Genomic DNA, 57671 nt, shown 5'->3' with positions numbered 1-57671 from the left:
GGCAGCGGCGAAGCCAGCGACGTGGCGCGCAAGGTGCTCGACCTGACCGGCAATTCCTACAGCGTCGGCAAGCACGAGCTGCGCGTTTCGGCCTCGATCGGCATCGCCGTGTATCCGGACGACGGCCAGGACGTGGAGACCCTGCTGCAACGCGCCGACGCCGCCATGTACCAGGTCAAGCGCGCCGGACGCCACGACTTCCGCTTCTTCACCGCCGCCATGCAGCAGCACGCCGAGCGTCACCTGCAACTGGTGAACGCGCTGCGCTACGCGCTGGAGCGCGAGCAGATGCACGTGGTGTACCAGCCGCAGGTATCGCTGAAGACGGGACGCATCATCGGCGCCGAGGCGCTGCTGCGCTGGCACACGCCGGAGCTGGGCGTGGTGTCGCCCGCCGAATTCATTCCCGCCGCCGAGGAAAGCGGCCTGATTATCCCGATCGGCGACTGGGTGCTGCGCCAGGCCGTGCGCCAGGCGCGCATATGGCTGGAAGCGGGCCTGCCGCCGCTGGTGATGGCGGTGAATCTCTCGGCCGCGCAATTCCGCGCCGCCGACCTGCCGGCGAAAGTGGCGCAGATCCTGTACGAGGAAAGCCTGCCGCCCGAGTATCTGGAACTGGAATTGACCGAAGGTGTGGCGGTGCAGGACCCGCAGGGCGCCATCGCCACCATGAACCATCTGCACGACCGTGGCATCCGCATGTCGATCGACGATTTCGGCACCGGCTTCTCGTCGCTCAGCCACCTGAAGAAGTTCAAGGTCTACAAGCTGAAGATCGACCAATCCTTCGTGCGCGACATCAGCACCGACGCCGAGGACAAGGCCATCGTCAGCGCCATCATCAACATGGCGCGCAGCCTGGGGCTGACGACGATTGCGGAAGGCGTGGAGACGGTGGAACAGCTGGACTTCCTGCGCGAGCAGCTATGCGATGAAATGCAGGGCTACCATTTCAGCAAGCCCCTGCCCGCGCCGGAATTTGAAACGCTACTCAGCAAGCAGCGTGATTGACGGTAATGACGTGTATCGCCAGGCCACCCAACGAGGTTTCCTTGTACTTGGCCTGCATGTCGGCGCCGGTCTGGCGCATGGTTTCGATCACTTCGTCGAGACTGACGAAATGGGTGCCGTCACCCTTTAACGCCAGCGAGGCGGCCGTGATGGCCTTGACCGCGCCCATGCCGTTACGCTCGATGCAGGGGATCTGCACCAAGCCGCCGATAGGATCGCAGGTCATGCCCAGATGGTGCTCGATACCGATTTCGGCGGCGTTCTCGATCTGGCCATTGCTACCGCCCAGCGCCGCCACCAGGCCGGCGGCGGCCATGGCGCAAGCCACACCCACCTCGCCCTGACAGCCGATTTCCGCACCGGAGATCGAGGCGTTGCGCTTGCACAGCATGCCGATGGCGGCCGCCGTCAGCATGAAGTCGCGCACACCGGTGACCGGGTCGCTCGGCTTGCAGTCTTCCGCGTAGTAGCGCAGCACCGCCGGAATGATGCCGGCCGCGCCGTTGGTCGGCGCGGTGACCACGCGGCCGCCGGCGGCGTTTTCCTCGTTGACCGCCATCGCGTACAGGCTGACCTGGTGCATGGCGTCGTGCGGCAGGCTGTTGACCTGCGGCGTGCTGGCCTGCGACCACAAGCCGGCGGCGCGGCGCTTGACGTTCAAGCCGCCCGGCAGCTGGCCCGGCGTATCGAGGCCGTGCGCGATGCAGTCACGCATGACGTTCCAGATTTTATCCAGGCCGGCATTGAGCGCATCGTCGCCCATGCGGACGCACTCGTTCGCGCGCAGCATTTGCGGGATGGTCAGGCCGCTGCGCACGCCGTGCGCCAGCAGTTCGTCCATGGTGCCGAACGGGTAAGGCACGACCACGACATCGGCGGCGGCAACCGGCACCTCGCCCTCTTCGCGGATGAAGCCACCGCCCACCGAGTAGTACACCTTGCTGACGCTGGAACCGTCCTTGCGGGTCAGCGTGAAGCGCATGCCGTTCGGGTGCTCGGGCAGCGATTCGGCCATGTGGAACACCAGATGCGTGCCGCGCTTGAACGGCACGGCGTGCGCGCCCAGCAGCTGCAGTTGGCCGGCCGCTTCCGCCTCGGCCAGCTGCGTATCGACGCTGGTGGGCACCACGTCCTGCGGCGTTTCGCCCATCAGGCCAAGCAGCACCGCCTTGTCGGTGGCGTGGCCGATGCCGGTCAAGGCCAGCGAGCCGTAAAGCTCGGCCTTGACCTCGGCCACCTCGTCCAGCGGCGCGTTATCGAGCAGGAAGCGGCGTGCCGCCACCATCGGGCCCACGGTATGGGAGCTCGATGGGCCGATGCCGATCTTGAACAGATCGAAGACGCTCATGTCCATCAGGCGGCCTTGCCCAGGCTGACGTCGACGTTGGCCAGCATGTCGGTGACCATTTCATCGACGCCGATGCGGGCTTTCCAGCCCCAGTCGGCGCTTGCGGTGCTGTCGTCCAGGCTTTGCGGCCAGGTGTCGGCGATGGCCTGGCGGCTATCCGGCTTGTAGGCGATCTTGAAGTCCGGCAGCTTGGAGGCGATGGCCGCCGCCAGCTGTTCCGGATTGAAGGAAACGCCGGCCACGTTGTACGAGGAACGCACTTTCACCAGTTCCGTCGGCGCGTCCATCAATTCGATGGTGGCGCGGATGGCGTCGGGCATGTAGATCATCGGCAGCGTGGTTTGCGGGCCGAGGAAGCATTCATAACGCTCGCCGCGCAGCGCCGAGTGGAAAATGGCGATCGCGTAGTCGGTGGTGCCGCCGCCCGGAGGCGACTTGAAGCTGATGATGCCGGGGTAGCGGATCGAACGCACGTCGACGCCGTATTTCAGGAAATAGTATTCGCACAGGCGCTCGCCGGCCAGCTTGCTGATGCCGTAGATGGTGGTCGGGTCCATCACCGTCAGCTGCGGCGTATCGACGGCCGGCGTGTTCGGGCCGAAGGCCGCGATCGACGAAGGCCAAAACACCTTCAGCGGCTTGCCGATGACGCCGCGCTCGCGCGCCACTTCCAAGATGTTCAGCAGGCCGTCCATGTTCAGGCTCCAGGCCTTCAGCGGCGCCGCTTCGCCGGTGGCCGACAGCATGGCCGCCAGCTGGTACACCTGGGTGATGCCTTCGTCGGTCACCAGCGTGGACAAGGCCTGCTTGTCGAGCACATTGAGCGTGGTGTAGCGGGCGGCGTTATACAGGTTGGTCGGGCTGACATCGCTGGCGATGACGTTTTGCGCACCGTGCTGCGCGGCCAATGCTTCCACCAGTTCGCTGCCGATTTGGCCGTTGGCGCCGATGACCAGAATTTTTTGTTGTTCCATTTGATTGTTCCTGACGATTTTCATGTTTTAGTTCTTCAGCAGGCCGAGTTCGCGGCCGGCTTGTTCGAATGCCTTGAGCACGGTCTCCAGCTGCGCGCGGGTGTGTGCGGCGGACAGCTGGACGCGCACGCGCGCCTGGCCCATCGGCACCACCGGGTAGAAGAAACCACTAAGCAGCACGCCCAGTTCATACATGCGGGCGGCGAACTTCTGCGCCACCGGCGCATCGAACAACATGACAGGAACAACAGGGTGCGTACCCGGCTTGATGGTGAAGCCGATACGCTCGATCTCCTTGCGGAAGAAGGCGGTGTTTTCATGCAGGCGGTCGCGCAGCTCGGTCGACAGCGACAGTTGCTGCAGCACCGCCAGCGAGGCGCCGGCGATCGATGGCGCCAGCGTGTTGGAGAACAGATAGGGACGCGACTTCTGACGCAGCATCTCGATCACTTCCTTGCGGCCGGAGGTGAAGCCGCCCATGGCGCCGCCCAGGGCCTTGCCCAGCGTGCCGGTGATGATGTCGATCTTGCCGACCACGTTGTGGTGCTCGTGCGTGCCGCGGCCGGTCTGGCCCATGAAGCCGGAGGCGTGGCATTCGTCGATCATCACCAGCGCGCCGTACTTCTCGGCCAGTTCAACGATTTTGTCCAGTTGGGCGATGGTGCCGTCCATCGAGAACACGCCATCGGTGACGATGATCTTGTGGCGTTTGTCGGCGGCGGCCTCCAGTTGCTTCTCCAGGTCGGCCATGTCGTTGTGGGCATAGCGGAAGCGCGCGGCCTTGCACAGGCGGATGCCGTCGATGATCGACGCGTGGTTCAGCGCATCGGAGATGATGGCGTCGTTCTCGTCGAACAGCGGCTCGAACACGCCGCCGTTGGCGTCGAAAGCCGCCGCGTACAGGATGGTGTCTTCGGTGCCGAGGAACTTGGAGATGGCCTGCTCCAGTTGCTTGTGCACGGTCTGGGTGCCGCAGATGAAGCGCACCGACGACAGGCCGTAGCCGTATTTTTCGGTGGCGTCGATCGAGGCCTGCGCCACCCATTCCTCGCCCGACAGGCCCAGGTAGTTGTTGGCGCACATATTAATCAGCATTCGACCATCTTCGCTCACCACTTCCGCGCCCTGACGGGACGCCAGTACGCGCTCCGGCTTGTACAGGCCCTGTTCACGCAGTTGATCCAGGGTTTGCTGGAGGCCGCTGTAGAAGGTTTGTTGTTGATTGCTCATGATGGTCCTTGTATGTGATACGATTCCGCCACCTTATGCGAAATTCGTTATGTCGAATTCAAATTCGATATATTGAATTTTATAGCGATCCAGTGAACTCCGCAACCCAAACAATGAAAACACCTGTACCCAACAATGCGCCACCAGAAGTCGGCGCCGCGCTGCAGCGACTGCGCCTGGCCCGTGGCCTGACCCTGGAGGATTTGTCGCGCATCGCCGGCGTTTCCAAATCCATGCTATCGCAAATCGAGCGCGAAAAGGCGAATCCGACCATCGCCATCACGTGGCGTTTAGCCAACGCCCTGGGCGTGCAGATCGGCGAATTGCTGGCCACCGGCGAGCGCCAGACCGAGACCATCCGGGTGATCGAGGCGCACGAAATCCCCACCCTGCCCGGCCTGCATGCGGGCTATGTGCTGCGCATCCTGGGGCCGCTGGAGCTGGCAAGTAAATATGAGTGGTATGAATTGACGCTGTCGCCGGGCGGCGAACTGGCCTCGCAGGGACACGATCCGGGCGCGCAGGAGCACCTGACGCTGTTGCACGGCTCAGTGGAAGTGGAAGTGGGAACCAGCAAGAAGAAGGTCAAGCTGGGCAGCACGGCGCGCTACCCAGGCGACCAGCAGCACATCATACGCAATGTTGGCAAAACGGAAGCGAAAGCCGTGCTGGTGGTGATACACCGTTAAGATTTACCAGTTCGCCTCGCGCTCAGGCGTGGAGCTGATGCGATGAATGGACAGGTCGGCGCCCTGGAATTCCTCTTCCGGGTCGAGGCGCAGGCCCATGGTGGCTTTCAGCAGGCCGTAGACGGCGTAACCGCCGATCAGGGCGACCGTGATGCCCATCGCCGTGCCCACCAATTGCGACAGCAGCGATACGCCGCCCACGCCCCCCAACTCCTTGTGGCCGAAGATGCCGGCGGCAATGCCGCCCCAGGCGCCGCACAGGCCGTGCAACGGCCAGACGCCCAGCACATCGTCGATCTTCCATTTGTTTTGCGCCAGGGTGAACATCCAGACGAAGATGGCGCCGGCCAAGCCGCCCGTCACCAGCGCGCCCAGCGGATGCATCAGGTCCGACCCGGCGCACACCGCCACCAGGCCCGCCAGCGGGCCGTTGTAGGCGAAGCCGGGGTCGTTCTTGCCCATCATCAGCGCCACCAGCGTGCCGCCCACCATCGCCATCAGCGAATTGACCGCCACCAGGCCGTTCATCTTGTCCAGCGCCTGCGCGCTCATGACGTTGAAGCCGAACCAGCCCACCGTCAGAATCCATGCGCCCAGCGCCAGGAATGGAATCGACGATGGCGGATGGGCGGCGATGGCGCCGTTCTTCATGTAGCGGCCACGCCGCGCGCCCAGCAGCAGTACCGCCGGCAACGCGATCCAGCCACCCACCGCGTGCACCACCACCGAACCGGCAAAGTCGTGGAAGCCGGCGCCGAAGGCTTGCGCCAGCCATTCCTGCACGCCGAAACGGTTGTTCCAGACGATGCCTTCAAAGAAGGGATAGACCAGGCCGACCAGCAAGGCGGTGGCCACGGTCTGCGGATGGAACTTGGCCCGCTCGGCGATGCCGCCCGAAATGATGGCCGGGATGGCGGCCGCAAAGGTCAGCAGGAAGAAGAACTTGACCAGCTCATAGCCGTTTTTGGCGGCCAGTACGTCGGCCGAGGAGAAGAAATTGATGCCGTAGGCGATGCTGTAGCCGACGAAGAAATAGGCAATGGTGGAAACGGCAAAATCCACCAGAATTTTCACCAACGCGTTGACCTGGTTCTTTTTACGTACCGTGCCTAATTCAAGGAAAGCAAAACCCGCATGCATCGCCAAAATCATGATGGCGCCGAGCAGGATGAACAAGGCATCCGCGCCGTCTTTGTGTCCAGACATCAAAATCACTCCCCAAAATAAAGCACATCAAATAAAGAACTAACATGGAAAGCAATTTCCGTTCCAATTTGGTGCAAAATCTTAAGTTGCTGATTTTAATGTAGTTTCATGTTGGTGCGTCAGTGGTGCGTCCGACGGCCATCGCCACAGACGCACCAATTTGAGGCGCTAAATTGGTGCGCCGGGCGGCACCGGAGGTGCGCCACGCAGCTTGACGCTGCGCGGATCGGCCAGGTAGGAAGCGATCAACTCGGCCGCTTGCTTGCGGCTGTCGGCGGTCACACTCTTGCCCGGATTCTTTTGCAGCCACTGCGCCAGCTCGCGCGCGGACTGCCGCACTTCGGCCGCCACCTGCGGATGCAGCTTGCCGCCGTCCAGCAGGTTGAGCAGGCTGTCGGCCACTACCCAGTTGGCCGCCAGTTGCACCGCCTCGCCGCCGATCACTGAGGCCGGCACGGCATCGCGCTTCCAGGTTTTCTGCAGCAGCTGCGTCAGCGCTTCCTGCACGCCCGGTTGTTTGGCATCGCGCGCGTGCTGCCACGCCAGGCGGTTGATGCGCGCGGCGTCCAGCAGGAAGCCGGCGGTTTGCGCGGCGCCCGCTTCGGCGATCGAGAAGGCGTCGAACACCGATTCCATGCGCGTCTCGAAGTACTCGCGGCTGCGGCCATAACCGGATGCCGGCGGCGTCAGGATATCGAGCACGTTGGCCGGCAAGGCGAGGTATTCGGCGCGCAGGCTGTCGGTCAGGCGGTTCAGCGCCTGACGCTGCACGTCGGCCGGCGTGGCTTTGACGCCGGCCTTGGCGATGCCCGCCTTGACGTCGCCGGCGCTGGTGTAATCGAAGTCGCCGCCGCCGATCAGGCGCGCCACCGCTTCGCCCTGATAACGCTGCAACAGGTAGACCGGCACCAGGCGCGCTTCCAGCTCGCCGATCTGGCGCGCGTCCGGCAACACATCGACCGAGAAGGTTTGCAGGGCGCGCTGGCGCACTGCGCCCAGCTGGTCCCAGGTCTTCAGCGTATCCGGGCCGAAGTCCCACAGCAGGCCGTCCGGATGGCTGGCGCCCGGCGTGCGGTCGTCCTGGTCGCTGGAATACAGCATGCCGGCCGCGCGCGCCTCGCCGCGCAGCTTGGCCAGCGCGGCCTGCTCCTGCGCGCCGCCGCCGAAATCGCCGTAGATGTAGTTGACGATGTAGTCGTCCCACGGACCGACGCCAACGCCGTAGGCGTTGTTCAGGTCAACCTCGCCCTGCGCATTCAACTTGAGGATGGGATGCGGATAATCCATCACCGAGCCGTTGCCCGTGCCGATGCGACTGGCGGCGAAGTTATGCGCGAAGCCCAGCGTGTGGCCGACTTCGTGCGCCGACAGCTGACGCAAGCGCGCCAGCGCCATTTGCTCCGCCAGCTTGTGCTTGTCGGTGGCGCCGGCTTTGCCGTAAGGAGCCAGCAGCGCTTCGGCGATCAGGATGTCCTGGCGCACACGCTGCGAACCGAGCGTAACGGCGCCGCGCAGGATCTGGCCGGTGCGCGGATCGCTCAACGCATTTCCGTAGGACCAGCCGCGCGTGGCGCGATGCACCCAGCTGATGACGTTGTAGCGGATGTCCAGTGCGTCCACGCCTTCCGGCAGCAGTTCGACGCGGTAGGCATCCTTGTAGCCGGCCTTCTCGAAGGCGCCGGCCCACCACGACGCGCCCTGGATCAGCGCCGAGCGCACCGGCTCCGGTGCGCCCCGGTCCACGTAGTAGACGATCGGTTTCTTCACCGTGCTGACGGCGGCCGATGGGTCGGTCTTTTCCAGCTTGTGGCGCACCTGCCAGTGCACGTCGATGCTGCTGGCGAGCGGCGTGGCGAAGTCGTAGTAGCTGGTGTCGAAGCCGCCGGAGTACGGATGATAGGCGCGCGGCTGCCAGCCGCTGGCGGCGTCGAAGGCCGGCAGGCGCACCATGCTGATACGCTGGCGCATCGACAGGCTGGCCGGATCGGCTCCCACCTGGCGCACGAATTCGGCCTGTCCCGGACCGGCGAAGGTCAGCAGCGCCTCCAGTTCCACATTGTCCGGAAAGGCCTTGGCTTCGGCCGCCAGCACCGCGCTGCGCGATGGATCGACGGCGTACTGGCCCTGCTTGGTGGCGGCCAGCCGCGCGGCGATGCCGTGGCGGTCGGCCAGCAGGAAGCTGGAGAAGTCCACCAACTGGCGCTCCTTGTCGCCGGCGATGATCTCGCCCGACCACAGCACCGAGTTGGAGAACGACTCGCGCACGGCCGCGCGCTCGTCGCGGTCGGCGGAGTTGGCGACGTAGTTGGTGTTCTCCTGCACCAGGAACAGCTTGTTGCCGTGTTTTTCAAAATGGACCATGCGCATTTCGCCGGACTGCGCGCGGTCCAGGCCCACGTCGTTGGAACCCAGCGCATACGGCAAGGAACTCGCCAGCAGGAACGGTTGATCCAGCGCGCCGACCGACAGCAACACCCTGCCCTTGTCCGTATCGCGCCAGACGTCGATAAAGCCCGGCTGCGATTGCAGGCCGCGCGTGGCGTCAGCGATCTGCTTGATGGGCGGCGTGGGCGCGGCCGGCGTTGGCTGATCCGCGCCGGCGGCCAGCGCCACCGGTGCGGCGCCGGACATCAAAAGTGCGAGCAGCAGCGGTGCAGCGGTCGGCGCGCGCATCATGGCTGGCCTGCTGCTTTGGCGGCGTCGCCGCCGTCCATTTGCAGCGCGCGGCTCAGGAAGCCCCAGCGGTCGGCCACTTCCTCGATCTGCTTGGTGGTCGGCTTGCCGGCGCCGTGGCCCGCCTTGCTGTCGATGCGGATCAGGATAGGCGCACCGCCCTGGACCTGGTCGGCCTGCGCGGTGGCGGCGAACTTGAAGCTGTGGGCCGGCACCACGCGGTCGTCGTGATCGGCGGTGGTGATCATGGTGGCCGGGTAGCACGCGCCCTTCTTCAGGTTGTGCAACGGCGAGTACTTGACCAGCGCCTTGAACTCGTCGGCGTTGTCGGACGAACCGTAGTCCGAAGTCCAGGCCCAGCCGATGGTGAATTTATGGAAGCGCAGCATGTCCATCACGCCCACTTGCGGAATCGCCGCCGCGAACAGCTCCGGGCGCTGCGTCATGGCCGCGCCGACCAGCAGGCCGCCGTTGCTGCCGCCGCCGATGGCCAGCTTGGCAGGCGACGTCACCTTGTGCGCCACCAGCCATTCGGCCGCGCCGATGAAGTCGTCGAACACGTTCTGCTTCTGCAGCTTGGTGCCGGCCGCGTGCCACGATTCGCCGTACTCGCCGCCGCCGCGCAGATTGGCCATCACGTACACGCCGCCCATTTCCAGCCACGCCAGGTTGGCCACCGAGAAGGCCGGCGTCAGCGAGACATTGAAACCGCCGTAGCCGTACAGGTAGGTCGGGTTGCTGCCATCGAGCTTCAGGCCCTTCTTGGCGACGATGAACATCGGCACCTTGGTGCCGTCGCGCGAGGTGAAGAATTCCTGGCGGGTTTCAAACGCGCTAGGATCGAAGTCCACTTTCGGCTGGCGGTACACGCTGCTCTTGTTGGCCTTCAGGTCGTGGCGGTAGATGATGGTCGGGCTGGTGAAGCTGGTGTAGGCGTAGAAGGTTTCGGTATCCGCGCGCTTGCCGCTGAAGCCACTGGCCGTGCCCAGGCCCGGCAGTTCGATGTCGTGCAGGGCCTTGCCTTTCAGGTCGTAGACCTTGACCAGGCTGTGCGCGTCGCTCAGGTAATCGACGATCAGCTGGTTGTTCACCAGCGACGCCGAGACCATGGTGCTGCTGCTCTCCGGGACGATCTGCTTCCAGTTCAGCACACCCGGCTTGCGGGTGTCGATGCTGACGATGCGGCCGCGCGGCGCATTGCGCTCGGTGCGGAACAGGAAGACCGGGCCGTCGTTGCCGACGAAATCATAGGCGGCGTCGAAGTCTTCCAGCAAGCCGACCACTTTCGCATCCTTCTTGCTCAAGTCCTTGTAAAACACGCGGTTCTTGTTCTCCGTGCCTTGCGAAGCGCTGATGACCAGGAAGCGGCCGTCCTGCGTGACTTCGGCGCTGAAGCCCCAGTCCTTGTGGTCCGGACGGTCGTACACCAGCACGTCCGCGCTTTGCGGCGTGCCCAGTTTGTGGAAGTACAGCTTCTGGAAGTAGTTGACGTCGGCCAGCTTGGTGGCTTCCTGCGGCGCGTCGTAGCGGCTGTAGAAGAAACCGGAGCCGTCTTGCAGCCACGCGGTGCGCGAGAACTTGACCCACTTGATGTGGTCCTCGACGTCCTTGCCGCTCTCGATGTCGCGCACCTTGATCTCGTTCCAGTCCGAACCCGAGGCGGCGGTGCTGTAGGCGAGGAACTTGCCGTTCGGGCTGACCGCCAGTCCGGCCAGCGCCACGGTGCCGTCGGCGGCCAGGGTGTTCGGATCGAGTAGCAGACGCGGCACGTCGGCCAAGGTCTTCATGGTGTACAGGACCGCCTGGTTCTGCAGGCCGTCGTTACGGCTGTAGAAATAGCGGCCGCCTTCCTTGAACGGCACGCTGAAGCGCTCGAAGTTCCACAGCTTGGTCAGGCGTGACTTGATCGCTTCGCGGCCGGGGATCTGCGACAGGTAGCCTTGCGTGAGCTTGTTCTGCGCCTCCACCCACTCCTTGGTCTCGGCGCTGTTGGCGTCTTCCAGCCAGCGATACGGATCGGCGATGACGGTGCCGTGGTAGTTGTCCTGCTGGTCGACCGTGCGCGTGACCGGGTAGTTCATGGGTGCGCCCGGTGCCGGGCAGCTTGGTGCGCTTTGCGCGAACGCCGCCGATTGGGCGAAGATGAGGGAGGCCAGGAGTGCATGTCGTTGCATAGGTGATCCGTATCCGTGTAAGGTTCATCAGGAATACAGATCATAACGTGAAGCATGACAAATATGACACGTTAGCTGAAAAACAAAGACGATTTTTATTTGGCGTAGCTCACGTCCACCGCCGCATCGGCCTGTGCGCCGATGGCGATCGGCGCGCGCCACTTCTCAAGCCACGGGATCAGCTGGTCGCCCGGTATCGGACGACTCATGAAGTAGCCCTGGCCCTGGTCGCAGCCCAGCTCCGCCAGCAAACGCCATACGGCTTCGCTCTCGATCCCTTCGGCTACCACGCGCAGGCCCATGTTGTGGCCAAGGTCGATGGTCGAGCGCACGATCTTGGTGTCGCCTTCGTCCTTCTCCATATTCAGCACGAAAGACTTGTCGATTTTCAGTTCATTCACCGGCAGGCGCTTGAGGTAGGCCAGCGACGAATAGCCGGTGCCGAAATCGTCGATCGACAAATCCAGGCCCATGGCGCTCAGACGCTCCAGCGTGTTCTGCGCGCGCACCGGATCGTCCATGATGGCGCTCTCGGTGATCTCCAGGCAGAAGGAACCGGGCGTCAGCTTGTGGCGGGCCAGCAGGTCGGCGAACTTGGCCGGCAAGTCCTGGTCCAGCAGGTCGCGCGTGGACAGGTTGACCGACACCTTCAGGTGATGGCCCTTGCTGGCCAGCTCGCGGCACAACTCGGCCGACTTCTCCATCACCCAGCGCGTCAGGATGCGGATAAAGCCGGTCTGCTCGGCGAACGGAATGAACTCGTCGGGGAAGACATTGCCGCGCTCCGGATGCGCCCAGCGCACCAGCGACTCCATGCCGACCACGCGCCCGGTCTGCAGCGAAATCTTGGGCTGCACGTGCAGGCGGAACTCGTCGCGCTCGATGGCGTTGCGCAGCTCCGTCAGCAGCGACAAACTCTTGGCGCTGGATTTGTCCATCACCGCGTCGTACACCACGGCGCCGTCGTTGCGCTGTTTGGCGGCGTACATCGCCACTTCGGCCATGCTCAATAGCGTTTCGCCATCGTCGGCGTGCGCCGGATAGCCGGCGATGCCGAGGCCCGCGCCGATGTCCACCATCTGGTCTTCCAGCGACAGCGGCGTCTCCAGCGCCTGCAGGATCTCGGCCGCCATCAGCTGCGCCGCATCGATATTCGTGGCCGGCAGCAGCACGGCGAATTCGTCGCCGCCCAGGCGCGCCACCTGCGCCGACGATTGCCGGCGGTTGGCCAGCAGCAGCTGCAGGCGGCCGGCCACCTGGCGCAGCAGCGCATCGCCGAAGCTGTGGCCCATGACGTCGTTGACGTGCTTGAAGCGGTCCAGGTCCATCATCAGCACGAACAGCGCCTCTTCGCGCCGGCGTGCTTCGTGCAGGGCATCGTTCAGCAGCAGCACGAACTGCGCGCGGTTCGGCAGGTTGGTCAGCGTGTCCCAGTACGCCAGCCGGCGGATTTCCTGTTCGCGCTTGGCGATACCTTCGCGCATGGCGTCGAAGGCGTGCGCCAGCTGGCCGATTTCATCTTCGCGCCGGCTGTCGATGACGACCTTGTAGTCGCCCTCCTCCAGCCGCTTGGCCGTGACCACCAATTGGCTGATCGGCTGGGCGATGCGCTTGGCGGTGAACACGATGGCCAGCGCCGAAGCGAAGATGCCGCCCAGCGTCAGGCCGATCAGCCACTGCTCCAGGCGGCGGTAGTCGGCCGTGGCCTCGTCGAACGAGCGCGCCAGCAGCACGCTGGCGGTCTGGCCGCCATCCTCGCCGATGGTCATCAGGCGCGCGCTGTACTGGGTGGTTTCCACCACCATGTCGAACGGCCCGGTGGGCGCCTGAGGCAAGGCCTGCAGCTGGTCGACCACGGTCTGGGCCGACGGCCCGACGAAGGTCGAGCCGACCGGCAGCCAGCTGCCCTGTCGATCGCGCGTCAGCACCGAGGTTTGCAGCGAGCTGACCTCGCGCATCTCGTTGGCCAGCTGGCGGTCGATCGGGAAGGTCATCACAATCCAGCCGATGGTGATCGGCGCCTTGATCGGCATGGCGACGATCTGGAACGGCCGGTCGTCGACGATGGCGATGCCGATGGCGCCATCGGCCGCTTCGGCCGCGTCCAGCATCGACAGCGCCATTTTCTCCAGCCCCTTCGACTGCGCGGGATTGGTGGTGGCGCTGATGCTGCGGTCGTCGCCGATCAGCATCGACAGCGAGGCCTTGATGCGGCGCCCGCTGTTGGCCAGCGCCGATTCGATGGTGGCGCGGTCGCTTTCATCGTTGTTGCCGATGGCCGCCACGAACGCGGTGTCGCGCGCCAGCAGCCGCGCGCCGAAACGCAGGCTTTGCGCATTCTGTTCCAGCAGGCGCCGGAACACCTTGGTGCCGTTGTTGAGTTCCGCGCTGATGGCCGCGCGCGCATTGCTTTCGATGCCGCGCTGGATCACCACCAGGCCCACCACCTGCACCGCCACGATCAACACCAGGAACAGCGTGACGATCCGGCTTTCGATGCTGCGAAAGCTGAACTGCTTTTTCAGCTGATCGCGGTCAAAGCGCGGCATCGTCCACCACCACCGGCTTCATGGGCAATTTGAAGATGGCGGTGGCCAGGTCGTTGCCGGCCTTCACCGTCAGCGTCTGCTCCGGGGTGGCGCCGCCCACCGTGTTGTAGTGCCAGGCCTTGACCACGTACTTGCCGCCGGCCGGCAGCTCGATGCGGGCGGCGCCGGAACCGTCGGTCTTGGCGTAGTACGGCGTGTCGACGATCCTGACATAGGCGATCATCTTGTCATGGATGTTGCAGCCGAGCACAACCGTGCCGGCCTTGTCGAACACCTGCGGCGAGGCGGCCTGGCCGGAATACAGCTTCTGGTCGAACTTGTGGGCCGGCGAAAACGAATAGATGTGATGGCGCACCTTGTCGTTGTTGGGGAAATTGATGGTGGCGCCGACCTGCACCACGGTCACCAGCGGCATGAATTTCAGGCCCTTCTGCTCGATCTGCACGGCGGGTGCCGACTTGGCGGCCGGCGCCGCGCCTTCCGGTTCGACGTAAATCACGGTGTCGGGCAGCACCTTGCCGCTGGCGTCCTGCACCTGCACCGCGATGCCGGTGGCGCCGGCGGCCGCGCTCAAGAAGGTGCCGCAGGCAATGACGGAACGGCTGACGGAACGGAGCATGGGTATCCTGATCTCAGTAGAGGTGACACTGTATTGTAATACCAGTCACGGGCAAAATGTTTCCAGAATTCATCACGCCGTCACAAATGAACTTTATGATCGCACAGTTAAACGCAACTTTGGCAAGCGATTCATTGTGAATTCAGTACTCAAGCCGGCCGCCGGCGCCACCATCACTTATCTGCAACCTCGGGAAGAGGATGAGGAGGCCATCTTGCGCGCGCATCTGCTCGACATCCTGGCACGCCGCCAGCTCAGCGCGCTGTTCCAGCCCATTGTACACATGCAAACGGGCGAAATCATCGCCTACGAGGGCTTGATACGCGGTCCGTCCGACAGCCCCTTGCACGCGCCCATGAACCTGTTCAAGACGGCGCGCACCAACGATCTCACGGTCGAGGTCGAACACCTGTGCCGCAAGGTGGTGCTGGAGCGCTTTGCCGAGCTGGGCCTGCCGGGCAAGTTGTTCCTCAACGTCAGCCCGGAGTCGCTGCTGCAACGCGACGCGCGCCATGGCGAAACGCTGGAAGTCATTCATCAGCTCGGCATCAACCCGGAACGGGTGATCATCGAGCTGACCGAAAACCAGCCCACCTACGACTACGACCTGATGCGCGAAGCGGTGCTGCATTACCGCCAGATGGGCTTCCAGATCGCCATCGACGACCTCGGCGAAGGCTTTTCCAGCCTGCGCCTGTGGTCCGAGCTGCGGCCGGAGTTCGTCAAGATCGACATGCACTTCATCCAGGGCATCAACCACGACCCGGTGAAGCTGCAATTCGTGCGCTCGATCCAGGAAATCGCTGAAAAATCCAACACCCGCGTGATCGCCGAAGGCATCGAAACCCAGGCCGAACTGCTGGTGCTGCGCGATGTCGGCGTGGCCTACGGCCAGGGCTACCACCTCGGCCGTCCGCACCCGACTCCGGCCCGCACGGCGCCGGCCGAAGTGGTCAAGACGTTGGCGCGCAACGGCGTGGCCGTCTATCCGCAGCGCGGCATCGATCAGCGCGCCACCATCGCCAAGCTGCTGCACCCGGTGACGGCGGTGCCGTCCACCATGAACAACAACGAGGTGTACGCGATTTTCCAGCACGCGCCGGAACTGATGATCATTCCGGTGGTGGACGATGGCGTGCCGCTGGGCCTGATCAGCCGCTTCGTGATGATCGAACATTTCGCCCGGCCCTACGAGCGTGAACTATATGGCAAGAAATCCTGCCGCCAGTTCATGGATGCCAATCCGCTGATCGCCGACCGCAGCACCAGCCTGCAGGAGCTGAGCTTCCGCATGGCGCAAGCCGCCGCCCACCACCTGTTCAATGGTTTCATCATCACCGAGCAAGGCCGCTACGCCGGCATGGGCACCGGGCACGACCTGATGCGCGAAATCACGCAGCTGCAGATCAAGGCCGCGCGCTACGCCAATCCGCTGACCCAGTTGCCGGGCAACGTGCCGATCACCGAACACATCGACCGCCTGCTGGAGAGCGGCACGCGTTTCTGGGTCTGCTATTTCGATCTCGACCACTTCAAGCCGTTCAACGACGCCTACGGCTACCGGCGCGGCGACGACGTGATCCAGCTGACCGGCAACCTGCTGGCCAGCCATTGCGATCCCGACCGCGATTTTGTCGGCCACATCGGCGGCGACGACTTCATGGTGTTGTTCCAGAGCGAGGATTGGGAGCAGCGCTGCCAGCACGTGCTGGAAGCGTTCAGCCGCCACGTGATGGACTTCTACAGCACCGAGGACCGCGAGCGCGGCGGCTACCTGAGCGAGGACCGCCAGGGCCGGAAAGTGTTTTATTCCGTGATGAGCTTGTCGGTGGGCGCGATCCGCGTCGAGCCGCACCAGTATCACAGCCACCACCAGATCGCCACGGCGGCGGCGGAATCGAAGAAGCAAGCCAAGAAAATCCACGGCAACAGCCTGTTCCTGGACCGCCGCCAGCCGCCGGGCAACTGAAGCTGCGTCAGTCCGGCTGCCCGGCCATGCCCAGGTTGTAGCGGGCCAGCGGGTGGCCCTGTTCGGCGGCCTTGCGGTACCAGTGCAGCGCCTGCGCCTCGTCGCGCTCCACGCCCAGGCCGTTGGCGTACATCACGCCGAGGTTGTTCTGGGCGCCGGCGTCGCCCTGCTCGGCGGCGCTGCGGTACCAGGCTGCCGCCAGCGTATCGTCGCGGTTCACGCCGTGGCCGTTGGCATACATCTGCGCCAGGTTGAACTGCGCGCTGGCCGTGCCCTGCTCGGCCGCCAGCCGATACCATTCCAGCGCCAGGCGTTCGTCGCGCTCGACGCCGCGTCCGCGCGCATACATGCCGCCGAGATTGTACTGGGCCAGCGCATGGCCGGCCTCGGCCGCTCGCCGATACCAGACCAGCGCCACGTCTTCATCGCGCTGCACGCCCTTGCCGTGCGACAGCAGCACCGCCAGGTTGAACTGGGCGTCGACATCGTCCTGCTCGGCCGCCCGCAACAGCCACGACACCGCCCGCTGCGGATCGGCCTTCACGCCCAGGCCTTCGGCATAGGCCACGCCGACCAGGCGCTGGGCCATCGCCACATCCTGCCCGGCGGCCTGCCGGAACCAGGCCACCGCCTGCGCCTCGTTGCGCGCCACGCCGCAGCCGTGCTTGTACATCAGGCCCAGCCGCAACTGCGCATGGGCGTCGTTTTGCAGCGCGGCCTTGCGATACCAGGCGCGCGCCATGGCGTAGCTGCGCAGCACGCCACGCCCTTCCGCATAGGCTTCGCCGAGCAGGGTCTGGGCGCTGGCCAGGCCCTGCTCGGCGGCGCGGCAGAACCAGGCGTGGGCGATTTCATCGTTGGGCGTGACGCCGCGTCCCTGACGGTACATTTGTCCGAGATTCTGCTGGCCCGAGGCTTCGCCCTGACGGGCCGCGCAGCGGAACCAGTACAGCGCCATGTCGTCGTCGGCCTCGATGCCGCGCCCGTAGTAGAACATCACGCCGAGCTGGTTTTGCGCATAGGCCAGGCCCTGCTGGGCCGCCTTGCTCATCCAGCGGAAGGCTTGCCGTTCATCGCGCGCCACGCCATCGTCGCCGCTCTTGTACATGCGGCCCAGGTTGAATTGCGCGTAGGCGTCGCCGCGCTCGGCGGCCGCCAGAAACCAGCGGTAAGTGTCCAGGCCCTCCTGGGCCGCACAATGTTTTTTCACGGCACACCTCTGATCAAATGTTTAACAATCTTGATGAAAGTGTAAAACGCAGATCCCGGCGGGATTTGCGCGCGCTCAAACGCGCCCGTGATGACTTGCAATCGTTTACTGTCCTGATCGCTTTTGCAGAAACTGCGGGACTTTGGCGGCGGCCAGCTTGTTGACGGCCACCAACAGATCGGTGTCGACCTGGTCGATGCCGTAGCTGGCGCGCAGGTGGCGGCCGATGTGAATCAGCAGTTGCGCGGCCACCTCGGCGTCGGCCTCGGCCCGGTGGGCGGCGCTGCGGAACTTGATGCCGAGCGCGCTCGACAACTGGCCCAGCTTGTAGCTGCCCAGTGTGGGGAATACGCGACGCGACAGCTTGAGCGAGCACACCAGCGAGGCGTGGCGCGGCGTCAGGTCGAGCTGGGCCGCCTCGGCGCGCAGGAATTTATCGTCGAAGCTGGCGTTGTGGGCCGACAGCGCGTCGCTGCCGATGAAGTCCAGCAGCTGCGGCACCACTTCCGCCGCCGACGGCGCGCGGTCCACCATGGCTTGCGTGATGCCGGTCAGGCCGGTGATGAAGGACGGAATGCGCACGCCGCAATTGACCAGCGAGACGTAGCGTTCGACCACCTCGCCGCCGACGATGCGCAGCGCCGCCACCTCGGTGATGCGGTCGCCCATGGCGGGCGAGAGGCCGGTGGTCTCGAAGTCGAGCATGACGATGGGTTGGTCGAGCATGGTGTCCTTGATCCGAGTTAGCCGAACTTGCGTACCGCATCGAGCGCCAGGCCGGCGCCGATGCTGCCAAACAGGTCGCCTTCGACCTTGCGCGCGGCCGGCACCAGCGCGCCGATGCGCTCGCGCAGCTTGAGCACGCCGCTGGAGCCGCCGGTGAAGAATACCGTGTCGACGTCGGACGCTTGCACGCCGGCGTCGCGCAACAGATCGTTGACGGTGGTTTCCACCGAGCCCACCAGGTGGTCGATGGCGCCGTCGAACTGGTCGCGGTTCAGATCGAGCACCACCGGCGGCGCCAGGCGATCCAGGTTCAGCTGGACGCGCGGGTCGGCCGACAGGGCGATCTTGCCCTCTTCCGCCTTCATCGCCAGCCAGTGGCCGGCGCGCTCGTCGATCAGGCGTTGCAGGCGGCCCAGCTTTTCCTGTTCGGCCGAATCGCGCAGCAGGTCGGACAGCTGGGTCCACATTTTCTTGGTGTAGACCTGGTTGATGGTGTGCCAGGTGGCCAGGTTGAAGAAGTAACTGGACGGCACTTCGCTGTTGTTGCGCAGGCGGCTGCCATAGCCCAGCAGCGGCATGATGGACGACAGGCTCAGGTATTTATCGAAGTCGGTGCCGCCGATGTGGACGCCGCCGTTGGCCAGGATGTCGTCACGGCGTTCGGCCTTTTTGGCGCGTTCGGGCGACAGGCGCACCAGCGAGAAGTCGGACGTACCGCCGCCGATGTCGGCGATCAGCACCAGCTCTTCGCGGTCGATCTGCGACTCGTAGTCGAAGGCGGCGGCGATCGGCTCGAACTGGAAGGCGATGTCCTTGAAGCCGACCGAGCGCGCCACTTCGGCCAGGGTGTCTTCGGCCAGCTGGTCGTTTTCCTTGCTGTCGTCGATGAAATGGACCGGGCGGCCAAACACGGCCGAACTGAACTCGCGGCCGGCGGCACGCTCGGCGCGGCGCTTGAGCTCGCCGATGTACTGGGCCAGCAGCATGCGGAACGGCAGCGCGCGGCCGCCGACCTCGGTCTGGCCGTCAATCAGGCTGGTGCCCAGCAGGCTTTTCATGGAACGCATCAGGCGCCCCTCGTAGCCGGCCAGGTATTCGCCCAGCGCGGCGCGGCCGTAGGTGACCTCGTCGTCGTCCGCATTGAAGAAGATCACCGACGGCAAGGTGGTCTTGCCGTCCTCCAGTCCCAGCATCACCGGATGGCCGGGACGTACCCAGCCAACGGTGGAATTGGACGTGCCAAAATCAACGCCGCAAGCAATGGCCATATCGCCCCTTCCTCTTCACTTCAGTTCAGCTAAAGGGGCGACATGCTATCAGAAAAAGCCGCATCGCAGGGAAAATTGCAACATAGCCACAAGCTGGAGGATATTTCTTTGCAGAAATGCGATACTTGTTGCCAAGGGGTAAGTTTTTAAATTATTCTAGGTTACCCGATAAGAATGCCAGCCGCCGGCTGTGCGCCGATAGAGACGATGAGCAAATCCAAGCTGACAGTTGAGCACTGCGCGACCGAGATGAAGGCCGTGATCGCCAGCGAGAACCGGCGCGTCACCTCCTACGACGTGGCGCTGGTGGCGGGCGTCTCGCAATCGGCCGTGTCGCGCTGCTTCAAGCCCGGCGCCAGCGTTTCCAAGACCACGTATGCACGGGTGATGCAAGCCGCCACCCTGCTCGACTACATCCCCAATGCCGCCGCCCGCAGCCTGATTACGCGCCGCTCCAATATGGTGGCACTGATTATCACCAACCAGGCCAATCTGTACTATCCCGAGATGCTGGCCGAGTTGAGCCAGCAGATGACGGCGCGCGGCAAGCGCGTGCTGCTGTTCACCCTGGCGCGCGAGGCCGATGTCGACAGCGCGCTGGCCGACGTGTGGCAATACCAGGTCGACGGCGTGATCGCCGCCGCCCGCCTCTCGCCCGAGCACATTGCCGAATTCGACCGCCGGCGCGTGCCGCTGGTGTTGTTCAACCGCATCCTGCGCGACCACGCCGTCAACACCGTCTCCTGCGACCATTTGGACGCGGGCCGCATGCTGGCCTCGCGCCTGGCGGCGGCCGGCCATCGCCAGTTCGGCATCATCGGCGGCAATATGGATTCCAGCGTCGCCAGCGAACGCCGGCGCGGCGCCTGCGAGCGCATTGCCGAGCTGGGCCTGCCGGCGCCGATCGTGGTGCCGGGCCAATACGATTACCGCAGCGGCGCGCTTGGCCTGAAGGCCATCATCGCCCAGCTGGGCGGCGTACCGGACGCCATCATCTGCGGCAGCGACGTCATGGCCATCGGCTGCCTGGACTACGCCCGCCACGAGCTGGGCATCGATGTGCCGGGCCAGCTGTCGGTGGCCGGTTTCGATGCGGTGGAGCCGTCCAACTGGATCAGCTACAACCTCACCACGCTGCGCCAGCCGATGCCGAAGATGGCGGCGGCGGCGGCCGACCTGCTGTGCGCCCGCATCGCCCAGCATGACACCGAGACCGAAAGACGGGTGTTCAGCGCCCAGTTCATCGAAGGCGCCACCGCGCGCCTGACGCCGGTCGCAGCCAATCTGGCGCCTGCCCGCGCCGCTACCGGCTTGTCGCTGCCGGTCGCTATAATGTAGCGGATGAACCAGCCCAATCCGAATTCCCCACGCTTCACCCCGCAAGGCCTGATCCCGACCGCCGAACAGACCACCATCCAGCTGGCGCAGAACAAGGTCGTCCTGATCGACGCCAACGCCGGCGCCGCCAAGACCACCACGCTGGCCTTGCGCATCGGCGAGGCGCTGGCGCGCAAGCTGCCGCCGGAACAGATCCTGGCCCTGACTTTCACGCCCGAGGCGCGCGACGTGCTGCGCCGCCGTCTGCTGGAGGTGGGCGTGCCGTCGACGCTGGTCGAACGCCTGGCGGTGCTGAGTTTCGAGGACTTCGCCGCCTGGATGATGGACCTGGTGGACGGCGACGACGTGCGCCAGTGCCGCGAAGTTCGCGCGCTGAAAGGCTACGCGCTGCGAGCCATGGACCGCACCGCCGAGCGCTACGCCGGCCACGTGGACGGACTCGAACTACACACCCACAGCCTGGCGCTGAGCCAGTTCCTGGAAGTGCAGCTGGGCCTGAAAGCCACCATGGCGCTCGACAGCGACGTCGAGTTCATGGCGCCGGAGGAAGCGGCCGAAGTGCTGGGCGTGCCGCTGACCGACTACCTGACCACGCTGGAATACGAGCGCTTGCGTCTCGACGGCGGCGCCGGCGCGGTATTTCGCGGCCCCTTCGACGCCACCTACGACTTGGCCTGCAACCTGCACGGCGGCGGCCGCCTGGCCGAGCAGTTCCCGGACTACCGCCTGGTGCTGTGCGACGAGCTGCACGACCTGAACGAAGCGGCGTTCCGCATCCTCGACGCCCTGATCGACCGGCCGCAATGCTACTTCGTCGGCGCCGGCGACAAGGACCAGGTGATCCACGCCAAGCTGGGCGCCAGCGATGAATACCTGCAGCGCCGCTTCGCCGAACGCTTCCCCAAGCTGCAGCGCTACCCGCTGACGCAAACCTGGCGCCACGGCCCGCACCTGGCCGGCGCCATGGCCGAGTTCAAGCAAAAGACCATCTCCTCGCAGCTGCCGCTGCGCACCGAGATCCAGCACGGCCACTACGACAGCGCGGCCGAATGCGCGCAGCGCGTGGTGTTCGCGATCCGCGACTGGAAGCGCGACGGCTACGACCTGGACGGCTGCGCCATCCTGATTCGCGACCGCCATCAGTCGATGGCGATTGAAAACGCCCTGGTTGAAGCCGACATCGACTACCGCACGCCGCCCATGGCCGGCTACCTGCAGCGCGACGAGATCCTGTTCCTGCGCGGCCTGCTGGCGATTGCGCTGCGCGACTTTGGCGCCGTCAAATCGGAACAGGTGCGCGGCGCCATCGTCGACGCCATGGTGGCTTTCAGCGAAATGAAGTTTTCGGCGCGCAGCATGGACAACTTCAAGCAGCAGATCATGAAAAGCCCGGACCTGCTGGGCGAATTGTTCATGATCGAGGACGAGCGCCGCGACGGCGTCGAGCCGAGCTACCGCGACGTCGCCAGCGAAGCGACCAAGCGCGCCGTGATCGCCGCCCTGGAATGGCTGTCCGCCGTGGACCCGGCGACGCCGGCCGCTGCCGTGCTGACCGAACTGTGCGAGCGCGTGCAGCTGGCCGCCACCGCGCGCCGCATCTTCGTGCGCGCCTACGATGCCGGCGTGATCAATAAATCCATCGCCAGCCTGCTGGAAGCGGCCGCCGCCTCGGGCCAGAGCTTGCAGGAATTCTGGAGCGCGATGAACGCGCGCGAAGCCTTCATCCGCCGCAAGCGCGACCGCAAGTCGGTGCTGATCGAATGCGCGGCCAACGCCAAGGGCAAGGAATTCGACCACGTCATCTTGCCTTTCCTGCAAGACGGCGAGTTTCCGCATCCGATGCAACCCCGGCGCGAGGAGGAAAACCTGTTTTATGTGGCCGCCACCCGCGCCCGCGCCCGCCTGACCCTGCTCTCGCCCAACGACGCGGCCCAGCGCAGCAGCTTTATCGCGCAGATGCGCTTGCCTAAATCTTCAGCAGCGGCCGACGCGGCGCTGGAGCGCAATCTGGCGGCGCCCGCCCCGGCGCCCGCTGCGCGCCTGTATTTGACCGCCAGCTTCCATGAAAAGGACCAAGTCAAGGCGCTTGGCGCCAAATTCGACATCGCGCGGCGGGCCTGGTATGTCGAAAGTGATACCGATTTGAAACCTTTTAGCGCTTGGCTGAAAAAATAATGCGAAATAATGCATTGCACCAATATTTCTTAGGGAAACGCTTATATAATACTGCTCGCGGCTGGAGGTACAGCCTCACACCCTCGTGTGTCCTCATGTGTCCCACAAACAAAACCAATTCGGGAGTTTTACGATGAAAGCAAATACCAAAATCCTGCTGGCAGCCTGCACCATCGCTCTGCTGAGCGCCTGCTCGACCCCAGCACCTGCACCAACCCCTGCACCGGCGCCAGCGCCAGTTGCTGCACCTGCGCCAGCTCCAGTAGCCGCTCCAGTACCAGCACCAGTTGCTGCTCCACTGCCAGCGTACCTGGATCCAAACAGCTCGATCTACAAAAACCGCACCGTGTTCTTCGACTTCGACAAGTACAACGTCAAGCCTGAATTCGACACCCTGGTTGCCGATCACGCCAAATTCCTGGCCGCAAACCCTAACGTTGCAGTCAAAGTCGAAGGCTACACCGATGACCGCGGCGGCGCCGAGTACAACCTGGCCCTGGGCCAGAAGCGCGCGCAAGCCCTGATCACCGCCCTGAAAGTACAAGGCGTGAAAGAAGGTCAGATGGAAGCCGTCAGCTTCGGTAAAGAAAAAGCCACCGGTACCGACGACGCAGCACGCGCCAACGACCGTCGTGACGTTATCGTTTATCCAAGCAAATAATTTCTGCTTGAAAAACTGATGTAAGATAAAACGCCCGGCCTTACCGCCGGGCGTTTTTACATTCCGCTCTCACTTTTGAGAGCGGTAAAAAGTTGTAGTAGTAGTTATGCTGGAAGTTTCCATTCATCCCAAATCAGGCGAAGGAAGTTTCATGAAAAATCTCACTACTGCCGCTGGTGCGCCAGTCGTCGACAACCAGAATACCCAGACCGCAGGTCCGCGCGGTCCGGTGCTGCTGCAAGATGTGTGGCACCTGGAAAAGCTGGCCCATTTCGCGCGTGAAGTCATCCCCGAGCGCCGCATGCACGCCAAGGGCTCGGGCGCCTACGGCACCTTCACCGTCACCAACGACATCAGCAAGTACACGCGCGCGGCGCTGTTCTCGGAAGTGGGCAAGAAGACCGATGTCTTCGCGCGCTTCTCGACCGTGGCCGGCGAACGCGGCGCGGCCGATGCCGAGCGCGATATTCGCGGCTTCGCCATCAAGTTCTACACCGAGCAAGGCAACTGGGACATCGTCGGCAACAACACGCCGGTGTTCTTCTTCCGCGATCCGCTGAAATTCCCGGACCTGAACCACGTGGTCAAGCGCGATCCGAAGACCAACCTGCGCAACCCCGAGAACAACTGGGACTTCTGGACCCTGCTGCCGGAAGCGCTGCACCAGGTCACCATCGTCATGAGCGATCGCGGCATTCCGAAAGGTTACCGCCACATGCACGGCTTCGGCAGCCACACCTACAGCTTCATCAGCCCAGGCAATGAACGCTTCTGGGTGAAGTTCCACTTCGTCTGCCAGCAAGGCATCGATAACCTGAGCGATGCCGAGGCGGCCGCGCTGGTTGGCGCCGACCGCGAAAGCTCGCAGCGCGACCTGTTCGACGCCATCGAACGCAATGAATTCCCGAGCTGGAAGCTGGCGGTGCAGATCATGCCGGAAGACGACGCGTCCAAAGTGCCGTACCACCCGTTCGACCTGACCAAGGTCTGGCCGCATAAGGACTACCCGCTGATCGACGTCGGCATCCTGGAGCTGAACCGCAATCCGGAGAACTACCATGCGGAGGTGGAGCAATCGGCCTTCTCGCCGGCCAACGTGGTGCCGGGCGTGAGCTTCTCGCCGGACAAGATGCTGCAGTCGCGGCTGTTCTCGTACGGCGATGCGGCGCGCTATCGCCTGGGCGTGAACCATCACCAGATTCCGGTGAATGCGCCGAAGTGCCCGTTCCACAGCTACCACCGCGACGGCGCCATGCGCGTCTTGCCGAACGAAGGCGGCAGCACGCCGTATGAGCCGAACAGCCGTGGCGAGTGGCAGGAAAGCCCGCAGTTCAAGGAACCGCCGCTGTCGCTGGAGGGCGCGGCAGATCACTGGAACCACCGCGTGGACACCGACTACTACTCGCAGCCGGGCAATCTGTTCCGCCTGTTGACGACGGAGAAGAAGCAGCTGCTGTTCGAAAACACGGCGCGCGCCATCCACGGCGTGTCGAAGCCGGTGCAGGAGCGTCACATCTACAACTGCACCCAGGCCGATCCGGCCTATGGCGCCGGCGTGGCGGCCGCCATCGCTGCGCTGGAAGGCAAGTAACACCACTGGGCCGGCACACTTGATTCGCCTCAAAGGCCGGGCGTAAGATCGGTTTACGCTCAAGCTTTTGGAGGCGCCTCATGCACACGCTGGCCCAGCCCGATTGGGAATCTGGGCATTGGAAACGCTGATGCTGCTAGACAGTTTCCCGACCAACAATCCTTATACGGTCGATCAGATACCCGATCAGGATTTCATACCGTAGCCATCACGCCCGAGCGTTGCAGCAGCGTTGCGCAGCGTTTGGACAGGTGCTGCACTTGCAGCACCTTGCCGGCCCTGGCGTAGCGTTCGCTCAACGTGGCGACCGCCACCACGGCGGAATGATCCGCAAGGCGCATGTGGCGGCAATCGAGCACCACCTGTTGCGGATCGCCCTGCGGATCGAACAGATCGTTGAACCGGGCGATGGAAGCGAAGAACAGCGTACCGTGCGTCGTGTAGATCTTGGCGTCTTCCACCGTCGCCACGTCCGCGCGGATCTCGCGTGCATGGCGCCAGGCGAAGCTCAGCGCCGCCATCACGATGCCGCACAGTACCGCCGTCGCCAAGTCGGTCGCCACCGTAATCGCCGTCACCGCGACGATCAGCAAGGCGTCATGACGCGGCACCTTGCCCAGCACCTGCAAGGAACTCCAGGCAAAGGTCTGCTGCGCCACCACGAACATCACACCCACCAGCGCCGCCAGCGGAATGCGTTCGATCAGCGGCGACAAAAACAGTATAAACAGTAATATCATTATCCCGCTGACCGCACCCGAAACGCGCGTGCGGCCACCGGAACTCAGGTTGATCATGGTCTGTCCGATCATCGCGCAACCGCCCATGCCACCGAACAGGCCGGAAGTCACGTTGGCCACGCCCAGCGCCACGCACTCGCGATTCGGCACGCCGCGCGTTTCGGTGATTTCATCGGTGAGATTAAAGGTCAGCAGCGTTTCCAGCAGGCCGACCACCGCCATCAGCGCGGCGTAGGGGAAAATGATGTGCAAGGTTTCCAGCGTCATCGGCACTTCGGGCAAGGCAAACACCGGCAGGCCGCCGGCGATGCGCGCCATGTCGCCCAGCGTGTGCACCGGCAGATGCAGCGCCTCCGACACCAGGCCGACGCCGACGATGGCCACCAGCGCCGGCGGCAGCGCCTTGGTCAGGCGCGGCAGCAGATAGACGATGGCCATGGTCAGCAGCACCAGGCCGCACATCCAGACCAGTGCGGTCCCCTGCAGCCAGGCGCCATTCAGCTTGAAATGCTGGAGTTGGGACCAGGCGATCACGATCGCCAGCCCGTTGACGAAACCGAGCATCACCGGATGCGGCACCATGCTGACCAGTTTACCGAGCCGCAACACGCCAAATAACAGCATGATCAGCCCGCTGAGCACCACCGTCGCCAGGAAATACTGCAGGCCGTGCTGGGCCACCAGGGCCACGATCACCACCGCCATCGACCCGGCCGCGCCGGAAATCATGCCGGGACGGCCGCCAAAAATGGCGGTCAGCGTGCAGATGAAGAACGCGCCATACAGGCCGGTCAGCGGATTCAGGTGCGCCACCAGCGCAAAAGCGATGCATTCGGGGACCAGCGCAAACGACGTGGTCAGGCCAGCCAATGCGTTTTTAGAAAATTGGGAACACCACATGTAGGGAAAAGTCCGGCAAGAAACGGTGCAAAAATGCAACAGCGCGTCTATTTTACACGGCTGAGTTCGAATTCTCGTCGTTATGGGTGAACTGGCGCACATTCAGGAGCGGGGTCTGGCGGCACAATGGCACTGCCTTATCGATCAACCCATCCAGTCAAACTACGCCATGACTACCTTGATATCCGCCAGCTACGCCCTGCAACGTCAGAAAATCGCCGTGGAAAGAACGCTGTACGCGCGTTCGGCCGAAGAATCCGAACTGGCGGCCCGCTGGGCCAGCGCCTGGCACAAGCTGGTGCAGCGCAAGCTGGATCAAGACCTGGCTGCCCGCCACCCTGCGCCACCGGCGTTTGGGGGCTTCCTGATTCAGCCGCCCTCCCGCGTTCTGCATTAATTACGCTGCGTAGCGTGCCTGGGCCGGAGCCGAATTGTTCACGCGGCCTTGGTAGCAGCTGCCTGCGCGACGTTCCATGCCATCGCGGTCCAGCACCGTCACACAACCGCGGCGATAGGCAATCAAACCTTCCTGAGACAGCTTGCCGGCCGCGCCGGTGATGCTTTCACGACGCACGCCCAGCATATTGGCGATCATTTCCTGCGTCACTTTCAATTCGTTGGACAGGGAACGGTCCAGGCGTTCCAGCAGCCAGCGGCAAAGTTTCTGCTCGATGCTGGTATGACGGCTGCCGGCCACGCTTTGCGCCAGTTGGGCGAACATCATGCTGGTGTAGCGCATCAGCTGTTGAGCCAGAGGGCCGCCGGTGTAGAACACTTCACGCAGCACCGAGGTTTTCAGGCGATAGCCATAACCGGCGGTCTGCACCACGGCGGCGTAGCTGGCGCGCTCGGTTGGATGCAGGGCCACGCCAACCACACCTTCGCGACCGACAACGGCGATCTCGGTCGTGGCGCCGTCTTCCATTACATACTGGAGGGAGATGATGGCGTTGGTGGGGAAGTAGGTGTACTCGACAGTGTCACCGTAGTCAAACAGATGCTTCCCTTCGGGCAGCGTCACCAGATCCAGATTGCTGAACAGGGCCAGCAGGTCATCACGGGAAAGAGCACGCAGCAAATCGTTCTGCTGGGCGCCAATCAGGCTGATGGACTGGGAAGCGGCTGGGGAAGTGTGCATAGCGTTCATGGTTTGCCTCGGTAAGTGTCTGTCTAGTTGATGTAGACACTATATCGAGGCAGCCATTTCAGCGGTATAGGACCACCCTGTAGTCCTATGTAGGCTACGAACATTGCAAAATGTCATCTTAGTCCTACGTCCCCCCTTAGTAGGAGACGCGGAGTTGCAGGTAGGCGGTACGGGGCGCGGCGGCCATGCGGCCGGCGTTGCCGTCGACGTTGCGGGTGTAGTAGCGCTTGTCGGCGATGTTGTTGACGCCTGCCGACACTTCATAGGCCGCTTGCTTCCAGGACAGTTGCGCGTTCCAGACGCGGAAGCCTGGCACCACGCCGGTGCCGCCGTTGGCTGTTTCCGCTACGGTGTTGGCCGTGTCGGAATACTGTTTGGTCTGGTGCGTGCTCGATACATTGGCCGTCCACGCGCCCACGCGGTAGCGCGCGCCGATGGTGTCGGTGTGGCGCGCGTAGAACGGCACGTCCAGCCCCGCCGTCGCGCCCGACTCCTGGATCGCCTTGGTGTAGGTGTAGTTGACATAGAGGTTCAGCCCCCCCAGCGCGCTCGCTTCGTCGAAGCTATAGTCGGCGGCGGTTTCGATGCCCTCGTGGCTGGTGGCGCCGATGTTGCGGAAGGTCGCCGGCGTGATGCCCGGCACTTGTACAATCTGGTTGTCGAACTTGAGCTTGAACAGCGTCGCTTCCGCGCTGACCGCGCCGGTTTTCCAGCGCGCGCCCAGTTCGGCCGTTTTCGCCTCTTCCGGCTTGAGCGGATTGTCCGGCGTTTGCGAGTTCAGCTGCGTGTTCTGCACCGAGCCGAACGAAGTGGTGTAGTTGGCGAACACCGTCAGCGCCGGATTCACCATGTAGGCCACGTTCAGCGATGGCAGCGCCTTGTTGTTGTCGGTCTCGAAGTGCGATTTGGCGGCGAGGTCGTCGCGCGTCGACGAGATTTTCTCGTAACGCACACCCGGCGTGATGCGCCATGCACCCAAGGCGATGCGGTCGTCGATGTAGACCGAGTGCGCGTCGGTGCTGTTGATGAAGGTGGTGGTGACGCCATTGGCGCCGCTCGCCACGGTCTGGAGGTAGCTGTTGTCGTCGCCGCGCTCACGCAGGTAGCGATAGCCCGCCGTGACGTCGTGCGTCAGCCCGCCCACGCTGAAACGCTGCGTGTAGCGCGGTTCAATGCCGGTGACGCGGTAGTTGCGCGGCTGCCAGGTGACTTGGGTCTTGGCCGCGTTGATCAGCGCGCTCTGGCGGAAGCTCTCGTTGTAGTAAGCCTTGATCTCGAATTCCTGCGTGACCGAGATGGTGTTTAGGTAGCCGAGGTCGACGCCCTTGCGGTCGCCGCTCCAGAAGTCGCTCGGCCGGGTGTTCTGATACGGGTCGGCGTTGTATTGCGCCACCGTCAGTCCTCCCGGCGTGCGCGATGTGACGTCGTAGTAGCTGACCTTGCCGTACACCTCGCTGCTGGCGGTGAGCGGATAGCGGAATTTCACGGCCACGTCGTTGACCTTTTCATCGCTGCCTGCGCGCCATTCCGATCCTTCCATGCCCGAGTACATCAACGCCACGCCCAGGCCGTTGCTGGCCGTGCCGCCGACAAAGGCGCTGTACTGGCGGTTGCTGCCGCCTTCGCCGAAGTCGTTGTAGCGCACGGTCGCATCGCCGCTCACGCCCTCGCCTTGCGGGATCGTGCGGCTGCGGAAGTTGATGATGCCGCCGACGTTCTGCGGGCCGTAGCGCACCGCGCCGCCGCCGCGCACCACGTCGATCGATTCGATGTTGTTCAGGCTGACCGGCGCGAACGACAGCTGCGGCTGGCCGTACGGCGCCACCGCCAGCGGAATGCCATCCAGCAGCACGGTCGAACGCGGCGAATAGCGTCCGGTCAGGCCGCGCACGCCAATGTTCAGCGAAATGGCGCTGCCGGCCGTGCCCGAATTGTCGGACGATTGCACGCCCGGAATCCGGCGCAGCACGTCGCCGATATTGGCCGCGCCGCTTTCGGCGATGTCTTCCTTGTCCACCACCGTGCGCGCGCCGGCAAAATTCTTGACGCTGTTTTGCAGCCCGGAGCCCAGCCAGCTGCCGGATACCTGGATCGTTTCCATCGGCGCATCATCGGTTTGGGCCTGCGCGGCGGACGCGAAAAGTACGGAAACGGCGGCAGCCAGGGCGGTGAGTTTAAATTCAGACATATGAATAAAGCTTGTTATTTGGAACGACATTAATGATAACACTTCTCATTCTCATTTTCCAAGCCCTGGCATCGAAATCCATGCTTGCCTTATAATTGATGAATGCTTAAGAATCTCAAACGTCAAACGCTGCATTTATGGATCGCCATGCTGGCCGTCATGTTTGCCGCGCTGGCGCCAACGGTGTCGCACGCGCTGGCCGCGTCCACGCCCGCCGCGCTGACGGAGATGTGCACGGCCGACGGCTTCACCAAGAAAACGCCGGACAGCATCATGCACGGCATGGAGCATTGCCCGTATTGCGCCACCCACGGCGGTTCGCCGGCGCTGCCGCCGCACACGCTGGCCGGTTTCGCCGTCATCGGCGGCCACGATTTCTATCCTCCTCTGTTCTACGCGGCGCCGCAGCCGCTGCACACCTGGCGTGCCGCCAGCCCGCGCGGGCCGCCCGCTATTTCCTGATCGTTGGCTCTTCATCCGTTGTCCCTGTATCGGGGACGGCGGCCATCTATCGCATCATCAGGAATACCATGAAAACCTCCATGTCTCCATTGGCATTGGCGCTGCTTGCCGCCTTTGCCTCGGCCCATGCCGAAGAACCTCAGCTGCATCAGCTGGGCACCGTCACCATCACCGGCAACCGCCCTACTTCGCTGCCGACGCAGATCCCCACCACCATCGAAGGCATCACCAAGGCCGATATCGAGCGCGATATCAACGCCACCGACGCCGAGGACGCGCTGAAATACCTGCCCAGCCTCCTGGTGCGCAAGCGCTATATCGGCGACTACAATCACGCGGTGCTGTCCACCCGCGCCTCGGGCACGGGCAACAGCGCGCGCTCGATGGTCTATGCCGATGGCATCCTGCTGTCCAACTACCTGGGCAACGGCGCCACCTTCGCGCCGCGCTGGGGCATGGTCTCGCCGGAAGAAATCGAACGGGTCGATGTGCTGTATGGGCCGTTTTCCGCAGCCTACGGCGGCAACTCGGTCGGCGCGGTGGTCGACTACGTCACCCGCATGCCGACGCAGTTCGAGGCGCACGCCAAGCTGACCCTCACGCACCAAGCCTTCAAGCTGTATCGCACCGATGACAAATACGAGGGTCGGCAAGGCAGCTTCGCACTGGGCGACCGTCACGGCGCATGGTCCTGGTTTGTGGATGTGAGCCGCACCGACAGCGAAGGCCAGCCGCTCACCTTCCCTACCCGTTTGATCAGCGCGGCCATCGCCGGCAATGCCGGCACGCCGGTGAGCGGCGCGGTGGCCGGCGTCGATCGCAACAACAACCCTTGGTATCTGCTTGGCGCGGGCACCCAGTACCACACGGTGCAGGACCAGATCAAAGCCAAGCTGGCGTATGACTTTTCGCCGACGATGCGCGCCACCTATACCTTCGGCCTGTGGCGCAATGAGTCCGAGGGCCGTCCCGCCACCTATCTGCGCGATGCGGCCGGACAGCCGGTCTACAGCGGCGCGATCAACATCGATGGCCGCAGTTACACGCTGGGCCAGACCGATTTCAACCTGTCGAACGAAGACCTGCAGCACATCATGCACGGCCTGACCTTGAAGACCAACACCAAGGGCGCCTTCGACTGGGAGTTGGCGGCCAGCGTGTACGACTACGACAAGGACCAGCTGCGCGCCGCGACCGTCGCACTGCCGGCGGCGCTTAACGGCGGCAAGGGACGCCTGGTGAACCAGGGCGGCACCGGCTGGAATACCTTGTCCGCAAAAGGCGTCTGGCGGCCGGACGCTGCGCACATAGCGGAATTCGGCTATCAGCGCGAGGCATATAAACTAAGCAGCGCCGAAACGCCAACCAGCGACTGGATCAACGGCACGCCGGTCGGCGACCCGACCTCGCGCTTCGCCGGCAAGACCGAGACCAACAGCCTGTATGCGCAGGACACATGGAAGTTCGCGCCGCAGTGGAAGACCGTGCTGGGCGCACGCTTCGAGCACTGGCACGCGCACGATGGCTACACCGTCACAGCTTCGAAGGGAGCGCCGCACGCCGAGCGCAGCGAGAACTACGTCTCGCCGAAGGCGGCGCTGGCGTATCAGGCCAGCGAGGACTGGGTGCTGAAAGCGTCGCTGGGCCGCGCCGTGCGCATGCCGACAGTGTCCGAGTTGTATCAGGGCGGCGTCAATGCCTCCGGCCAGTTGGCCAACAACGATCCTAACCTGAAGCCGGAAAGATCATGGACCACGGAGCTGAGCGGCGAACGCAAACTGGCCGACGGCTACCTGCGCCTGACCGCCTTCGGCGAACGCACCAGCGACGCGCTGTATTCGCAGACCAATGTGCTGGTGCTGCCGATGGTGACCAATATCCAGAACGTGGACCTGATCCGCACCAAGGGCCTGGAAGTCTCGTATGCGGCCAAGGTGTTCGGCCTGGACCTGAGCTCCAGCGTGACGTGGACCGACTCGAAGATCATCCGCAACGACAAGGCGCCGGCCAGCGTCGGAAAATGGCAGCCGCGCATACCGAAGTGGCGCGCAAGCGGCGTCGCCAGCTATGCGGTCAACGATCAGCTTTCGGTGACGCTGGCGGCCCGCTACAGCGGCAAGCAGTTCACGACGTTGGACAATTCCGACATCAACGGTTTCGCCTACCAGGGCTCCAGCAAATACTTCACGGCCGATGCACGCCTGCGCTATCGCTTCAACCAGCAATGGAGCATGGCGCTGGGCGTCGATAACCTGAACAACTACCAATACTGGAACTTCCATCCCTACCCGCAGCGCACCTACGTCGCGGAACTGAAATTCGATTTATAAGCTAGTCGGCTGCGCCGCCAAAATTTTGGCGGCGCCTCGTGCACGCCTAAACATTCATATGATATACTTCTTTACGTCGAAACTTCATAGAAACCGAGATCCATCATGCTGAGCACCGAACACAAAGCCATCATCACCGCCACCGTGCCGATTCTGGAACAAGGCGGCGAAGCCCTGACCCGCCACTTCTACAAATCGCTGTTCCGCGACCATCCGGAAGTGAAGCCGCTGTTCAACCAGGCCAACCAGACCGAAGGCACGCAGCAGCGCGCCCTGGCCAATGCAGTGCTCATGTATGCAAAGAATATCGAGAAGCTGGAGAAGCTTGGCCCGCTGGTCAACACCATCATCAACAAGCACGTGTCGCTGCAGATCCAGCCGGAGCATTACCCTATCGTCGGCGGCGCGCTGCTGAAGGCGATCCGCGAAGTACTGGGCGAGGAAGTGGCCACCGACGCCGTGATCGAAGCCTGGGGCGCGGCCTACGGCCAGCTGGCGCAGATCCTGATCGGCGCTGAGGAAAACATTTATCAGGCAAACGAGCAGGCCGAAGGCGGCTGGCGCGGCGGCCGCGAATTCAAAGTCTCCTTGAAGACGCCGGAAAGCGACGAGATCACTTCGTTCGTGCTGGAGCCGGCCGACGGCGGCAAGGTCGCGGCACACAAGCCTGGCCAATACATCGGCGTCAACGTCGATGTGAACGGCAATCCGCAGCGCCGCCAGTACTCGTTGTCGGCCGCCGCCAATGGGCTAAGCTACCGCATCAGCGTGAAGCGCGAAGCCGGCGGCCTGGTGTCGAACTACCTGCACGACCAGGTCAACGTCGGCGACAGCATCGAGCTGTTCCCGCCATCGGGCGACTTCGTGCTGGCCGACAGCGACAAGCCGCTGGTGCTGATCAGCGGCGGTGTGGGCATCACGCCTACCCTGGCCATGCTGACGGCGGCGCTGACCAGCAACCGTCCGGTGCACTTCATCCACGCCGCGCGCCACGCCGGTGTGCACGCCTTCCGCGATCACATCGACGCGCTGGCCGTGAAGCACCCGCAGCTGCAGCGATTCTACTGCTACGAAGTGGCCGACGCCGAAGCGCCGCAACCGCATGCCACCGGCTATCTGAATCCGGAGCAGTTGGCCAAGTGGATGCCGGTAACGCGCGACGTGGAAGCTTACTTCCTCGGTCCGACGCCGTTCATGAAGGCCGTCAAGTCGCATCTGGTGGAGTTGGGCGTGCCATCGTCGCAGACCTACTACGAGTTCTTCGGTCCTGCCGAAGCACTGGCTTGATGCGGTTTTCAACTATGTAAAGCAGGATTTATTCGTGTACCTCGGTGGGCGTCGATGCAATACTTTATGCATCAATGCCTCACTCCAAGGAAAACATGAAGCGCAGAACCCTGTTGAAACTGGCGGCCGGTAGCGCCGCCGTTGCCGGCTTTTCTCCCGTATCGCTGGTGGTCGCGGCTCCGCTCAAGGAGCTGCGCCTCGACTACGCCTACTACTCGCCCGCCAGCCTGGTGCTGCGTCGCTTCGGCTGGCTCGAAGAGGATTTCAAGGCCGACGGCGTGCAGATACGCTGGGTGCTGAGCGCGGGCAGCAATCGCGCGCTGGAATACCTGAACGCGAACAGTATCGATATCGGCTCCTCGGCCGGTCTGGCTGCGCTGCTGGCCAAGGCCAACGGCAATCCTATCAAGACTCCCTATATATTCTCGCGTCCGGAATGGACCGCGCTGGTGGTGCGCAAGGATTCCAATATCCACACGCTGGCCGATTTAAAGGGCAAGAAGGTCGCGGCTACCAAGGGCACCGATCCATATCTGTTCCTGCTGCGGTCCCTGAAGACCGCCGGCTTGAAACGCAGCGATATCGAGCATGTCAGCTTGCAGCATGCGGACGGTCGCGCGGCGCTGGAACAAGGCAAGGTGGATGCGTGGGCGGGCCTCGATCCGCACATGGCCGCCAGCGAATTGGAAAGCGGCTCGAAGCTGATCTACCGGAACGTCGCGTTCAATACCTACGGTTTCCTGAACGTGCGCGAGGACTTCCTGGCGACGCGGCCGGCCGAGGTGGCGCGCGTGATCAAAGCGTATGAGAAAGCACGCGCATGGATACGCGCCAATCCGAGCGAGGCGGCCAAGATTTTGTCTGAAGAGGCCAAGGTGTCGTTGTCGGTGGCGCTGCTGCAGGTGAAGCTGCGCAGTGACTTCAGCAATCCGCAGCCGGGCAGCGAGCATGTGCAGGCCTTGCAGGTGGCCGCGCCGATTCTGAAAGATGAAGCGCTGGTCAAGGCGGACGTGGACCTCGGTCGCGCGATCTCGGAGCTGGTGGATACCCGCTTCGCGCAACCGTACATCACGCGCGGCTAGGAGCGGCGGGCATGAGCAGCCAACTTGCAGCTCGCGTCGATGCGCCCTCCGCCGCCGATGCGGCGGAACTGGCGCACGCGGCCAGCGCCGCACAAGCTAAGCTGGTCTCGGCGCTGCGCCGCAAGCGTGCCGATGCCAACGCCGACGCGGACGCCAAGGCGGCTCCGCACGGCGGCGCCGGCCCCGGCACAAAGAACGGTCAGCGCGCGCGTCGGCTCTTGCTTGCCTTGCTGCTGCCCGTGACGGCGCTGCTGGCGATTGAATTTTCCGTGCGTGGCGGCCTGATTCCCGCGCACATGCTGCCGCCGCCGACGCAAATCATTGAAACGCTGCGCGACCTTGGCGCACAAGGACTACTGGGACATATCGGCGCCAGCACGCTGCGCGTGGCCGCTGGTTTCGCCAGCGGCGCTTTGCTGGCAATTGTGCTGGGCGCCGCCGTCGGCCTTAGCCGCCACGCCGAAGCCATCCTCGACCCCACCTTCCAGGCGCTGCGCGCGATTCCCTCGCTGGCGTGGGTGCCGCTGCTGCTGCTCTGGCTCGGCATCGACGAAGCGCCAAAGATCGTATTGATCGCCATCGGCGCCTTCTTCCCCATCTACATGGGCGTGGCCTCCGGCATACGCGGCGTGGACCGCAAGCTGATCGAAGTCGCACGGCTATATCAACTATCGAATATCGCACTGACCCGGCGCGTGCTGCTGCCGGCCGCGTTGCCGGCCATTCTGACCGGCTTGCGCAACGGCCTCAGTCTGGCGTGGATGTTCATGGTGGCGGCCGAATTAATCGCCGCCAGCAAGGGTCTCGGCTACTTACTTTCGGACGGCCGCGAAACCAGTCGCGCCGACATCGTCCTCGCGGCCATCGCGCTGCTGGCCATCCTCGGCAAAATCAGCGACACGCTGATGGCCGTCATTGAAAAACGCAGCCTGGCATGGCGCGACAGCTATGCATAACCCATCATGACCATCGCACTCGACATCCACGTTAAAGAAAAGCGCTACGGCGCGCGCACCGTCCTGAGGGACGTCGGTCTGCGCTTGCAGGAAGGCGAAATCGTCAGCCTGATCGGCGCCAGCGGCTGCGGCAAAAGCAGCTTGTTGGCCATCGCCTCGGGACTGGACCGCCATTTCAGCGGCGAAGTGAAACTGGGCGGAACCGTCTTGCACGGCGTGAGCGGCGACATCGGCTTCATCTTCCAGGAGCCGCGCCTGTTCCCGTGGCTGACAGTGGCGCAGAACGTCGCCTTCAACGGCGGCGACAACGCGCAGAACGCACAACGGCTGGTCACACGCCTGCTCTCCGAAGTCGGCCTGCACGAACATGCCGACGCACTGCCCAAACAACTCTCCGGCGGACAAGCGCAACGCGCCGCCATTGCGCGTGGCCTGTTCACGCAGCCGCGCGTGCTGCTGCTGGACGAACCCTTCTCCGCCGTCGACGCCTTCACCCGCATGAAGCTACAGGACCTACTGCTGAAGGTCGCCCATGAACACAAGCTCACGGTGCTGCTGGTAACGCACGACATCGACGAAGCGCTCTACCTGAGCGACCGCGTGGTCTTGCTGGACGGCGGCCTGACCGAGTTCCATCCCGGCCCGGCACCGCGCAAGCGCGGCGACACCGACGCCGCCCATCTGAAGGCCGCCATCCTCGACAGCCTTCACGTCTGACAAACTTCTTTAGAACTTCGCGCGCACGCCGAACACCACGTTACGGCCCGGCAGCGGCGAGATATCCTTCAGCACCGAAGTCGATACGCGGATCTCGTCGTTGGTCAGGTTCTTGGCCAGCAGGAACCAGGTCAGATCGTAATTGCCCAATTTCTGCGTGTACGAGACGTTGGCGTTGACCTGGTTGTAGCTCGGCGTGTCACTGGTTTCGAACGAAGCCAGACGGTCCTGCGCCTGCGCGTGCACCAGCGACAGGCCGGCACGCCAGTCACCCATCTTGTACGCGGTGCTGATGCCGACGCGCGTGGCCGGTTGCAGCGGCAGGCTGCCGCCGCGATCCAGCTTGCCATGCGAGGTGTCGGCGAACAGGCGGCCGGACCAGCCGGAGCCGGTCGGGTTGTATTCCAGCTCCGCTTCCGCGCCCTGCACCGTGGCGTCGGCCTGTTCGAAGATGCGCTCGCGCAGTTCGTCACCCGGATTGCCCTCTGCATCGAGCAGGTTGCCGGTGATATGGCCGTAGATGAAGTCACTCACCTTGTTGCGGAAGACGTTGGCCTTCCAGCGCACCAGGCCCATGGTCTTCTGGACGTTGACTTCGATGTTACGCGAGGTCTCCTTCTTGAAATCGGCGTTGCCGATGTCGAAGGTCACGGTGGCGTCGTGCGGGCCGCTCGAATACAGCTCCTCGGTCGACGGCGCGCGCTGCGCATAGGACAAGGTCGCGCCCAGCGCATAACCGTGCACGAACGGCCACATGCCGCCCACCGACGCCGATTGCAGGTTGAACGAACGGTCCACTCCCGTCACCGGCTCGCGTTTGACGCGCTCCACGCGACCGCCGGCGTTGAACTTGACCGGGCCGAAGTCGGTTTCCTCGACCAGGAAAGCAGCGTTGGAAGTGGAACGGGTGACCGGCACGGTGTCCGGACCGCCCTCCGCGCTCAGTGCCGAGAAGTTGGTGTTCTCAGTCTGCACGCCGAAGGTGCCGTGCCAGCCGGCCACCGGCTTGTGCGTCAGTTCGAAGCGCGTTTCCAGCGAGCGGTTCTTGAACTGCACTGCGGGCAGGCCGTCCTCGCCGATTTCGGCGTGCTCGTAGTCGGTGTAGCCGGCCTTGAACTTGAAGGTCTCAAAGCCTTGCAGCGGCGCCTTCACCAGGCTGTCGATGTCGTAGCGGGTCTGCTTCTGGTCGATCTTCGAGCCTTCGTCGCTCGGAATGCCGTACAGATTGCTCAGGTGCGAAACGGAAACGCCAACGAAACCCCAGTTGTCGATGTACGAACCGCCCACGCCGACGCTGCGCGAGCGCGTGTCCGAATGTGGCAGGCGGCCGGAGGCCGAATCGGGATCGTTCAGCACGCGGTTGCCTGGAATCTTGTAGTCGTCGGCATTGCGGAAGTTACCGTCGACGTGCCAGGCCAGATGATCGACCGAACCGTCCAGGGTGCCGGAAGCATTGCGGCCGTTATCGACCGTGCTGCCACGTGCTTCCAGTTGTCCGGTGAGCTTGGGTTCCAGCGCGGTCGGAATACGTTCGTTGACGACGTTGACCAAGCCGCCGATGGCGCCCGAGCCGTACAACAGCGCGGCCGGGCCGCGCAGGATTTCGATCTGCTGCGCTGTGGCGCCTTCGGCCGCCACAGCGTGGTCGTTGGACAGGCCCGAGACGTCGGAGACGGCCATGCCATTCTCCAGCATCTTGACGCGGGCGCCTTCCATGCCGCGAATGATAGGACGCGAAGCGCCGGCGCCAAACGCCGACGCCGATACGCCCAACTCCTGCGAGAGCGTTTCGCCCAGCGAGCTGCCGGATTTGTCGCGCAGCTCATCCCCGGCCAGCACCTTGGCCGGCGCGAGAATCTGGTCGTTGGCGGTGTTGCCAAACGGGTTAGCCGTTACGACAACTTGTGGAACTACGGCGGTCTGGGCGAAGGCCAGCGAAGAATAGGCGGACAGAATGGCGCCGGCCAGCAGCGTGCGTTGGATAGTCATGTAAAACCTCTAGCGATATGGGTGACGAACGCGCACCACGGCCCGAATGCGGGCGCGCGGCGGCGAAAAACTCAAAATTCAGAACGGATTTCGGGTGTCACGCCAGAGGGGGCGCACGGGACTGGAAGACGCAGATGGTCCGCTCGCAAGCGGCCTGCGTGGCCTCGATGGTGATCGGGCCGGTGCTGAGGGTGGAGATGGCCAGCGTGAGCGGCGAACTGGTGATGACGGCGCCCATCTGGGCCACCGACACACACTCCGCGCAAATCTTGTCGACGGCTAGGCGCTTGCGGTGCTCGGCCTGGTCTTCGTCGCTCAGTCGGACATTCTGCTGTTCGACGCCGAGCCAGTGCGTATAGACGTGCGCTACCCCGAGCTGCTGCGTGAAGAGCAGCAGCAATGACAGAAACACATGAACAAGGGGTAGTCGGCGACGCATGGGCCGTATTCTAGCGTGTTAAGATGTGCAAACGCAAACACCTTCGCCGGAACGGTACTCAAGTCCTGATGCAAAAAGCCCTCGTCACCCTCGCCTGCGCGCTGACGCTCAGCGCCTGCGCGCCGTTCACCGCCCGCCCTCCAGTCAATCCAGACCTCACCATCAGCAGCCTGCGCTTCGTCGGCGAACAGCGCCTGCCATGGCGTATGCCGTTCAAGGATACCCAGGTGGGCGGCCTGTCCGGCATCGACTACGACGCCGCCAACGACGAATGGGTCATCATCTCCGACGACCGCTCGCAAATCAATCCTGCCCGCTACTACCGGGCCAAGCTGTCGATCGATGCGCAGTCTATCGCGCCGCTGCAGCTGACCGGCGTGACCACGCTGCTGCAACCGGACGGCCGCGCCTACCCGTCCAAGGATGAATACAAGCGCAGCGGCGGCGTGGTGCCGGACCTGGAAGCGGTGCGCGTCGATCCGCTGGACGGCAGCATCTGGTACGCCAGCGAAGGCGACGTCGAACTGTCGCTGTCGCCGTTCATCCGCCGCGCCGCGCGCGACGGCAGCTACCTCTGGTCGCTGCCGCTGCCGCCGATGTTCACCGTCTCGAAGGAGCACCTCTCCGGGCCGCGCAACAACCAAGGTTTCGAGGGCTTCAGCTTTACGCCGGATGGCCGCAGCCTGTGGGTCTCGCTGGAAGGTCCGATGTATCAGGACGGGCCGGAACCGAGCCCTGAACGCGGCGCGGTCAACCGCATCAGCCATTTCAGCCGCGACGGCAAGCTACTGGGCCAATACGCCTACCCGCTGGAGCGCATCGCCGCCGCGCCGGGCAAAGGCAAGTACGCCGACAACGGCATTTCGGAACTGGTGTGCCTGAGCGACAAGCGTATGCTGGTGATGGAGCGCGCCGGCGTGCAGGCCGACGACGGCAAGTACAAGGACTACGTGCGGATATTCGAAATCGACACCACCGGCGCGACCGACATCCAGCACCTGGTCAGTTTGAAGGACGCCAGCTACCAGCTAGTGAAGAAGCGCCTGGTGCTCGATCTCGGTAGCCTGAACCTGCCCATCGTCGACAACCTGGAAGGCATGTCGCTCGGCCCACGTTTAGCCAACGGCCACGCCAGCCTGGTGCTGATCTCCGACGACAACTTCAGCAAGTCGCAGGTCACCCAGCTGCTGCTGTTCGAAGTCCTCCCCTGAGATGACGGGCGGCGACAGGCAATTGTCGCAACGGCAGCAGCGCTCGAAACCCGGCAGTGGGTCGTCGAAATAATCGAGCAGCAGCTTCCAGCGGCAAAAGCCGCTTTGCGCGTAGCCGATCATGCGTTCCAGCTTCTCGCGGTCGAGTTCATGCTTGTCGTCCGGCGCCTTGCTCTTCATGAGGAAGAATTTTTGCAGGCGCGTGTCGTCGTGGTAGTAGAGCAGCGTGCATTCGGCGTCTTCGCCGTCGCGCCCTGCCCGGCCGGACTCCTGGTAGTAGGCTTCCAGATTGCCCGGCACCTGCAGGTGGATCACGAAGCGGGTGTCGCTCTTGTCGATGCCCATGCCGAAGGCGTTGGTGGCCACCATCACGCGCCGTTCGCCGCTCATGAACAGGTTCTGGTTCTCGCTGCGCTCGGCCGCTTTCAGGCGGCCGTGATAGAGCGTGACGCTTTCGCCGGCATCGAGCAGCATTTGATACGCTTCCTTGGCCGCCTTGACGGTGGCGGCGTACACGATGCCGACGCCTTCCGTCGCTTGGACCAGCTCCAGCATCACCGCGTATTTTTCATCCGGATTGGTCACCTGGCGCACGCGATATTGCAGATTGGATCGGTAGATGCCGGTGTTCACCACGCGCAGCCCAGGACGCGCCAGCTGCTTGCGGATGTCGTCGATTACGTCCTCGGTGGCGGTGGCGGTCAGGGCCAGCACTTGCGGCTGATCCAGCACCGCCAGCGCGGCGCCGATTTCCATGTAGGCCGGACGGAAATCGTGGCCCCACTGCGAGATACAGTGCGCTTCATCGATCACCAGCAGGCCGACGCTGGTTTGCCGCAGCAGTTCCTGGAACTCCGGCATGGCCAGTCGTTCAGGCGTGCAGAAGACGATATCCTTGTCTTCGCTTTCGATGGACTGCAGCGCCTCGCGCTCATCGCTGCGCGACAGGCTGCTGTTGATTTGCGCGGCGCTGGCGATGCCGACCTCCTCCAGCTTTTCCGCCTGGTCCTTCATCAGCGAGATCAACGGTGAGACCACCACCGTCAGGCCTTTACGCAAGCGCGCAGGCACCTGGTAGCACAGCGACTTGCCGCTGCCGGTGGGCATAACGGCCAGGGTATCGCGGCCGGCCAGCACGCTGTCGATGACGCGCCGCTGGCCGTCGCGCAGCGCTTCGATGCCGAACACCTTGCGCAGCAGGCGGTCGACTTGTTTATTGAGTGGTGTAGTCATGCTGCTAACGTATCAAGGAAGATCATGCCCGTATGTACGCCAACACACGGCTCTGTCATACTACGGCTTTTAGCGGCTATCCGAAAAAACGATGGACCCGAGACGAGAGCATGTGCGACGGCTGCTGCAGGTCGACGCCTACATTACCGATATTCATGGCAGGACCACCGCCCCCGCGCAGATCATCGATATCTCGCGCATGGGCGTGGCCTTCGTCAGCGACCACGCGATTACTCCGCACGAACAGTTCGTGCTGAATTTCTGTTTTCCCGGCAGCGCCATCCGCAACGAGATCACACTGACGGTGCTGCACAGCGCCGTCATCGGCACTCACGGCCGCTACCGCAACGGCGCGCGCTTCACCGCCATTTCCGAAGCCTGCGCCGACCGCATTTTCGACTACGTCACCACGGCCCCGGCCTGAGCCTCCCTACCAGCCGATATCCTTCAACAGCGGCAAAGTCAGGTCGTAGGGCGGCTTGACTCCGTGCGTCAGGTCGGCATTGATGGCCGGCTCCATGAGCTGGTTGGGCGTGGCGCTGGTGTCGTAGTGCGACACCGAGGAGCCGGGCTGGTTCGGGCGCGGCGCATACATCAGCACCCTGCCCAGCACATCGGTCCCCGCCCGCACGCCCAGGTTCACCCCCAGGTTGGCAAACATGCCCGAGTGCGTGCGCGTGCGTTTCGCCAGCTCCTGCTTGAGCACCAGGCCGTCTTCCAGCGTGATGCGCACGGCCGGTATCACGATGCGCGGCTCGCTGCCGCCCAGCCCCGGCGGCGGCGCACCGGCCACGTTGTCCACGACAATCGCGCCGATGGCGCCGGCATCCTGCACGTTGAGGACCTTGACCACAAAGGTGCAGACGCCGCGATCGAGCAGCGCGATCCTGCCCTGGACGGCGCGCGCATTGAGCGGCGACAGCGGCGCGCAGGCCCGCCCCAGGTCTGGCGGCGTATCGACCACCGGCATCACCTCGCCGGTCAGGCCCGGTGTGCCCAGCGATGGACCGAAGGCGGCCGTGCCGATCTGGATCACGCCGGCCACCCGCGGCGGCGACAGGATGGTGAGGATGGGCGTGCCCGCCTGCAGCACGGTTTGCGCGGCATTGTTGACCTGCACCCCGGTCCATACCAGCTTGCCCGACTTGACGGCCGAGGCGGCGCGCTCGGCCTTGTTCATGTCCTTCCACACCTTGCCGGTGCTGGCGTCGAGCAGGAAGTAGTCCCAGATGCTGGGCACGCCGGCCAGCAGTTCGCCGGTCTGGTCGTCGGTGTAGGTCTGGAAGCCCAGGCCATGTGCGAACTCGTGCAGCAGCACGGTGACCAGGTCGGTATTCGGTCCGTGGTTGTTGTCGAGACCGAGGTAGAACGGCGAGCCGGTGAAACAGCCGGGCTGGCCCAGGTTGACGTTGAAGCGCGCGCGGATATCGGGCGTGTCGGGATCGGTGTCGAGACCGAGCAGCTTGTTGGTCTCGGCCTTGCTGAACCAGGCGTTGCGCTGCGGTGCGCCGGGGAAGTCGGCGAACACCTCCAGCGCGCCGGCGCTGCCGAGCACGGCGGCGCTTTCGGTGCAGGGCAAGGCTTCCCAGGTGGCCAGCACGCGGATCGGCACGCTGCTGTCCAGCGTTTCGCCCCACTTGCTGGCGGCGGCCTGGAAGGCGTTCAGGCGCTGCGTGCCGAGCGTGGTGCCGAGGTTGCCGCCGACCTGCGTCACCGGCGCGGGATCGTTGAAGCCGACGCCGGCCGGGTCACCGTTGACGATGGTGATGGTGGCGGCGGCCCAGCTGACGGAGCTGAACAGCACGGCGGCCATGGCGGGCGCGATCGCGGCCAGCAGGTTTTTCATGGCCGCTCTCCCTGTGCCTGGGCCTCGGGCACGCAGCTTTCAGCAATGCTGCCGTCGGCGGCCTTGCGGGCGACGGCGTACCGCGCATGGCGCTCGTCCAGCATCAGGCTGATGCCGCCGTGCGACGGCTGCGGCTTGGGCGGCAGCGGCCGCATGATGGGCATCTGGGTGCGTGCGGCGGCGGTGAGCAAGGCCGCCTGCTGTGGATCGGGGCCGGTGAGCTTGCCGGTGACGGGGTCCTTGTAGGCCATGAAGCCGTCCTGCCCCGGCGCCGATGGCGCGACCGGCTGGACCTGGACCTGGACGTGCGGGAAGCTCATGACGCCGCTGGCAGTGTCCGGCGTGCCGGCTTGCGCGGCCAGGGCGCCGGTAGCCAGGGCGCCGGCAGCCAGCAGCCGGCGCGGGCGCAACCGGCGGCTCAGCAGCCCAACCGCGCCGAGGCAGATCAGCGCCACGGTGACGGGCTCCGGAATCGCGTTGATGCTGACCGCATCGATGCCGACGTAGTGGCCGTTCAAACTGGTGTCATCAACCACATAGCGGAAGCCGAAGCGCCCCCGCACCGGCGCGACAAGGCTGTCGACCAGCACGCTGCGGTCCTGCCAACCGGTATCGGCCACCGATTCGTAGGCAGCCAGCAAGGCGAAATTGGCGACCGCCATCAGCCCCGCCAGATATTTCATCAGGTTCATGTTATCCCCCAGGAATAGTCAAACGGCTCAACTTGCCTCAGTTAGACCGAGTACTGCCGCGCCGGGTTCCGGGGGAGATGAAAAAAACTTAACGCTTCAGGCCAGAACCGTATCGATGCGCATGGCGGCCTTGAGGGTCAGCGTCACCGGCGTTTTCTCGGCGATTTCGGCCATGCGGGCCATTTGCGCGGCATCCACCGCGCCGTGGATGGCAAGCGTGCGCAGGACCACCATGGCGCCGTCGTCGCCATGGGTCAGGTGCAGGGTCACGTCGACCGCGTCGACCGGCCACTGCTTGCGGTCGGCGTACATGCGCATGGTGATGGCGGTGCAGGCGCCGAGCCCGGCCAGCAAATAGTCGTACGGCGCAGGGCCCGCGCCGCTGCCGCCATTGCGCGCTGGTTCGTCGCCGGTCAGGGCGTGGCCGCCGACCTCGATTTGCGTGGTGTATGTGTCCTTGCCGATATGCGCCGTGCCCCGTGCCATGCCTTGTTCTCCCTATGTAAAGCAAATGAGGATCTAAAATTCTCCAATCGATCATACAGTTAGTTTGATTCTCGCGCTGATTCGCCCCCATCATGGCCGACTATTGAGCACCTTACAACTCAATGACTTACAAAGGCATCTCAGTACGCACCGCCTGATTGCCGCCCTCCTCCTCGCCAGCGAAGCGCGTCGACGGCAAGGTGCCGGCCGGCGCCACCGCGAAGTGCCGGGATGGCAGCTACCGCTTTAGCATGAGCCGGCGAGGGACGTGCTCCGGGCATGGTGGCGCCGGGAATTGGATGTAGACTTAGAAGATCAAGCGCGCCAAAATCAGCTCGCGCACCATTCGATACGCGAGGGAGCGGGCCTGGATTTTAAATCCCGCAGGTCCGATGTGCGCTACCTGGGCACTTATCAAGGTGTCCCCATCGGGGATCCATAAAAATAACTAACCAGTAGCGAGTCGAGAATGAGCGAAACAAAAACAGGGGAATCAACCACGACGACTGGCGCCCCGTATACACAAGATCAAGCGCCAGTAGGTTTTGTTCAACTGGTTGATCACCTCAATACACTCTTGATCTCGGCCGATGCCGAGTTATCGAAAGAAATTCACGATGAAAAAAGAATCGGCACTTACTGGAAGGCAAGAAGGCTGCTTTGCGTCAGCAGTATGACGTCGACATGGCCGCTCTTGACGATCAACTTGCAGAGGCAGCCAAGACGTCTGTGGTGGATGACGCGGTTGTTGACAATCTAAGCCCAAACGAAGAAGATCAATCCATGAGCACTCCTACCCGCGAAGAAATCGACGCAAAACTTGAAACTATCGGAGTGAAGATGGATGGTAGAGTTGCAGCCATTCAGGCGAGTATTGACGGGTACTTGGGGCGACAGGAAGAAAGCGCCAAACGGCTTGAAGAGCGCTTGACGAGAATGGAATCGGACTCCGCGCAGGTTCGCAGCGAGATCAAACACAATGCGGACCGCAGCAGTGCGGAAATGAAAAGTCTGAAGTCGACGATTATCATTACAGCGGTAAGTACCGTCCTGGCAATTGTCCTAGGCGTGGCAGCCTTCAATGCGACAGTCCTCTCAAACATGCTTGCTTCGTTTGAGTCGGGCAAGAACACTGCGGCAGCCCAGACTGACATCAAAAGGCAAACTGAAGAGACCGCCGTCCTGCTGAAGCAAATTCAAGAACGACTTGACGCGCAAAAGGCTGTTAGCACCAGAGATGACAAGCCTGCGGAAAAGAAATAGATCACATGACGCTCCGCCAGTCGGGGCTTTTTAACGCCCAGATACTCCGAATAATTCGCATGGTCGATCCTGTACTTATCGAAGAAAGTACCTATGTAAAGCTAAAGTAAAGTAGAGTAAATGCCGTTTTTTGCCATATTTTGCACTGGTATAATGGCAACTCTACCGTACCTTGACGGCGCCCCGTCGATACCATGCAAAAGATCCTGCTTACCTGCTGCCTGACCGGCAGCGCCATTCTGCCAGCTTACGCCCAAACCGCCACTCCCGAAAAGCCAGCTCCCAAGCCAGCCACCGCCATCAAGGCCAAGGAAACGACAGCCGTCGTGCCGGAAGTGACTGTGTCCGCCGAGCGCCCGACCAACCGCATCGACCGCCAGGTCTACGATGTGAAGTCGGACGTCTCCAGCACCAACGGCACCGCCGCAGACGCCCTCAACAACGTGCCCTCGGTGGCTGTGGATCCGGACGGCAGCGTGACGCTGCGCGGCAGCAGCAATGTGCAGATCATGGTGGACGGCAAGCCTTCGGCCATGCTGCAAGGCGATAACCGTGGCGCCGCGCTGCAGGCCATGGCCGCCGACGACATCGAGTCGGTGGAAGTGATCAACAATCCGGGCGCGCAGTTCGGCAATGAAGCGGGCGGCGGTCCCATCCTGAACCTGGTGATGCGCCGCAACCGCAAGCCGGGCGGCTTCGCCACCGTCAACGGCAACGCCGGCACCGCCGGCCGCTACAACAGCGCCGTCAACGGCACCTACAACGAAGGCGCCTGGGGCTTCCAGGGCAGCGCCAACGTGCGCCACGACGGCCGCAACTCGGTGGCCGACGTCAGCCGCGACCGCCTCGACCCGAACACCGGCGAATTCGTGCACAGCAGCCAGAAATCGGTCGGGCGCGGCCTGAACGACATGGTCGGGCTGAACGGCCAGGTCAGCTACAACCTGAACCAGACCGACACCCTGACCGGCAGCGCCAACTACAACGGCCGTGGCAACGACCAGCGCGGCACCGACCGCTACAACAACGGCGCCACCAGCACCACGCCGGCCAACGACTACCTGCGCAGCACCCTGCGCAACGGCGACAGCAAGAACTTCAGCTGGGGCGGCCGCTATGACCACAAGGGCGAACTGCCGGGCGAAACGTTGAAGATCGACCTGCGCGTATCGACTTCGGAAAACGAGAACACCAGCGACTACACCAACGACTACGCCAACCCCAACGTCTTCGACACGCGCGCCCACCAGCACAGCGAAAACGACACCCGAATCATCGACTTCACCGGCGACTACGAGCGCCCGCTGTGGGGCGGCACCGCCAAGGCGGGCTACAAGGTGGCCTCCAACAACAGCAGTTTCGATACGCTGTACACCGACATCGATCCGGTCACCGGCGTGGCCAGGGTCAACGCCGGCCGCACCAACGCCTACGAGCTGGACGAAACCGTGTACGCGCTGTACGGCACCTACCAGATGCGCCTGAACGAGCGCTGGGGTGCGCTGGCCGGCCTGCGCGCCGAATACACCGAGATGGACATCGATCAGATCACCGGCGGCGTCAAGGCCAACAATAATTATATAAACTATATACCTAGTTTCTTCGCCACCTACAAGGCGACCGACACCGCGAACATGCGCTTCGCCTACGCGCGCCGGATTCGCCGCCCGAACGCCAACGACCTGAATCCGTACGTGACCTATCGCGACGAATTCAACGTCTCGTCGGGTAACCCGAATTTGAAGCCGACCAAGACCGATTCGTTTGAAGTCGGCTACGAAACCAAGTTCGGTGGACTGGAAACCAATCTGCGCGGCTACTACCGCCGCGACACCGACGCCATCGTCGACTACCGCTACTTCGTGGCGCCGAACGTGCTGCTGACCACCAAGGCCAATGGCCAGGGCAGCCATTCGAGCGGCCTGGAATTCACGGTCAGCGGCAAGCTGGCGCCGTCGCTCACGCTCAACACCAGCGGCAACCTGGCGCGTTCGCAGCAGCGCAGCTATGACGACACCGGCACGCTGGTGACGCGCACCGCCAATTCGCTGAGCGGCCGCGCACGCCTCAACTATCAGTACGACGCCGCCAACCAGATCCAGATGGCGCTGCAAATGATGGGCAAGACCTTGTCGGGCCAGGGCTACCGCTCGCCGAACCGCACGGTCAACCTGAGCTGGCGCCACACGGTGACGCCGCAGCTGACCATGGTGGCCAATGTGACCGACCTGTTCAACACCAACAAGATGGAAACCGTCATCAACAGCGCCACGCTGCGTGAGACCAGCACCCGCCGCTTCGACGGCCGCGTGTTCTACCTGGGCCTGTCGTACCGCTTCGGCGGCGCCAGCAGCTCGGGCGAAAAAGAAGAAGGCGGCTGGGGCCAGCGTCCGGGCGGCCCAGGCGGCCCAGGCCCAGGCGCCGGCGGCCCGCCACCAGGCGCCTAAGGGCCTGGCAGCAGGACGATTACTTCATCACAGTCAGCTTCTGGCGCTTGCCATCTTTGAAGGTGAAGATGGTGAGCACGCCGTCCTGCACGTCGCCACGGGCGTCGAAGGCGATGGTGCCGGTCACCCCCTTGTATTTGATCTTGGCCAGCACCGGCAGATACTTCACCGGATCGGGCGAACCCGCCTGCTGCATCGCCGCCACCATGGTCATCAGCGCGTCGTAGGTGTACGGCGCGTAGGTCTGCACTTCGATGCCGTACTTCTTCTTGTACGCCATGCGGAAGTCGGCCATGCCTTTTTCCTGCGACGGCTCGACCCCGCCCGCCTCCGCGCAAATCACCTGACCATCGCTCATGCCCTCGCCCGCCAGACGCGGCACCGAGTCGGAGCACATGCCGTCGCCCCCCATGAACTTGATCGGGAAGCCCAACTGCTTCATCTGGCGCAGCATCGGCGCGGCCACGGCGTCCATGCCGCCGAAGAAGATCAGGTCCGGCTTGGTGGCCTTGATGGCGGTCAGGATGGCCGTCATGTCGGTGGCCTTGTCGTTGGTGTACTGGGTCGAGACGATGCTCGCACCGCTGGCCGCGCCGCTGCGCTTGACCGTCTTGCTGAATTCATCGACCAGACCTTTGCCGTAGGCCGTGCGGTCGTCCACCACCGCGATGCGCTTGGCCTGCATGTTCTGCATGGCGTAGCGCGCCAGCGCAGGACCGAGCTGCTCGTCGTTGGCGATGTTGCGGAAGGTGGTGTTGTAGCGCTGGCGCGTGTACTGCGGCGAACTGGCCGACGGCGTGATCTGCGGGATGCCGGCGTCGTAATAAATGCGCGAGGCCGGAATCGACGTGCCCGAGGTTTCGTGACCGATCACGCCCTGCACCTTGGCGTCCACCAGCTTCTGCGCGACCGTGGTGGCCTGCTTCGGATCGGCAGCGTCGTCTTCGGCCTGCATCACGATCTTGTACTTCTTGCCGCCGATGACCACACCCTTGGCGTTAAGCTGCTCGACCGCCATGCGCGCACCGTTTTCATTGTCCTTGCCCAGGTGGGCGATCGGGCCGGAGGTAGCGGCAACGTGACCGATCTTGATGATGTCTTCCGCCTGCGCGGTGGCGGCGCCCAGAGCGCCGATAAAGGCCAGCGCAAGCGCCTGGCAAACTGCTTTTCTTGTAAACTGCATAAAATCCTCGTTAGTTAACTCCAGTAGGATACCAGAGCCACCGCCGGGAGCGCACGATTGCCCAGGGTATTCCCTTGCGCATCGAGTGATTTAAAGTAAAATAAACTTTTCTCCAAAGAATCAACCCACGCGCATGGCCTTCTTGCTTTTCCAGCTCAATAGCCTGCGCAGCCGACTCGTGCTGCTGGTATTGCTGGCCATCGCGCCGATCACGGTGATGACCTTCGTCAACGGCGCGCGCGAACGCGCCCACGCGGTCGAAACCGCAGAAGACAACCTGCAGCGCCTGACCAATCTGGCGGCCGCCAACGAGGCGCAGTCGATAGCCGGCGCACGTCAGATCCTGCGCGACCTGGCCAGCATCCCGGACCTGCTGGGCGACCAGGCCCAGTGCAGCCGGCTGCTGGCGAATATCCAGCGCCAGAATCCCGACTACGTCAACCTCGGCCTGATCCAGCTCAACGGCGACGTCACCTGCAGCGCGGTGCCATCGAAGGCGCCCGTCAACCTGGCCGACCGCTCCCACTTCCGCCGCGCCGTCCACCTGCGCCGCTTCGTGGCCGGCGGCTACGTGTTCGGCCGCGTCATCCAGAAGCACACCGTCAACCTCACGTATCCGGTGCTGGACGACGAGGAACGGGTGCAGGCCGTGGTCTTCGCCGCGCTCGACCTGACCCGGCTGGACCGCTTTGTGGCCGACATCCAGCTGCCGCCCGGCTCCCTGCTGCTGACCACCGACTCCGAAGGCAAGATCATCTCGCGCAAGCCCGCCCCCCAGGATTGGTTCGGCAAGATGGTATCGCCCGAAATGCGCAACGCCATGGCGGCCGAACCGGGCAAGCCGGTGCTGCTGACCGGCCCGGACGGCGTCGAGCGTCTGCACCGCTTCGCCCGCGTCGGCAACAACGGCCTGTCCGATTACACCGTCACCATCGGCATCCCGGCCGACGAAATCACCGCCAGTGCGCGCCATGACCAGATGCTGGACCTGTTGGCCCTGGCCGCGACGATCGGCCTGGCGCTGCTGGCCGCGTGGTTCGTCGGCGACGTGCTGGTGCTGCGCCGCGTGAAGCTGCTGGCCACGACCGCCAACCGCATCGCCTCCGGCACGCTGGAGGCGCGCAGCGGCATCACCTACGGCAAGGAAGAAATCAGCGAACTGGCGCGCGCTCTGGACGCCATGGCCGAGGCGCTGCAGGAGAAGGAACAGCAGCACCTGAAGGCCGAAAGCCAGCTGCGCGACGCCGACCGCCGCAAGGATGAATTCCTCGCCATGCTGGCCCACGAACTGCGCAACCCGCTGGCGCCGATCAGCGCCGGCGCGCAGCTGCTGCAGAGCGGTCACGCCAACGAAACGGCGGTCAAGCGCACGGCCGGCATCATCGTGCGCCAGGTGCATCACATGACGCGGCTGGTGGACGACTTGCTGGACGTTTCGCGCGTGACGCGCGGGCTGATCACGCTCACCCGCGCGCCGCTCGACGTCAAGAAGATCGTGGCCGATGCGGTGGAACAGGTCGAACCGCTGATCCGCTCGCGTCAGCATCATTTTGACGTGGTGCTGCCGTCCTATCCGCTGGCCGTCAACGGCGATCACAAGCGGCTGGTGCAGGTGCTGGCCAATGTGCTCAACAACGCCACCAAATACACGCCTGCGGGCGGCGCCATCAAGCTGACCGCGCACGGCGATGGCGGCAACGTGAAGCTGGTGGTCAGCGACAACGGCATCGGCATGTCGCCGGAACTGCGCAGCCATGTGTTTGAATTGTTCGCGCAGGCCGACCGCAACTCGGACCGCTCGCAAGGCGGGCTGGGACTCGGCCTGGCGCTCGTGAAGTCGTTGGTGGAGCTGCACGGCGGCTGCGTAGCCGTGGACAGCGACGGCGACCAGCAAGGCACCACGTTCACGATCACCCTGCCCGCCATCGCGCCGTTGGAGCCACTGGAGCCGCCGTCCGCGCAGCTGGCGTCGGCGCAGCAGGCAGCGCTGCACACGGCGCAGTACATTACGTCGCAAAACACGTCGCACATTACGCCGCATGGCACGCCGACGGGGGCCGGCGCCGCTCCCGCGCCCAGCTTGCGCGTCCTCGTGGTGGACGACAACTTCGATGCCGCGCAAACGCTGCAACTGCTGCTCGAAGGCAGCGGCCACTACGTCAGCGCGGCGCATACGGCGCTGGAAGCGCTGGAACTGGCGCAGGCCAAGTCACCGCAACTGTGCCTACTCGACATCGGCCTGCCGGACCTCAGCGGCTATGACCTGGCGCGCGGCCTGCGCGCGCTGCCGCAGACGCAGCACGCCACCCTGGTGGCGGTCACCGGCTACGGCCGCCGCGAAGACCGTGAACTTGCGCACGCAGCCGGCTTCGATCATTATTTCGTCAAACCGGTGGACGTGGACGCGCTCCAGGCCCTGATCGCCGGCCTCTCCCCAACCTCCGGAGCACCATGAAGCACTTGCTACTCAGCCTCGCCATCGGCGCAGCCTACGCTGCCTTGCCAGCCCACGCACAGGAACAGGACATGGCGCGCATCGCCGCGCAGCCGGCCGTGAAACAGGCGCTGGCCTACCTCGAAAAGAACGAAGCCACCACCACCGCCAACACGCTGGCCATCAACGCCATTCCCGCCCCCACCTTCGCTGAAGGTGTACGCGCCCGCGATTATGCGGAACGCCTGAAAGCCGCCGGCCTGCAAGACGTGCAACTGGACGGCGCCGGCAATGTGCTGGGCATGTATCGTGGCAGCGGCAAAGGCCCGCTCGTGGTGCTGGCCGCACACCTGGACACGGTGTACCCGGCCGGCACCGACCTGACCGTACGCGAAAAGGATGGCCGCTACTACTCGCCCGGCATCGCCGACAACGCCCGCTCCCTGGCCGCCATGCTGGCCGTGGCCCACGCCCTGCGCGACGCGCGCATCCGTACCGTGGGCGACGTGCTGTTCGTCGCCAACGTCGGCGAGGAAGGACTGGGCGACCTGAAAGGTGTGAAGCATCTGTTCAGCCAACGCAAGGACATCAAGGCTTTCGTCGGCCTGGAACCGGCGCTGGGCGCGGACGGCGATCCGGTCACCTACATCGGCACCGGCAGCCGCCGCTTCAAGGCCACCATACGCGGCCCCGGCGGCCATAGCTACGAAGGCTTCGGCCTGCCGTCGGCGGTGCACGCCGCCGGCCGCGTCATCGCCCGCATCGACGATATCCGCGTCCCGTCGCAACCCAAGGTAACGTTCAATGTCGGCGTGGTGCAAGGCGGTCAATCGGTGAACAGCATTTCCGCCGAAAGCTCGATGCTGATCGATATCCGCTCCGCCGATGCGGCGGTGCTGGCCAAGGTCGAGCAGCAAATCAAGAACGCCATCCAGCAAGGCGTGGCCGACACCAACCAGCGCTGGAACGCCAGCGCCACCAACGCCATCTCCGCCGAGCTGACGCTGATCGGCGACCGCCCGGCCGGCCAGATGGGCAAGGACGCGCTCATCGTCAAGACCGCGCTGGCGGCGGCCACGGTGCAAGGCCGCCCGGCGCTACTGGACAGCGCGCACTCCACCGACGCCAACCTGCCAATGAGCCTCGGCGTGCCGGCGATTACCATGTCCGGCGGCGGCAGCTCCGGCGGCTACCACTCGGAAAAACTCGAGTGGTGGTCGGCGCGCAATGCCCATACCGGCCCGCAGAACGTGATGCTGACTATCCTCGGATTGGTGGGCGTGGACGGCGTCTCCGCACCGCTGGCGAAATGAAACTCAAGCTAGTCCTCGGAGACCAGCTCAACCCGCAACACAGCTGGTTCTCTGCGCCGCATGACAACGTGGTATTCGTGATGATGGAAGTGCGTCAGGAAACCGACTACGTGCTGCACCACGCGCAGAAGATCATCGCCATCTTCGCCGCCATGCGCGACTTCGCGCAGCGCCTGCGCGACGGCGGCCACCGCGTGCACTACCTGACCATCGACGATCCCGCCAACCGCCACGCCATCCCCGCCAACCTGGATGAACTGCTGGCGCACTATAGCGCCACTGAATTCGCCTGGCAGGCTCCCGACGAATGGCGGCTGGACCAGCAACTGGCCGCCTACGCCACCGGCCTGTCGATCCCGGCCGAAATGGACGACACCGAACATTTCTACACCTCCCGCGACGAAGCGGCAAAGATCTTCGCCGGCAAAGAGCACTGGCTGATGGAGCAGTTCTACCGCCGCATGCGCACCCGCCACGGCGTGCTGATGTCCGCCACCGGCAAGCCCGCAGGCGGCCAATGGAACTTCGACCAGGACAACCGCGAAGCATGGCCCGGCATACCCTGGGAACCGGCCGACCTGCGCGGCCGTCACGATCACAGCGCGCTGTGGGCAACCATCCAGGCCTCCGGTGCCGCCAGCTTCGGCGAGGCCAACGCGTCGCAGTTCGCATGGCCGCTGAATCAGGAGGAAGCCTTGCAGCAGCTGGAGCGCTTCGTGGAGCAGGCACTGCCCCACTTCGGCCGCTTCCAGGATGCGATGAGCGTCAAGGCCTGGCGCCTGTTCCACTCGCTGCTGTCGTTCGCCATGAACGTCAAGATGCTATCGCCGCGCACCGTGGTGGCGCGCGTGGAAGCGGCGCTCGGCGAAGGCGCCGTGCCGCTGGCATCGGCCGAAGGCTTTATCCGCCAGATCCTCGGCTGGCGCGAGTACGTGCGCGGCGTGTATTGGCACCGCATGCCTGGCTACGACGAGTTGAATGCATTCGACCACCACTCGCCTTTGCCGTCGTGGTTCTGGGATGGCCGCACGCGCATGCGCTGCGTCGCCGCTGCTATCGGCCAATCGCTGGAGCACGCGCACAGCCACCATATCAACCGGCTGATGGTGATCGGGAATTTCTCGCTGCTGGCGGGGCTGTCGCCGCAGGAACTGCATCGCTGGTATCTGGGCGTCTACATCGACGCCTTCGAATGGGTGGAGTTGCCGAACACGCTGGGCATGAGCCAGTATGCCGATGGCGGCCTGCTGGCCACCAAGCCTTATGTCTCCAGCGCCGCCTACATCGACCGCATGAGCGATTATTGCAAGGGCTGCCACTACGACAAGAAGGCCAGGCTGGGCGAACGCGCCTGCCCGTACAACGCGCTGTACTGGGATTTCTTCGACCGCAATCGCGATCAACTGGCCGGCAACCACCGTCTCGGCATGGTCTACCAGCAGCTGCGGCGCATGGATGCAGGCGCGCTGGCCGCATTGCGCGAACGCGCCGCCGACCTGCGCGGCCGGCTGCCGGAACTCTAGGTACTGCCGCGCTGCATCAGTTCGAAGCCGGTGTTGACGATGCGCGCGGCGGTCAGGTCGCCGCCCAGGCGGTCAAGCAAGGCCTGCGCCGACATCGCGCCGATCTTCGCGCCGTCAACCTTGACGGTGGACAGCGGCGGATTCGTGTACTCGGAAAAATTCAAATCGCCGAAGCCCATGATGGCCAGATCCTGCGGCACCCGCAGGCCACGGCTTTGCGCTTCAATCAGGACGCCGTGGGCCAGCGTGTCCGAACTGCAGTAGATCGCGTCAAGCTCCGGATGTTCATCCAGCAGCGCGATGGCGCCAAGACGGCCCTGCGGCAAGGCGCCCGGCGCCGGCACCTGGCGCGCACTGACCACGGTCACGCCGTACTGCGCCAGCTCGGCCTGGAAGCCTTGCGTGCGCTGGCCGGCGCGCGGATCGCTGGCGGTCAGCATGCCGAAGCGGCGATAGCCCTGCGCCAGCAAATGCCTGGCGCAGGCGCGGCCGACTTCCTCGTGCGAGAAGCCGATCACCATGTCGATGGGATGCGGCGTCATGTCCCAGGTTTCCACCACAGGTGTGCCGATTTGCAGCAGGCGTTGACGCGTATTGTCGGTGTGGAGTGAGCCGGTGAGGATCACGCCGTCCGGACGCCGGCTCAGGATCGTCTCGACCAGCACTTCCTCGCGCCAGGTTTCATAACCCACGATACCGAGCAGCAGCTGGTAACCGGCGGCCGTCAGGCGGTCGGTTGCGCCCTGCACCATGTCGGCGAAGGTCTGCGTCGAGATGGTCGGCAGCACCAGCGCCACCAGTTTGCTGCGGCTCGACGCCAGCCCGCCGGCCAGCATGTTCTTCACGTAACCGGTGCGCTTGACCGCCTCCTGCACCTTGGCCAGCGTCACCGGCCGCACCAGCTGCGGCTCATTGAGCGCGCGCGAGACGGTAATCGGCGACACGCCAGCCGCCTTGGCGACGTCGATCAATGTGACTGGGGGTGCTGGCATCTTTTCTTCCATGGTTGATAGGCGTAACCATTTTAACTGACAACTCGTAATGATTGCGCTATCATAAATTCAATAAAAAGGAGACACGTTGAAGACCTACCGCATCCATCGATGGCTAGTCGCGGGCTCGCTCGCCCTCGCCCTGCTTCCCGTTTGCGCCCACGCCGGCCGCCAATCCATCAACGACGGCTGGCGCTTCCAGCGCGACGACAGCACCGCACCGGGTGTCGAAGCCGGCCCGCAACGCGCCGTCACGCTGCCGCACGACTGGGCCATCGAAGGCCCGTTCCTGACCAGCGGGCCGCACGGCGGCATGGGCCGGCTCACCACTTGGGGACCGGTGTGGTATCGCAAGGACATCGCTATTCCGGCCGGCGACAAGGGCAAGTCCATCTTCCTCGACATCGACGGCGCCATGTCGCACGCCAGCGTATGGCTCAACGACAAGCTGGTCGGCTCCTGGCCCTACGGCTACAACTCCTTCCGCCTCGACCTGACGCCATACGCCAAACCGGGCGGCGCCAACCGGCTGGCGATCCGGCTCGACAATCCGCCCGACTCGGCGCGCTGGTATCCGGGCGCCGGCCTGTATCGCAACGTCTGGCTCACCGTCAGCGATCCGGTGCACGTGGCACATTGGGGCACGGTGGTGCGCACCCCGGAAGTCTCACGCGAAGCGGCGCAGGTTGAACTCGCCGTCACCGTGGACAACGACGGCGGCAGCGCCGCCACGACGGAAATCACCACCCGCCTGTACGCCCTGGACGATGACGGCAAGCGCACCGGCAGCGCGGTCGCCACGCTGCCGGCGCAGCGCGTGACTGTTGCGGCACGCTCCAGCGCCACGGTCAACGCTGCCGCGCGCATCACGCAACCGCGCCTGTGGGGACCGCTGCCGCAACAGCGTCCGCACCGCTACCTCGCCGTCACCACCGTCAGCCGCGATGGCAAGACCGTGGACAGCTACGAAACGCCGTTCGGCATCCGTTCGTTGCGCTTCGATGCGGAGCGCGGGCTGTTCGTCAACGGCGAGAAGATCATGATCAACGGCGTCAACAACCATCACGATCTCGGCGCGCTGGGCGCCGCCTTCAACATGCGCGCCGCCGAACGCCAGTTGCAGATCCTGCAAACCATGGGCGCCAACGCCGTGCGCACGAGCCACAACCCGCCCGCGCCGGAACTGCTGGAACTGACCGACCGCATGGGCATCCTGGTGCTGGACGAAGTGTTCGATTCGTGGGAGCGCAAGAAGACCGACCAGGACTTCCACCAGATCTTCCCCGAGTGGCACGAGCGCGATTTGCGCGCCATGCTGCGGCGCGACCGCAATCATCCGTCGGTGATTATCTGGAGCGTGGGGAATGAGGTGGGCGAACAGTACGCCGGCGACGCCGGTG

Annotated in this window: 44 protein-coding genes and 1 pseudogene (2 of these 45 cut by a window edge); 23 read left to right on the top strand and 22 right to left on the bottom strand. The window is 64.0% G+C overall.

Annotated elements, in window-relative coordinates:
* On the top strand, positions 1 to 1011 hold the final stretch of the coding sequence (locus ACXZ1M_RS27275; protein WP_459050729.1) for a putative bifunctional diguanylate cyclase/phosphodiesterase. Its footprint begins 1575 nt before the window's first position; only the last 1011 of its 2586 coding nucleotides appear in the window; the start codon falls outside the window, past its left edge; the stop codon is at positions 1009 to 1011.
* Here ACXZ1M_RS27275 and ACXZ1M_RS27270 read toward each other — a convergent pair.
* From ACXZ1M_RS27270 to kbl, 3 genes are read right to left on the bottom strand one after another with little or no spacing between them, the layout of a single operon-like run.
* Positions 992 to 2365, bottom strand: a complete 1374-nt coding sequence (locus ACXZ1M_RS27270; protein ID WP_459050728.1) for an L-serine ammonia-lyase — start codon at positions 2363 to 2365, stop codon at positions 992 to 994. The genes ACXZ1M_RS27275 and ACXZ1M_RS27270 overlap by 20 nt on opposite strands.
* Positions 2365 to 3333, bottom strand: a complete 969-nt coding sequence (locus tag ACXZ1M_RS27265; protein WP_459050727.1) for an NAD-dependent epimerase/dehydratase family protein — start codon at positions 3331 to 3333, stop codon at positions 2365 to 2367. The genes ACXZ1M_RS27270 and ACXZ1M_RS27265 overlap by 1 nt, the downstream gene beginning before the upstream one ends.
* A gap of 27 nt (positions 3334 to 3360) precedes the next feature.
* Positions 3361 to 4563 (bottom strand): glycine C-acetyltransferase, encoded by a 1203-nt coding sequence (kbl, locus tag ACXZ1M_RS27260; protein ID WP_459050726.1) that lies wholly within the window; start codon positions 4561 to 4563, stop codon positions 3361 to 3363.
* Positions 4564 to 4676: 113 nt separating this feature from the next.
* Here kbl and ACXZ1M_RS27255 point away from each other — a divergent pair, with 113 nt between their 5' ends.
* The gene (locus ACXZ1M_RS27255; protein WP_373986791.1) at positions 4677 to 5252 is read left to right on the top strand and encodes a helix-turn-helix domain-containing protein; all 576 of its coding nucleotides are present in this window, start codon (positions 4677 to 4679) and stop codon (positions 5250 to 5252) included.
* A 3-nt stretch (positions 5253 to 5255) separates the two neighbouring features.
* Here ACXZ1M_RS27255 and ACXZ1M_RS27250 read toward each other — a convergent pair whose 3' ends face one another.
* The 5 genes from ACXZ1M_RS27250 to ACXZ1M_RS27230 form a co-directional block, all read right to left on the bottom strand.
* Complete coding sequence (locus ACXZ1M_RS27250; protein ID WP_459050725.1) at positions 5256 to 6458, bottom strand: ammonium transporter; 1203 nt, start codon at positions 6456 to 6458, stop codon at positions 5256 to 5258.
* Between the two features lie 168 nt (positions 6459 to 6626).
* Positions 6627 to 9134, bottom strand: coding sequence for a zinc-dependent metalloprotease (locus ACXZ1M_RS27245; RefSeq protein WP_459050724.1), 2508 nt, complete (start codon positions 9132 to 9134; stop codon positions 6627 to 6629).
* Positions 9131 to 11305 (bottom strand): prolyl oligopeptidase family serine peptidase, encoded by a 2175-nt coding sequence (locus ACXZ1M_RS27240; RefSeq protein WP_459050723.1) that lies wholly within the window; start codon positions 11303 to 11305, stop codon positions 9131 to 9133. Before ACXZ1M_RS27240 ends, ACXZ1M_RS27245 begins: the two co-directional genes overlap by 4 nt.
* Positions 11306 to 11400: 95 nt before the next feature.
* Positions 11401 to 13854 carry a putative bifunctional diguanylate cyclase/phosphodiesterase gene (locus ACXZ1M_RS27235; RefSeq protein WP_459050722.1) on the bottom strand — a complete coding sequence of 818 codons (2454 nt, stop codon included), beginning with the start codon at positions 13852 to 13854 and terminating at the stop codon, positions 11401 to 11403.
* The gene (locus tag ACXZ1M_RS27230; protein ID WP_459050721.1) at positions 13841 to 14473 is read right to left on the bottom strand and encodes a methylamine utilization protein; all 633 of its coding nucleotides are present in this window, start codon (positions 14471 to 14473) and stop codon (positions 13841 to 13843) included. The genes ACXZ1M_RS27235 and ACXZ1M_RS27230 overlap by 14 nt, the downstream gene beginning before the upstream one ends.
* Before the next feature lie 136 nt (positions 14474 to 14609).
* On the opposite strand from ACXZ1M_RS27230, the gene ACXZ1M_RS27225 reads away from it, so the two are divergent.
* Entirely contained in the window at positions 14610 to 16442 is a 1833-nt protein-coding gene (locus tag ACXZ1M_RS27225) for an EAL domain-containing protein (RefSeq protein WP_459050720.1), read from the top strand.
* A gap of 7 nt (positions 16443 to 16449) precedes the next feature.
* On the opposite strand, the gene ACXZ1M_RS27220 is transcribed toward ACXZ1M_RS27225, so the two are convergent.
* From ACXZ1M_RS27220 to ACXZ1M_RS27210, 3 genes are all read right to left on the bottom strand, one after another.
* Complete coding sequence (locus tag ACXZ1M_RS27220; RefSeq protein ID WP_459050719.1) at positions 16450 to 17652, bottom strand: tetratricopeptide repeat protein; 1203 nt, start codon at positions 17650 to 17652, stop codon at positions 16450 to 16452.
* Between the two features lie 105 nt (positions 17653 to 17757).
* Entirely contained in the window at positions 17758 to 18378 is a 621-nt protein-coding gene (locus ACXZ1M_RS27215) for a 3'-5' exonuclease (RefSeq protein WP_459050718.1), read from the bottom strand.
* A gap of 17 nt (positions 18379 to 18395) precedes the next feature.
* On the bottom strand, positions 18396 to 19646 hold the full coding sequence (locus ACXZ1M_RS27210; RefSeq protein WP_459050717.1) for an Hsp70 family protein: 1251 nt from the start codon (positions 19644 to 19646) through the stop codon (positions 18396 to 18398).
* 207 nt (positions 19647 to 19853) lie between these two features.
* Here ACXZ1M_RS27210 and ACXZ1M_RS27205 point away from each other — a divergent pair, with 207 nt between their 5' ends.
* From ACXZ1M_RS27205 to ACXZ1M_RS27190, 4 genes are all read left to right on the top strand, one after another.
* Positions 19854 to 20984 carry a LacI family DNA-binding transcriptional regulator gene (locus ACXZ1M_RS27205; protein ID WP_459050716.1) on the top strand — a complete coding sequence of 377 codons (1131 nt, stop codon included), beginning with the start codon at positions 19854 to 19856 and terminating at the stop codon, positions 20982 to 20984.
* Positions 20985 to 20987: 3 nt separating this feature from the next.
* On the top strand, positions 20988 to 23159 hold the full coding sequence (locus ACXZ1M_RS27200; protein ID WP_459050715.1) for a 3'-5' exonuclease: 2172 nt from the start codon (positions 20988 to 20990) through the stop codon (positions 23157 to 23159).
* Positions 23160 to 23292: 133 nt separating this feature from the next.
* A complete protein-coding gene (locus tag ACXZ1M_RS27195; RefSeq protein WP_459050714.1) occupies positions 23293 to 23820 on the top strand; it encodes an OmpA family protein in 528 nt (175 codons plus the stop codon).
* Between the two features lie 151 nt (positions 23821 to 23971).
* Positions 23972 to 25411 (top strand): catalase, encoded by a 1440-nt coding sequence (locus tag ACXZ1M_RS27190; protein WP_459050713.1) that lies wholly within the window; start codon positions 23972 to 23974, stop codon positions 25409 to 25411.
* Positions 25412 to 25605: 194 nt separating this feature from the next.
* On the opposite strand, the gene ACXZ1M_RS27185 is transcribed toward ACXZ1M_RS27190, so the two are convergent.
* A complete protein-coding gene (locus ACXZ1M_RS27185) occupies positions 25606 to 27051 on the bottom strand; it encodes a SulP family inorganic anion transporter (RefSeq protein ID WP_459050712.1) in 1446 nt (481 codons plus the stop codon).
* A gap of 169 nt (positions 27052 to 27220) precedes the next feature.
* Here ACXZ1M_RS27185 and ACXZ1M_RS27180 point away from each other — a divergent pair, with 169 nt between their 5' ends.
* The gene (locus ACXZ1M_RS27180) at positions 27221 to 27448 is read left to right on the top strand and encodes a hypothetical protein (RefSeq protein WP_459050711.1); all 228 of its coding nucleotides are present in this window, start codon (positions 27221 to 27223) and stop codon (positions 27446 to 27448) included.
* On the opposite strand, the gene ACXZ1M_RS27175 is transcribed toward ACXZ1M_RS27180, so the two are convergent.
* Positions 27449 to 28198: a Crp/Fnr family transcriptional regulator gene (locus tag ACXZ1M_RS27175; protein WP_459050710.1), complete on the bottom strand. Its 750-nt coding sequence runs from the start codon at positions 28196 to 28198 to the stop codon at positions 27449 to 27451.
* Between the two features lie 136 nt (positions 28199 to 28334).
* Complete coding sequence (locus tag ACXZ1M_RS27170; RefSeq protein ID WP_459050709.1) at positions 28335 to 30386, bottom strand: TonB-dependent receptor family protein; 2052 nt, start codon at positions 30384 to 30386, stop codon at positions 28335 to 28337.
* Positions 30387 to 30488: 102 nt separating this feature from the next.
* On the opposite strand from ACXZ1M_RS27170, the gene ACXZ1M_RS27165 reads away from it, so the two are divergent.
* From ACXZ1M_RS27165 to ACXZ1M_RS27140, 6 genes are all read left to right on the top strand, one after another.
* Positions 30489 to 30848: a DUF2946 domain-containing protein gene (locus ACXZ1M_RS27165; protein ID WP_459050708.1), complete on the top strand. Its 360-nt coding sequence runs from the start codon at positions 30489 to 30491 to the stop codon at positions 30846 to 30848.
* A 68-nt stretch (positions 30849 to 30916) separates the two neighbouring features.
* Positions 30917 to 33178 carry a TonB-dependent receptor gene (locus ACXZ1M_RS27160; protein WP_459050707.1) on the top strand — a complete coding sequence of 754 codons (2262 nt, stop codon included), beginning with the start codon at positions 30917 to 30919 and terminating at the stop codon, positions 33176 to 33178.
* A 105-nt stretch (positions 33179 to 33283) separates the two neighbouring features.
* Positions 33284 to 34465 carry an NO-inducible flavohemoprotein gene (gene hmpA / locus ACXZ1M_RS27155; RefSeq protein WP_459050706.1) on the top strand — a complete coding sequence of 394 codons (1182 nt, stop codon included), beginning with the start codon at positions 33284 to 33286 and terminating at the stop codon, positions 34463 to 34465.
* Positions 34466 to 34560: 95 nt separating this feature from the next.
* Positions 34561 to 35547, top strand: coding sequence for an aliphatic sulfonate ABC transporter substrate-binding protein (locus ACXZ1M_RS27150; RefSeq protein WP_459050705.1), 987 nt, complete (start codon positions 34561 to 34563; stop codon positions 35545 to 35547).
* Positions 35548 to 35558: 11 nt separating this feature from the next.
* Positions 35559 to 36503, top strand: a complete 945-nt coding sequence (locus ACXZ1M_RS27145) for an ABC transporter permease (RefSeq protein WP_459050704.1) — start codon at positions 35559 to 35561, stop codon at positions 36501 to 36503.
* Positions 36504 to 36509: 6 nt separating this feature from the next.
* Positions 36510 to 37220, top strand: a complete 711-nt coding sequence (locus ACXZ1M_RS27140; protein WP_459050703.1) for an ABC transporter ATP-binding protein — start codon at positions 36510 to 36512, stop codon at positions 37218 to 37220.
* A gap of 9 nt (positions 37221 to 37229) precedes the next feature.
* Here the strand turns inward: ACXZ1M_RS27140 and ACXZ1M_RS27135 are convergent, their stop codons facing one another.
* Complete coding sequence (locus ACXZ1M_RS27135; RefSeq protein WP_459050702.1) at positions 37230 to 39209, bottom strand: TonB-dependent receptor; 1980 nt, start codon at positions 39207 to 39209, stop codon at positions 37230 to 37232.
* Positions 39210 to 39306: 97 nt separating this feature from the next.
* Positions 39307 to 39648 (bottom strand): hypothetical protein, encoded by a 342-nt coding sequence (locus ACXZ1M_RS27130; RefSeq protein WP_459050701.1) that lies wholly within the window; start codon positions 39646 to 39648, stop codon positions 39307 to 39309.
* Between the two features lie 68 nt (positions 39649 to 39716).
* Between ACXZ1M_RS27130 and ACXZ1M_RS27125 the strand changes: the two genes are divergently transcribed.
* The gene (locus ACXZ1M_RS27125) at positions 39717 to 40859 is read left to right on the top strand and encodes an esterase-like activity of phytase family protein (RefSeq protein ID WP_459050700.1); all 1143 of its coding nucleotides are present in this window, start codon (positions 39717 to 39719) and stop codon (positions 40857 to 40859) included.
* Here ACXZ1M_RS27125 and ACXZ1M_RS27120 read toward each other — a convergent pair.
* The gene (locus tag ACXZ1M_RS27120; protein ID WP_459050699.1) at positions 40764 to 42092 is read right to left on the bottom strand and encodes a RecQ family ATP-dependent DNA helicase; all 1329 of its coding nucleotides are present in this window, start codon (positions 42090 to 42092) and stop codon (positions 40764 to 40766) included. The two genes, ACXZ1M_RS27125 and ACXZ1M_RS27120, sit on opposite strands and share 96 nt — an antisense overlap.
* Positions 42093 to 42183: 91 nt before the next feature.
* Between ACXZ1M_RS27120 and ACXZ1M_RS27115 the strand changes: the two genes are divergently transcribed.
* On the top strand, positions 42184 to 42516 hold the full coding sequence (locus tag ACXZ1M_RS27115; RefSeq protein ID WP_459050698.1) for a PilZ domain-containing protein: 333 nt from the start codon (positions 42184 to 42186) through the stop codon (positions 42514 to 42516).
* A 6-nt stretch (positions 42517 to 42522) separates the two neighbouring features.
* On the opposite strand, the gene ACXZ1M_RS27110 is transcribed toward ACXZ1M_RS27115, so the two are convergent.
* The 3 genes from ACXZ1M_RS27110 to ACXZ1M_RS27100 all read right to left on the bottom strand — a co-directional run bounded on the left by ACXZ1M_RS27110 (position 42523) and on the right by ACXZ1M_RS27100 (position 45116).
* Positions 42523 to 43938, bottom strand: a complete 1416-nt coding sequence (locus tag ACXZ1M_RS27110) for a PA domain-containing protein (RefSeq protein ID WP_459050697.1) — start codon at positions 43936 to 43938, stop codon at positions 42523 to 42525.
* Positions 43935 to 44630, bottom strand: coding sequence for a post-PEP-CTERM-1 domain-containing protein (locus ACXZ1M_RS27105; protein ID WP_459050696.1), 696 nt, complete (start codon positions 44628 to 44630; stop codon positions 43935 to 43937). Before ACXZ1M_RS27105 ends, ACXZ1M_RS27110 begins: the two co-directional genes overlap by 4 nt.
* A gap of 96 nt (positions 44631 to 44726) precedes the next feature.
* The gene (locus ACXZ1M_RS27100; RefSeq protein ID WP_459050695.1) at positions 44727 to 45116 is read right to left on the bottom strand and encodes an OsmC family protein; all 390 of its coding nucleotides are present in this window, start codon (positions 45114 to 45116) and stop codon (positions 44727 to 44729) included.
* Between the two features lie 173 nt (positions 45117 to 45289).
* Here ACXZ1M_RS27100 and ACXZ1M_RS27095 point away from each other — a divergent pair.
* The 3 genes and pseudogenes from ACXZ1M_RS27095 to ACXZ1M_RS27085 form a co-directional block, all read left to right on the top strand.
* A pseudogene (locus ACXZ1M_RS27095) lies at positions 45290 to 45421 on the top strand (DUF3761 domain-containing protein); the annotation flags it as partial.
* Between the two features lie 379 nt (positions 45422 to 45800).
* Positions 45801 to 46379, top strand: coding sequence for a hypothetical protein (locus tag ACXZ1M_RS27090; protein WP_459050694.1), 579 nt, complete (start codon positions 45801 to 45803; stop codon positions 46377 to 46379).
* A 194-nt stretch (positions 46380 to 46573) separates the two neighbouring features.
* Positions 46574 to 48826 (top strand): TonB-dependent receptor domain-containing protein, encoded by a 2253-nt coding sequence (locus tag ACXZ1M_RS27085; protein WP_459050693.1) that lies wholly within the window; start codon positions 46574 to 46576, stop codon positions 48824 to 48826.
* Between the two features lie 19 nt (positions 48827 to 48845).
* Here the strand turns inward: ACXZ1M_RS27085 and ACXZ1M_RS27080 are convergent, their stop codons facing one another.
* Entirely contained in the window at positions 48846 to 50009 is a 1164-nt protein-coding gene (locus ACXZ1M_RS27080) for a branched-chain amino acid ABC transporter substrate-binding protein (protein WP_459050692.1), read from the bottom strand.
* 133 nt (positions 50010 to 50142) lie between these two features.
* On the opposite strand from ACXZ1M_RS27080, the gene ACXZ1M_RS27075 reads away from it, so the two are divergent.
* The 3 genes from ACXZ1M_RS27075 to ACXZ1M_RS27065 are packed head-to-tail and all read left to right on the top strand — an operon-like array spanning position 50143 to position 55279.
* On the top strand, positions 50143 to 52464 hold the full coding sequence (locus ACXZ1M_RS27075) for a hybrid sensor histidine kinase/response regulator (RefSeq protein ID WP_459050691.1): 2322 nt from the start codon (positions 50143 to 50145) through the stop codon (positions 52462 to 52464).
* On the top strand, positions 52461 to 53756 hold the full coding sequence (locus tag ACXZ1M_RS27070) for a M20/M25/M40 family metallo-hydrolase (protein WP_459050690.1): 1296 nt from the start codon (positions 52461 to 52463) through the stop codon (positions 53754 to 53756). The genes ACXZ1M_RS27075 and ACXZ1M_RS27070 overlap by 4 nt, the downstream gene beginning before the upstream one ends.
* Positions 53753 to 55279 carry a cryptochrome/photolyase family protein gene (locus tag ACXZ1M_RS27065; protein WP_459050689.1) on the top strand — a complete coding sequence of 509 codons (1527 nt, stop codon included), beginning with the start codon at positions 53753 to 53755 and terminating at the stop codon, positions 55277 to 55279. The genes ACXZ1M_RS27070 and ACXZ1M_RS27065 overlap by 4 nt, the downstream gene beginning before the upstream one ends.
* On the opposite strand, the gene ACXZ1M_RS27060 is transcribed toward ACXZ1M_RS27065, so the two are convergent.
* On the bottom strand, positions 55276 to 56271 hold the full coding sequence (locus tag ACXZ1M_RS27060; RefSeq protein WP_459050688.1) for a LacI family DNA-binding transcriptional regulator: 996 nt from the start codon (positions 56269 to 56271) through the stop codon (positions 55276 to 55278). The two genes, ACXZ1M_RS27065 and ACXZ1M_RS27060, sit on opposite strands and share 4 nt — an antisense overlap.
* A gap of 88 nt (positions 56272 to 56359) precedes the next feature.
* On the opposite strand from ACXZ1M_RS27060, the gene galB reads away from it, so the two are divergent.
* Positions 56360 to 57671, top strand: partial view of a beta-galactosidase GalB gene (galB, locus tag ACXZ1M_RS27055; protein WP_459050687.1) — the 5' portion only. The gene runs 1142 nt beyond the window's last position; only the first 1312 of its 2454 coding nucleotides appear in the window; it begins with the start codon at positions 56360 to 56362; its stop codon lies off the right edge, out of view.

It is taken from the genome of Duganella paludis, assembly GCF_054461335.1.
This window is presented reverse-complemented; position numbering and strand designations above follow the sequence as displayed.

Bases quoted from the DNA above. Each gene is read 5' to 3' on its own strand.
- ACXZ1M_RS27270 (WP_459050728.1), bottom strand. From the start codon at position 2,365: ATGGACATGAGCGTCTTCGATCTGTTCAAGATCGGCATCGGCCCATCG.
- ACXZ1M_RS27265 (WP_459050727.1), bottom strand. From the start codon at position 3,333: ATGGAACAACAAAAAATTCTGGTCATCGGCGCCAACGGCCAAATCGGC.
- kbl (WP_459050726.1), bottom strand. From the start codon at position 4,563: ATGAGCAATCAACAACAAACCTTCTACAGCGGCCTCCAGCAAACCCTG.
- ACXZ1M_RS27255 (WP_373986791.1), top strand. From the start codon at position 4,677: ATGAAAACACCTGTACCCAACAATGCGCCACCAGAAGTCGGCGCCGCG.
- ACXZ1M_RS27250 (WP_459050725.1), bottom strand. From the start codon at position 6,458: ATGTCTGGACACAAAGACGGCGCGGATGCCTTGTTCATCCTGCTCGGC.
- ACXZ1M_RS27245 (WP_459050724.1), bottom strand. From the start codon at position 9,134: ATGATGCGCGCGCCGACCGCTGCACCGCTGCTGCTCGCACTTTTGATG.
- ACXZ1M_RS27240 (WP_459050723.1), bottom strand. From the start codon at position 11,305: ATGCAACGACATGCACTCCTGGCCTCCCTCATCTTCGCCCAATCGGCG.
- ACXZ1M_RS27235 (WP_459050722.1), bottom strand. From the start codon at position 13,854: ATGCCGCGCTTTGACCGCGATCAGCTGAAAAAGCAGTTCAGCTTTCGC.
- ACXZ1M_RS27230 (WP_459050721.1), bottom strand. From the start codon at position 14,473: ATGCTCCGTTCCGTCAGCCGTTCCGTCATTGCCTGCGGCACCTTCTTG.
- ACXZ1M_RS27215 (WP_459050718.1), bottom strand. From the start codon at position 18,378: ATGCTCGACCAACCCATCGTCATGCTCGACTTCGAGACCACCGGCCTC.
- ACXZ1M_RS27210 (WP_459050717.1), bottom strand. From the start codon at position 19,646: ATGGCCATTGCTTGCGGCGTTGATTTTGGCACGTCCAATTCCACCGTT.
- ACXZ1M_RS27205 (WP_459050716.1), top strand. From the start codon at position 19,854: ATGAGCAAATCCAAGCTGACAGTTGAGCACTGCGCGACCGAGATGAAG.
- ACXZ1M_RS27200 (WP_459050715.1), top strand. From the start codon at position 20,988: ATGAACCAGCCCAATCCGAATTCCCCACGCTTCACCCCGCAAGGCCTG.
- ACXZ1M_RS27195 (WP_459050714.1), top strand. From the start codon at position 23,293: ATGAAAGCAAATACCAAAATCCTGCTGGCAGCCTGCACCATCGCTCTG.
- ACXZ1M_RS27190 (WP_459050713.1), top strand. From the start codon at position 23,972: ATGAAAAATCTCACTACTGCCGCTGGTGCGCCAGTCGTCGACAACCAG.
- ACXZ1M_RS27185 (WP_459050712.1), bottom strand. From the start codon at position 27,051: ATGTGGTGTTCCCAATTTTCTAAAAACGCATTGGCTGGCCTGACCACG.
- ACXZ1M_RS27180 (WP_459050711.1), top strand. From the start codon at position 27,221: ATGACTACCTTGATATCCGCCAGCTACGCCCTGCAACGTCAGAAAATC.
- ACXZ1M_RS27175 (WP_459050710.1), bottom strand. From the start codon at position 28,198: ATGAACGCTATGCACACTTCCCCAGCCGCTTCCCAGTCCATCAGCCTG.
- ACXZ1M_RS27170 (WP_459050709.1), bottom strand. From the start codon at position 30,386: ATGTCTGAATTTAAACTCACCGCCCTGGCTGCCGCCGTTTCCGTACTT.
- ACXZ1M_RS27165 (WP_459050708.1), top strand. From the start codon at position 30,489: ATGCTTAAGAATCTCAAACGTCAAACGCTGCATTTATGGATCGCCATG.
- ACXZ1M_RS27160 (WP_459050707.1), top strand. From the start codon at position 30,917: ATGAAAACCTCCATGTCTCCATTGGCATTGGCGCTGCTTGCCGCCTTT.
- hmpA (WP_459050706.1), top strand. From the start codon at position 33,284: ATGCTGAGCACCGAACACAAAGCCATCATCACCGCCACCGTGCCGATT.
- ACXZ1M_RS27150 (WP_459050705.1), top strand. From the start codon at position 34,561: ATGAAGCGCAGAACCCTGTTGAAACTGGCGGCCGGTAGCGCCGCCGTT.
- ACXZ1M_RS27145 (WP_459050704.1), top strand. From the start codon at position 35,559: ATGAGCAGCCAACTTGCAGCTCGCGTCGATGCGCCCTCCGCCGCCGAT.
- ACXZ1M_RS27140 (WP_459050703.1), top strand. From the start codon at position 36,510: ATGACCATCGCACTCGACATCCACGTTAAAGAAAAGCGCTACGGCGCG.
- ACXZ1M_RS27135 (WP_459050702.1), bottom strand. From the start codon at position 39,209: ATGACTATCCAACGCACGCTGCTGGCCGGCGCCATTCTGTCCGCCTAT.
- ACXZ1M_RS27130 (WP_459050701.1), bottom strand. From the start codon at position 39,648: ATGCGTCGCCGACTACCCCTTGTTCATGTGTTTCTGTCATTGCTGCTG.
- ACXZ1M_RS27125 (WP_459050700.1), top strand. From the start codon at position 39,717: ATGCAAAAAGCCCTCGTCACCCTCGCCTGCGCGCTGACGCTCAGCGCC.
- ACXZ1M_RS27120 (WP_459050699.1), bottom strand. From the start codon at position 42,092: ATGACTACACCACTCAATAAACAAGTCGACCGCCTGCTGCGCAAGGTG.
- ACXZ1M_RS27115 (WP_459050698.1), top strand. From the start codon at position 42,184: ATGGACCCGAGACGAGAGCATGTGCGACGGCTGCTGCAGGTCGACGCC.
- ACXZ1M_RS27110 (WP_459050697.1), bottom strand. From the start codon at position 43,938: ATGAAAAACCTGCTGGCCGCGATCGCGCCCGCCATGGCCGCCGTGCTG.
- ACXZ1M_RS27105 (WP_459050696.1), bottom strand. From the start codon at position 44,630: ATGAACCTGATGAAATATCTGGCGGGGCTGATGGCGGTCGCCAATTTC.
- ACXZ1M_RS27100 (WP_459050695.1), bottom strand. From the start codon at position 45,116: ATGGCACGGGGCACGGCGCATATCGGCAAGGACACATACACCACGCAA.
- ACXZ1M_RS27090 (WP_459050694.1), top strand. From the start codon at position 45,801: ATGGCCGCTCTTGACGATCAACTTGCAGAGGCAGCCAAGACGTCTGTG.
- ACXZ1M_RS27085 (WP_459050693.1), top strand. From the start codon at position 46,574: ATGCAAAAGATCCTGCTTACCTGCTGCCTGACCGGCAGCGCCATTCTG.
- ACXZ1M_RS27080 (WP_459050692.1), bottom strand. From the start codon at position 50,009: ATGCAGTTTACAAGAAAAGCAGTTTGCCAGGCGCTTGCGCTGGCCTTT.
- ACXZ1M_RS27075 (WP_459050691.1), top strand. From the start codon at position 50,143: ATGGCCTTCTTGCTTTTCCAGCTCAATAGCCTGCGCAGCCGACTCGTG.
- ACXZ1M_RS27070 (WP_459050690.1), top strand. From the start codon at position 52,461: ATGAAGCACTTGCTACTCAGCCTCGCCATCGGCGCAGCCTACGCTGCC.
- ACXZ1M_RS27065 (WP_459050689.1), top strand. From the start codon at position 53,753: ATGAAACTCAAGCTAGTCCTCGGAGACCAGCTCAACCCGCAACACAGC.
- ACXZ1M_RS27060 (WP_459050688.1), bottom strand. From the start codon at position 56,271: ATGCCAGCACCCCCAGTCACATTGATCGACGTCGCCAAGGCGGCTGGC.